Source organism: Collinsella sp. SGI.033 (assembly GCF_050315135.1).
GTDB lineage: Bacteria > Actinomycetota > Coriobacteriia > Coriobacteriales > Coriobacteriaceae > Collinsella.
In genome coordinates, this window is record NZ_JBNPOK010000004.1 from 57,672 (window position 1) to 111,035 (window position 53,364).

General features: G+C 59.4%; 36 protein-coding genes, 1 tRNA gene and 1 CRISPR repeat array (1 of these 38 cut by a window edge). Of the genes, 27 read left to right on the plus strand and 10 right to left on the minus strand.

From position 1 onward, the window contains the following. The 10 genes from ACQRC0_RS02330 to ACQRC0_RS02375 all read left to right on the plus strand — a co-directional run. A protein-coding gene (locus ACQRC0_RS02330) for a PD-(D/E)XK nuclease family protein (RefSeq protein WP_427727448.1) crosses the window boundary here: on the plus strand, nt 1 shows a 1-nt sliver of it. 3,098 nt of this gene lie to the left of the window's left edge; a 1-nt sliver of its 3,099-nt coding sequence is all that appears in the window; its start codon lies off the left edge, out of view; the stop codon is cut by the window's left edge — 1 of its three bases falls inside, at nt 1. Nucleotides 2-4: 3 nt separating this feature from the next. Beyond that, complete coding sequence (locus ACQRC0_RS02335; protein ID WP_427727450.1) at nt 5-3,631, plus strand: UvrD-helicase domain-containing protein; 3,627 nt, start codon at nt 5-7, stop codon at nt 3,629-3,631. Between the two features lie 262 nt (nt 3,632-3,893). Beyond that, nucleotides 3,894-7,697, plus strand: a complete 3,804-nt coding sequence (dnaE, locus tag ACQRC0_RS02340; protein WP_427727452.1) for a DNA polymerase III subunit alpha — start codon at nt 3,894-3,896, stop codon at nt 7,695-7,697. Nucleotides 7,698-7,859: 162 nt separating this feature from the next. Beyond that, complete coding sequence (locus ACQRC0_RS02345; RefSeq protein ID WP_427727453.1) at nt 7,860-11,333, plus strand: SNF2-related protein; 3,474 nt, start codon at nt 7,860-7,862, stop codon at nt 11,331-11,333. 165 nt (nt 11,334-11,498) lie between these two features. Further along, a complete protein-coding gene (locus tag ACQRC0_RS02350) occupies nt 11,499-11,861 on the plus strand; it encodes a desulfoferrodoxin family protein (protein ID WP_427727454.1) in 363 nt (120 codons plus the stop codon). A gap of 117 nt (nt 11,862-11,978) precedes the next feature. Continuing rightward, the gene (locus ACQRC0_RS02355) at nt 11,979-13,964 is read left to right on the plus strand and encodes a hypothetical protein (protein WP_427727456.1); all 1,986 of its coding nucleotides are present in this window, start codon (nt 11,979-11,981) and stop codon (nt 13,962-13,964) included. Between the two features lie 294 nt (nt 13,965-14,258). Continuing rightward, on the plus strand, nt 14,259-14,780 hold the full coding sequence (gene ruvC / locus ACQRC0_RS02360; RefSeq protein ID WP_035137351.1) for a crossover junction endodeoxyribonuclease RuvC: 522 nt from the start codon (nt 14,259-14,261) through the stop codon (nt 14,778-14,780). Next, nucleotides 14,780-15,400 (plus strand): Holliday junction branch migration protein RuvA, encoded by a 621-nt coding sequence (gene ruvA, locus ACQRC0_RS02365; protein ID WP_427727458.1) that lies wholly within the window; start codon nt 14,780-14,782, stop codon nt 15,398-15,400. The genes ruvC and ruvA overlap by 1 nt, the downstream gene beginning before the upstream one ends. Then, entirely contained in the window at nt 15,400-16,467 is a 1,068-nt protein-coding gene (ruvB, locus tag ACQRC0_RS02370) for a Holliday junction branch migration DNA helicase RuvB (protein WP_427727460.1), read from the plus strand. The genes ruvA and ruvB overlap by 1 nt, the downstream gene beginning before the upstream one ends. A 144-nt stretch (nt 16,468-16,611) precedes the next feature. Continuing rightward, nucleotides 16,612-18,279 carry a formate--tetrahydrofolate ligase gene (locus ACQRC0_RS02375; RefSeq protein WP_427727462.1) on the plus strand — a complete coding sequence of 556 codons (1,668 nt, stop codon included), beginning with the start codon at nt 16,612-16,614 and terminating at the stop codon, nt 18,277-18,279. A 494-nt stretch (nt 18,280-18,773) separates the two neighbouring features. Here the strand turns inward: ACQRC0_RS02375 and ACQRC0_RS02380 are convergent, their stop codons facing one another. Then, nucleotides 18,774-19,010: a hypothetical protein gene (locus tag ACQRC0_RS02380; RefSeq protein ID WP_427727464.1), complete on the minus strand. Its 237-nt coding sequence runs from the start codon at nt 19,008-19,010 to the stop codon at nt 18,774-18,776. A gap of 138 nt (nt 19,011-19,148) precedes the next feature. Here ACQRC0_RS02380 and ACQRC0_RS02385 point away from each other — a divergent pair, with 138 nt between their 5' ends. Continuing rightward, nucleotides 19,149-20,105 carry a hypothetical protein gene (locus tag ACQRC0_RS02385; RefSeq protein WP_427727465.1) on the plus strand — a complete coding sequence of 319 codons (957 nt, stop codon included), beginning with the start codon at nt 19,149-19,151 and terminating at the stop codon, nt 20,103-20,105. 18 nt (nt 20,106-20,123) lie between these two features. Here the strand turns inward: ACQRC0_RS02385 and ACQRC0_RS02390 are convergent, their stop codons facing one another. After that, nucleotides 20,124-21,305 carry a cation diffusion facilitator family transporter gene (locus ACQRC0_RS02390; protein WP_427727468.1) on the minus strand — a complete coding sequence of 394 codons (1,182 nt, stop codon included), beginning with the start codon at nt 21,303-21,305 and terminating at the stop codon, nt 20,124-20,126. 218 nt (nt 21,306-21,523) lie between these two features. Here ACQRC0_RS02390 and ACQRC0_RS02395 point away from each other — a divergent pair, with 218 nt between their 5' ends. The 5 genes from ACQRC0_RS02395 (at nt 21,524) to csn2 (ending at nt 29,306) form a co-directional block, all read left to right on the plus strand. Beyond that, nucleotides 21,524-22,861, plus strand: coding sequence for a hypothetical protein (locus ACQRC0_RS02395; protein WP_427727471.1), 1,338 nt, complete (start codon nt 21,524-21,526; stop codon nt 22,859-22,861). Between the two features lie 362 nt (nt 22,862-23,223). Continuing rightward, nucleotides 23,224-27,429, plus strand: coding sequence for a type II CRISPR RNA-guided endonuclease Cas9 (cas9, locus tag ACQRC0_RS02400; protein WP_427727472.1), 4,206 nt, complete (start codon nt 23,224-23,226; stop codon nt 27,427-27,429). Next, a complete protein-coding gene (gene cas1, locus ACQRC0_RS02405; RefSeq protein ID WP_427727474.1) occupies nt 27,416-28,297 on the plus strand; it encodes a type II CRISPR-associated endonuclease Cas1 in 882 nt (293 codons plus the stop codon). The genes cas9 and cas1 overlap by 14 nt, the downstream gene beginning before the upstream one ends. Nucleotides 28,298-28,320: 23 nt before the next feature. Next, entirely contained in the window at nt 28,321-28,629 is a 309-nt protein-coding gene (gene cas2 / locus ACQRC0_RS02410; protein ID WP_154515878.1) for a CRISPR-associated endonuclease Cas2, read from the plus strand. Continuing rightward, the gene (gene csn2 / locus ACQRC0_RS02415) at nt 28,626-29,306 is read left to right on the plus strand and encodes a type II-A CRISPR-associated protein Csn2 (RefSeq protein WP_427727477.1); all 681 of its coding nucleotides are present in this window, start codon (nt 28,626-28,628) and stop codon (nt 29,304-29,306) included. The genes cas2 and csn2 overlap by 4 nt, the downstream gene beginning before the upstream one ends. Before the next feature lie 55 nt (nt 29,307-29,361). Then, nucleotides 29,362-32,684: direct repeats of the CRISPR family, unit length 36 nt; unit sequence GTTTTGGAGCAGTGTCGATCTAACTGGTAATCAAAC. Between the two features lie 288 nt (nt 32,685-32,972). Here csn2 and ACQRC0_RS02420 read toward each other — a convergent pair. The 5 genes from ACQRC0_RS02420 to ACQRC0_RS02440 all read right to left on the minus strand — a co-directional run bounded on the left by ACQRC0_RS02420 (nt 32,973) and on the right by ACQRC0_RS02440 (nt 34,977). Further along, a complete protein-coding gene (locus tag ACQRC0_RS02420; RefSeq protein WP_427727480.1) occupies nt 32,973-33,446 on the minus strand; it encodes an HK97-gp10 family putative phage morphogenesis protein in 474 nt (157 codons plus the stop codon). Next, the gene (locus tag ACQRC0_RS02425) at nt 33,446-33,667 is read right to left on the minus strand and encodes a hypothetical protein (protein ID WP_427727483.1); all 222 of its coding nucleotides are present in this window, start codon (nt 33,665-33,667) and stop codon (nt 33,446-33,448) included. Before ACQRC0_RS02425 ends, ACQRC0_RS02420 begins: the two co-directional genes overlap by 1 nt. Before the next feature lie 80 nt (nt 33,668-33,747). Further along, nucleotides 33,748-34,089, minus strand: coding sequence for a YjcQ family protein (locus ACQRC0_RS02430; RefSeq protein ID WP_427727486.1), 342 nt, complete (start codon nt 34,087-34,089; stop codon nt 33,748-33,750). Next, nucleotides 34,082-34,279: a hypothetical protein gene (locus ACQRC0_RS02435; RefSeq protein WP_427727488.1), complete on the minus strand. Its 198-nt coding sequence runs from the start codon at nt 34,277-34,279 to the stop codon at nt 34,082-34,084. The genes ACQRC0_RS02430 and ACQRC0_RS02435 overlap by 8 nt, the downstream gene beginning before the upstream one ends. Then, nucleotides 34,264-34,977: a hypothetical protein gene (locus ACQRC0_RS02440; protein WP_427727491.1), complete on the minus strand. Its 714-nt coding sequence runs from the start codon at nt 34,975-34,977 to the stop codon at nt 34,264-34,266. Before ACQRC0_RS02440 ends, ACQRC0_RS02435 begins: the two co-directional genes overlap by 16 nt. 152 nt (nt 34,978-35,129) lie before the next feature. Between ACQRC0_RS02440 and ACQRC0_RS02445 the strand changes: the two genes are divergently transcribed. From ACQRC0_RS02445 to ACQRC0_RS02455, 3 genes are all read left to right on the plus strand, one after another. After that, complete coding sequence (locus ACQRC0_RS02445; RefSeq protein WP_427727493.1) at nt 35,130-35,876, plus strand: hypothetical protein; 747 nt, start codon at nt 35,130-35,132, stop codon at nt 35,874-35,876. Nucleotides 35,877-36,105: 229 nt separating this feature from the next. Then, nucleotides 36,106-36,190: transfer RNA gene (locus ACQRC0_RS02450), tRNA-Leu, on the plus strand. A 102-nt stretch (nt 36,191-36,292) separates the two neighbouring features. After that, on the plus strand, nt 36,293-36,487 hold the full coding sequence (locus ACQRC0_RS02455; protein ID WP_427727495.1) for a hypothetical protein: 195 nt from the start codon (nt 36,293-36,295) through the stop codon (nt 36,485-36,487). Here ACQRC0_RS02455 and ACQRC0_RS02460 read toward each other — a convergent pair. Both ACQRC0_RS02460 and ACQRC0_RS02465 read right to left on the minus strand, forming a co-directional pair. Next, nucleotides 36,484-37,272, minus strand: a complete 789-nt coding sequence (locus tag ACQRC0_RS02460) for an ADP-ribosylglycohydrolase family protein (RefSeq protein WP_427727497.1) — start codon at nt 37,270-37,272, stop codon at nt 36,484-36,486. The two genes, ACQRC0_RS02455 and ACQRC0_RS02460, sit on opposite strands and share 4 nt — an antisense overlap. Nucleotides 37,273-37,411: 139 nt before the next feature. Next, entirely contained in the window at nt 37,412-37,864 is a 453-nt protein-coding gene (locus tag ACQRC0_RS02465; RefSeq protein WP_427727500.1) for a helix-turn-helix domain-containing protein, read from the minus strand. Nucleotides 37,865-38,062: 198 nt separating this feature from the next. On the opposite strand from ACQRC0_RS02465, the gene ACQRC0_RS02470 reads away from it, so the two are divergent. Then, nucleotides 38,063-38,332, plus strand: coding sequence for a hypothetical protein (locus tag ACQRC0_RS02470; RefSeq protein WP_373116800.1), 270 nt, complete (start codon nt 38,063-38,065; stop codon nt 38,330-38,332). Nucleotides 38,333-38,426: 94 nt separating this feature from the next. Here the strand turns inward: ACQRC0_RS02470 and ACQRC0_RS02475 are convergent, their stop codons facing one another. Beyond that, nucleotides 38,427-40,880, minus strand: a complete 2,454-nt coding sequence (locus ACQRC0_RS02475; RefSeq protein WP_427727503.1) for a phosphatidylinositol-specific phospholipase C — start codon at nt 40,878-40,880, stop codon at nt 38,427-38,429. 472 nt (nt 40,881-41,352) lie between these two features. Between ACQRC0_RS02475 and ACQRC0_RS02480 the strand changes: the two genes are divergently transcribed. The 7 genes from ACQRC0_RS02480 to ACQRC0_RS02510 all read left to right on the plus strand — a co-directional run bounded on the left by ACQRC0_RS02480 (nt 41,353) and on the right by ACQRC0_RS02510 (nt 53,208). Next, a complete protein-coding gene (locus tag ACQRC0_RS02480) occupies nt 41,353-41,985 on the plus strand; it encodes a cyclodeaminase/cyclohydrolase family protein (RefSeq protein WP_427727505.1) in 633 nt (210 codons plus the stop codon). 2 nt (nt 41,986-41,987) lie between these two features. Continuing rightward, nucleotides 41,988-42,842, plus strand: a complete 855-nt coding sequence (locus tag ACQRC0_RS02485; protein WP_427727508.1) for a bifunctional 5,10-methylenetetrahydrofolate dehydrogenase/5,10-methenyltetrahydrofolate cyclohydrolase — start codon at nt 41,988-41,990, stop codon at nt 42,840-42,842. Between the two features lie 99 nt (nt 42,843-42,941). Beyond that, on the plus strand, nt 42,942-44,465 hold the full coding sequence (locus ACQRC0_RS02490) for a C69 family dipeptidase (RefSeq protein ID WP_427727511.1): 1,524 nt from the start codon (nt 42,942-42,944) through the stop codon (nt 44,463-44,465). 149 nt (nt 44,466-44,614) lie between these two features. Beyond that, nucleotides 44,615-45,025: a hypothetical protein gene (locus tag ACQRC0_RS02495; protein ID WP_229770640.1), complete on the plus strand. Its 411-nt coding sequence runs from the start codon at nt 44,615-44,617 to the stop codon at nt 45,023-45,025. 8 nt (nt 45,026-45,033) lie between these two features. Then, complete coding sequence (locus ACQRC0_RS02500) at nt 45,034-46,797, plus strand: ABC1 kinase family protein (protein ID WP_427727514.1); 1,764 nt, start codon at nt 45,034-45,036, stop codon at nt 46,795-46,797. Between the two features lie 666 nt (nt 46,798-47,463). Next, nucleotides 47,464-52,290 carry a DUF4430 domain-containing protein gene (locus tag ACQRC0_RS02505; protein ID WP_427727517.1) on the plus strand — a complete coding sequence of 1,609 codons (4,827 nt, stop codon included), beginning with the start codon at nt 47,464-47,466 and terminating at the stop codon, nt 52,288-52,290. A 9-nt stretch (nt 52,291-52,299) separates the two neighbouring features. Beyond that, a complete protein-coding gene (locus ACQRC0_RS02510) occupies nt 52,300-53,208 on the plus strand; it encodes a DUF4430 domain-containing protein (RefSeq protein ID WP_427727518.1) in 909 nt (302 codons plus the stop codon). Nucleotides 53,209-53,364 lie beyond the last annotated feature (156 nt).

Below are 53,364 nucleotides of genomic sequence, written 5' to 3' on the forward strand. Positions count from 1 at the left end.
GACCATGGATCTTTCGACCTTGATGCCGCAACAGCTGCAGATCGTCAAGACGCTCGACCGTCCGCTGTTTGTCTCGGCGGGCGCCGGTTCGGGCAAGACCTTTACCCTCACGCGCCGCATCGTCTACGCGCTCTCGCCCGAATCCGGCCCGTTCGTCGAGCATCTGGACCAGGTGCTCGCCATTACCTTTACCAAGGATGCCGCGGCCGAGATTCGCGATCGCGTGCGCCGTGCGCTTATCGACGAGGGCATGGACGAGGAAGCGCTGACCGTCGACGACGCGTGGATCTCGACCATTCACGGCATGTGCTCGCGTATCCTGCGCGCACACGCGCTGGAGTTGGGCATCGACCCCGAGTTCACGGTGCTCACCGATACCGACGAGCTCATGGACCAGGCTGTTGAGCATGTGCTGGCCCGCGCGACGGCACCCGATGCCGCCCCCGAGCTCGCGGCATCGCTCAAGGCCCTCTACGCCTGGTATCCCATGGCGGGCGAGGGCGGCCCCTTTGGTGCCGGCACGACCATCAAGGGCCTGGTGCGCGACCTGCTGGAGCTCTCGAGCCAGCTGCCGGGCGGTATGGACGACGTGTGCGTGGCGCGCGGCCAGGCCGATACCTCGGCGCTCGCCGATGCCTATCGCGCGGCGCTGGGCGCAAGCAAGGCGGCGACCGAGAAGGCGCAGACGGCGCTCGACGCCATCGACGCGTTCGAGGCGAGCGGCAAGACCATGGCCGATGCGGCGCGACTCATGATGTCGTGCACCATGCCGCGCGCGAGCAAGGCGTTCCCCAAGGAGCAGGTCGAGCTGCTCAAGGCCGAGGCCGCCGATGCATTTATCAATATCGTGCTTGCCTGCGGTGCCCCCGCGCTCGATGCACTGGTGGGCTTGGCCCGCTCTGTAGAGGCCGAGTATCGCGCACTGAAGGCTGCCCAGTCCGCCCTCGATAATAACGACCTGCTGCGCATGGCCTACGAGGCCCTGCGCGATTACCCTGCCATTCGTGCTGCGTACGAGGGCCGCTTTAAGATGGTCATGATCGACGAGTTTCAGGATACCGATCAGATGCAGGTCGATCTAATCCGCTACCTGACGGGTGCGGGGGAGCGCGCGCTGTGCACCGTGGGCGATGCGCAGCAGTCGATCTATCGCTTCCGCGGCGCCGAGGTCGAGGTGTTCCGTCGCCAGGAGCGCAAAGTGGAATCGACGGCGGCGTCGGAGACGGTTGCCACGTCCGATGCCCCCGCCGGCGAGCTCGTCAAGCTCGTGCGCAACTTCCGCAGCCACGACGAGGTGCTGCGCTATGTGGCCCGCGTCTTTGACGGCGATGACGGCGGCCTGATGCAGGGCTTTTTGGATCTTGAGGCGAGCGACGGCCGCAAGGACACGCTGGTGGCGGATGCCTCGCGCCGCCAGGCCCTCTTTGTTGCCGGCGGCAGTACGCAGGAGCGCACACAGGCCAAGGCCCGCGCGATCGCGGAGCGATTCCGCGCGCTTGCCGATGCCGGCCAGCCCCAGGGCGGCATGGTGCTGCTGCTGGGCCGCATGACCAACGCAGACGTCTACGCACAGGCCTTCCGTGACCAGGGGCTCGACTGCGTCATCGCGGGCGGCTCGGTCTTTGCCCAAGCTGCCGAGGTGCAGACGGTGCGCGCCCTGGTTTGTGCCCTCGCCAATCCGGCCGATACGGCGCAGGGTCTTATGCCACTGCTGGCCTCGCCGATGTTTGCGCTGGGCGCCCAGGAGTTCCTGGCGCTGGCGACCAAACTCGACGATCAGACGGGCGAGACGTCGCGCCGCAACATCGATGCGGGCATCATGAGCGATTCCGATGTGCCGGGCTTGCAGGGCTTGCCGCTCGTGACGCGTGCCCGCGAGGTGCTGCGCTACGCACTGCGTCGCGTGGGGCGTGATTCGTTCGCCGCCATCGCGCGCGACGCGGTCAATGCCTCCGGCTGGTTCGTGCGCCTGGCGCAGCGCGGCCCCGAGGGCAAGGCCATCGCCGCCAACGTGCTCAAGGCGCTCGATGCCGTGGCCGAGGCGGAGGCCGAGTTCGGTAACTCGCCGCGCTCCATTGCGCTTGCCTTCGATCGCTTCCTGGCGGGCAAGGAGGCCCCGGGCGCCCTCAACGAGGAGGGCGACGGCGCGGTGCGCATCATGACGGTTCATGCCTCCAAGGGTCTGGAATATCCGGTCGTGGCGGTCGCCGAGTGCTTTGGCGTGCGTAAGTCCTCGGGTGCGGCACAGATGGGTCGCGTCGGGGGCGGAGCGCAGGTCGTGGCGCTGCCGGCACGCTTCGACGGCGTTAAACTCTCGGACGGTACGTTCGTAAAGGGCGATGACGTCAAAAAGCAGTTTGAGCATGCGTTTAAGGGCAAGGGCACGTCGCTGTGGCTACCGCCGGAGCTCATGGAGGACGTCTGTGCGACGGGTTCTCCCGCCGAGGCATTTGCCCGCCTGCGCAACGACGACCTGCAGCTTTCGCTCGAGGAGCGGGCCCGTTTGCTCTATGTTGCCATGACCCGTGCGCGCGAGCTGGTGATCTTGGCGATGGATGCGGGCGTGAGCCGTGGCAAGGTGACGGTGCCGACCTTCGATGTCGAGACCGATCTGACCTACGACGTGTTGCGCCGCATTCTGCCGACCGACGCTCTGGACATGCCGCAGCTCGATGCCGACCGCCTGGTATTCGACAACTCCCAGCCGGGCGACTACGAGCTCATTTCGCTTTCGGACTTTACCTTTGGCGAGCAGGCGTTTGAGGCCAACGCTTCGCTGGATGCCGAGGGCAGGCTCGTTCGTGGCGATACCGATGTCGCCGATAATGCTGCATACTCAACCGTGCCCGGTCCTGCCGACCCCATGCCCGATTCGTTTGAACTCGTATATCCCCAGGCGGCGGGCGTGCGCATGGGCACGTGTCCGTTCCCGGCGCGTGATTCGTACAGCTATTCGTCGATCGCCGCGGCGCTCCATGCCGAGACGGAAGACCGTGCCGCCGAGGCGCGTGTTCCCATGGACGAGGCGGGCGACGATGCCGAGTCGGATGGCTCGGAGATGGCCGATGCAGACGTGGTTGCTGCCGAGCCCGCCGGCAACCCCATGGCGCTGGGCTCGGCGTTCCATGCCGCCTGCCAGTGGCTCATCGAGATGGGTGCCGATGCGCTGCCCGCTGAGCGTGCCGATGCGCTGACGCGCCTGTGGTGCCTGACGCCGGAGCAGCGCGAGCGTTTTGACGTTGCCCTGAATCGCTGGCTCAGGTCGTCGGTCCGTGCCGAGCTTCTTGCCTGGCCGTGCGTCCGTGCCGAAGTGCCGTTCTTCTCGCTGGGCTGCGAGGACAAGGACATTGCCCGCTACGGTGCATATGCCGAGGGCGCCATCGATGCGCTGGCGACCGACCCGGCCGATCCGTCACGCGCACTGGTCATCGATTACAAGACGGGTGGCACGCCGGATGAGACACCCGACCAGCTGCTCGAGAAGCACGCCCTGCAGGCGCGCGTCTATTCGGATGTTCTGCATAAGGCGGGCTTTAAGACGGTGACCGTCAAGTTCGTCCGCGTGGAGCAGACGGCCCCAGCTGTCTTAGTCGAGCTCGCCGAGCCCCAGGTGGTCACCTACAACCTCTAGCCCTCAATAACGTGCGGTGGAATCCTTTTCGATTCCACTGCAGCTCAGGGGTAGCTAATTTGGGACGGGGCTCTTTTAGCTACCCCCATACATCGGTTGAGATGTATTCCGACCCCGACTCGTTCGCCGTCAGTCAAAGGGTAGCTAAAAAAGCCCCGTCCCAAATTAGCTACCCGTGTGGGTTTGGCTAGGTTCGGGCGCTGTCCGTGCCGTGGGGTAAAATCGTTCAGTCAGAACACGAACCCGCATCGGAGCTCATCACATGGCATTCGTCCATCTGCACAACCACACTGTTTTCTCCATGCTCGACGGCGCAACCCGTATCCAGGATATGGTCAACCGTGCCGTAGAGCTGGGCATGCCCGCCGTGGCCATTACCGACCACGGCTACATGTATGGCGTGCCCGATCTGGCGCTGGCCTGCGACGCCGTCAACCACAATACGCCCGAGTACAAAACGTGGAGCCACGACAAGGCCTTCTTGGAAAAGGACCGCCGTGACGAGCTGGTGGAGCCCGATCCCGAGGCAAACCCGCGCGAGCATGCCCAGTATGTGAAGGACATGGCCATGTGGGACGAGAAGGGCAATATCGACGAGCTCAAGCCGCCTCTGGTCATCAAGCCCATCTTTGGCTGCGAGGTCTACTTTACGCCGGACGAGACGCTCGCCCGCGACCACAAACCCGAGCTCTACCACATGATCCTTCTGGCCAAGGACCAGGAGGGCTACGTCAACCTGATGCAAACGGTCTCCGAGGCCGCCGTGCAGGGCTTTTACTACAAGCCGCGCGTGACGCTCGACAACCTGCGCCGCCACGCCAAGGGCATGATCTGCACCAGCGCCTGCATCGCGGGCATCATCCCCAAATACATCGACCGCGGTGACATGGAAGGCGCCATCAAGTGGGCCGAGACCTTCCGTGATACCTTCGAGCCTGGTGACTTCTACATCGAGATCCAGGAACACGGCATCACCACCGATAACGGCCTGACCGACGAGCAGATGGACCGCACGCTCATTGATATCGCCAAACAGGTGGGCGTCAAGGTCATCGCCACCAACGACTTCCACTACCTGCGCCGCGAGGACGCGCCCGTGCAGGACGTCATCATGTGCATCGGCATGAACGCCAAGGTCGACGACCCCAACCGCATGCGCATGACCGGCTCGGAGTTTTACATGAAGACCGAGGAGGAGATGCGGGCGATGTTCCCGTATTGCCCCGAGGCCTGCGACAACACGCTCGAGATCGCCGACAAGTGCTACGTTGAGCTGGACTGGGACTCCATCATCCTGCCGCGCTTCCCGCTGCTCGATCCTGGCGAGACGCACGAGAGCCAGTTCCGCCGCGAGTGCGAGAAAGGCCTGCGCCAGCACTACGGTGACGACTGGGCCACGCGCGAGATCGGTGGCGTCAACATCAAAGAGCGCTTTGAGTACGAATACAAGGTCATTTGCGACAAGGGCTTTGCCGCCTACTTTTTGATCGTCGCCGAGTACGTGCAATGGGCCAAGGACAATGGCATCGGCGTCGGCCCCGGCCGTGGCTCGGCCGCCGGCGCTATCGTCGCCTACGCCATGAACATCACCGCGTTCGACCCGCTCGAGAACGGTCTGATGTTCGAGAGGTTCCTGTCCCCGCAGCGTACCGAGATGCCCGATATCGATATGGACTTCGACGATGAGCGGCGTCTCGAGGTCGTGGAGCACGTTCGCCAGCTCTACGGTCCCGAGAAGGTCACCCACGTCATCACCTACTCGACCATTAAGGCCAAGCAGGCCATCAACGATGCCGCGCGCGTCCTGGACTACCCGGTCTACATGGGCCAGCGCCTGTCCAAGATGGTCTCGAGCGACCCCAAGGTCAAGCTCAAGCAGGTGCTCGAAAAACAACCCGGCAAAGAGGACCTGTTTAACCCCGACTTTGCCGAGGCCTATAAAAAGGACGACGACGCCCGCCGCATCATCGACACGGCGCTCTCGATCGAGGGCCTCACCCGTGGCGAGGGCGTGCATGCGTGCGCCGTTCTGATCTGCCGCGACCCCGTCAACGAGCACGTGCCCACCAAGCTCGACACCAAGGGCGGCGTCGAGATTACCCAGTACGAGGGCCATACCGTTGCCGACATGGGCCTGCTCAAGATGGACTTCTTGGGCCTGCGTACGCTGACGGTTATCTCCAAGGCCAAGGCAAACATCAAAAAGAACTTCGGCATCGACATCAAAGAGGAAGAGATTCCCTTTGACGATCCCGAGATCTTTAAGCTCATGGGCTCCGGCCACACCGCCGGCGTCTTCCAGGTCGAGTCCGCCGGCATGACGGCCACGATCAAGAACATGAAGCCCACCGAGTACAAGCACGTCGTGGCATTGATCGCCCTGTACCGCCCGGGCCCGCTGGGCGCCGGCATGGTTTCGTCCTACATCAACCGTATGAACGGCAAGGAGCCGGCCGTCTCCTACGACGACCGTCTGGACGACATCCTGGGCGAAACCTACGGCACCATGGTCTACCAGGAGCAGGTTATGCTCATCTCCGTCGAGATGTGCGGCTTCTCCAAGGGCGAATCGGACTCGCGTATCCGTAAGCCCGTGGCTAAGAAGAAGATCAAGCTGCTCACGTCGACGGTGCTCCACTGGGAGGATGGCTCGGACGAGACCACCTACGACCACTGGATGAACGGCGCCATCAAGAACAACTACACGCGCGAGGTCGCCCAGAAGATTTGGGACGATGTTCTCGAGTTCGCGTCCTATGCCTTCAACAAGTCGCACTCCGCCGGCTACGCCATCTTGGTTATGCAGACGGCGTGGCTCAAGGCGCACTATCCGCACGAGTACATGGCGGCCGTCCTGACGTCCTATACGGGCAAGACCGACAAGATCGTGCACTACGTCTCGGCATGCCGTCACGACGGCATCCCCGTGCTTTCGCCAGATGTCAACGAGTCCGGTACCGAGTTCACGGCTACCAAGGAAGGTGTGCGTTTTGGTCTGGCCGGCATCCGCGGCGTGGGCACCGGCGTGGCGCAGGCGATTATCGCCGAGCGCGAGGCGGGCGGTCCGTTTAAGACGCTGCATGATTTTGTCGAGCGCGTGGACTCGAGCCAGGCCAACCGTCGCGTGATCGAATCGCTCATCAAGGCAGGTGCCTTCGACTCCACGGGGTATCCGCGTCGTCAGATGATGCACTTTGTGGACAAGAACAACCCCGAGAACATCATCGATGCCGCGGCAAAGCGCCAGAAGGATCGCGCGAGCGGCCAGACGTCGTTCTTCGACATGTTTGGCGACGTTGAGGGCTCGGGCTTTGAGGTGAGCGTACCCGATCCGGATGGCCAGGAGTGGGACCGCCACCTTAAGCTGAGCCAGGAGAAGGAGGTTCTGGGCATCTATGTCTCGGACCACCCGCTGCGCCCGTTTGAGTATGCGCTCAGCAAAGCGCGCGACTTCTCGTTTTCGCAGATCGACACCGGCTACGAGGTGCAAAACCCCACGGGCGGCACCATCAACCAGGAGATTCCCGAGGGCAAGGCGCTGTGGTGGGCCGGTATGGTCTCGAGCGTGTCCAAGCGCGTGACCAAAAACGGCGACCCCATGGGCATCGTGCAGCTCGAGGACATGGAAGGCGAGGCCACGGTCGTGGTGTTCCCCAAGACCTTCAAGGAGGCCGAGGGGTATCTGTACGGCGAGGTCGACCCCGAGACCGGCGCGCAGCTGTCCGATGCGTTTGTGCGCATTAAGGGCAAGCTCGAGCGCTCGGACCGCGGCGACCAGATCATCGCGCAGGAGATTGTGCCGCTTGAGCTCAACGAGGAGAACAACAAGCCCAAGGTGTTTGAGGTCATGGTGCCCAACAGCCGCTTTAGCCAGGGCAACATGGCGCGTCTTGCCACGGTGCTCACCGCCAACCCGGGCGGCGACCGCGTAGAGATCTTTATCGAGCAGGCGGACGGGCGCGTGCTGCGTGCCGAGGTACCTGCTAAGGTCAACGCACGCTCGATTCCGCTGTTGGCCGAGGCCAAGGCCATCGTGGGTAACCAAGGCAGAGTGACGGTTATCTAAGGACGCCGTTGGCGGGGTAGCTAATTTGGGACGGGGCTTTTTTAGCTACCCTTTGGCTGACGGCGAATGAGTCGGGGTCGGAACACATCTCAACCGACATATGGGGGTAGCTAAAATAGCCCCGTCCCAAATTAGCTACCCCGGGTGAGATTGGAGGAAGCGATGGCGCAGGGGACGTTTGTGCAGACGCTTCGTAAGGAGGCGGCGCTCAGCAGTACCTTTATGAAGGGGCGTTCGCTCATGCTCAACGGCGCCGTGCTGTCGTTTGAGGACTCCGGCTCGCGCTTCTCCAAAAACGTGAATATCGAGGGTACGGTGCGTGGTTCGCGCGGCGACCTGTATAAGACGCACGTGGCGCTCGATATGGACGAGCACGAGGTTGTCGACTACGACTGCGATTGCCCCGCCGCCTTCCGCTATTCCGGCATGTGCAAGCACGCCATCGCCACGGCGTTGGCGTATCTGGATGCCAGCGGCGCCGAGCCCGTCGAGGGTTTGCGCACGCCGGTCCGCACGTTTACGGTGCCGCCCGCACAGTCCAAGCAGCCCACACGCCCCGCGCCCAGCGCATCTCCGGTCAACCCCAACTTTCCCTTCCCGGCGCCCGTGCCCACGAGCCCGAGCCTTGTGGCAGCGCTTTCCGATCTTTCGGACGCGCGCATGGATAAACTCGTGGCCATGCGCCGCAAGCTCGCTGGCACCATTGACCCCGATGCGCCCAAAGCAGTGCTGGAGCCCTCGCTGGTGCCGTACTACAATCCGCTGTTTGCCGATCGCTTTAGCTGGGCGCTTGAGTTTCGCATCCGCTGCGGCTCGGTGTCCTACGTGGTTAAGGATATCGACGGCATGGCCGATGCCTATGCGCGCGGCGGTACGTTCTCCTATGGCAAGAAGCTTACGTTCCTTCATGCGCCCGAGGCTTTCGATGATGTATCGGCAAAGCTGCTCGACTTTGTTGCAATGACGGTCGCCTACCTAGGCGATATTACGAGCTCGCGCTCGGCATCGTACGACTTTGCCCGCAGCGGTTTTGTCGCCGAGCGTCAGCTGCCGGTATCCGAGTATTCCATCGTGTCCGTGCTGGACCTGCTGCGTGGCAGGACCATGTCCTTTGAACCTGCTTGGTCGCGGGGGACGACGACGCACCGCGCCTACGAGGTGACGGTCGAGTCGTTGCCGGAAGGGGAGGGCGAAGTCCCGGCTAAGCGCCCGCCGCTGATTGCTGCCAAGATTGTGCCGGCAGCCGGGGGCAGCTACGACTTGCGCCTTCCGGCCGATACGTACTGCTTTGCCTCGGGCGACGTCGCCTATCTGGTCGATACGCGCCGCGCGCGCCGTACCGACACGGCGTTTGCCCAACATGCCGCGCCGTTCCTATCGCACTTGTTGCCCTGCCGCACACCGGTCCATATCGCCGCCGACCAGGTGGGTGAGTTTTGCCGCATGGCGCTGCCTATCTTGCGCGACTACACCGACCTTACCGCGCCCGCTGCGCTCGATACCGTGGCGCCCGAGCCAAGCTTTGCCATGGCGATCGGCGTCGATGATGGGCTCGTGACCTGCAACATTACGGTTACCTACGGCGACTGGTCGGCAGATCTCTTTAGCATGGGCGCTCCGGGCAGCCCCTTCGAAGAGCGGCGCCCGGGCGTGCCGCCGCGCGACGAGGTGGCAGAGTTTCGCGTTATGGATACGGCGGCTCTGTATTTCGACTTTTACGAGGGTGGCCTGGCGTTTGAGGAACGCGATGACGAGAGCCTGTTCCACTTGCTGACTGAGGGCCTGTCTGCCCTGTCCGAGCTGGGCGAGGTCATGCTCAGCGACCGCCTGCGCCAGATCTCGGTCCGCCCTGCGCCCAAGCTTTCGGTGCGCGCCACCGTCAAGAGTAACCTGCTCGACGTCGAACTGGGCGCGAGCGGCCTTTCGGCGGCAGACCTTGCCATCTACCTCGATTCCTACAAGCGTCACCAGACGTTTGCTCGTCTCACGTCGGGCGACATCATTCGCCTGGACGAGGGAGCGCGCGCCGCGTTTGGTCTTGCCGAGGATCTGGGGGTCGATGCTGTCGACCTGCTCGACGGCGTGTCGCTTCCCGCGTCGAGTACCCTGTTCGTCGACAGCATGCTTGCGCGCACGTCCGCGCTCGAAGCCGATCGCGACGCTGCATTCCGTCGCACCGTCGAGCGCCTGGACACGCTCGGCAAGATGGACTTTACGGTGCCGGCCTCGCTCAAGGCCACGCTGCGTGGCTACCAGGTCGATGGCTACCAGTGGCTCGGTTCGCTCGAACACCTGGGCCTTGGCGGCATCTTGGCCGACGACATGGGCCTGGGCAAAACGCTCCAGATGATCGCGCATATCCTGGCGCGCGTGGAGGCGGGGGACGCTAAGCCCACGCTTGTGGTGTGCCCTGCGTCGCTCGTGTACAACTGGACTGCCGAGCTGGAGCGCTTTGCCCCGTCGATTGATGTGTGCGCCATTGTGGGCACCAAGGCCCAGCGTCGCGTGCAAATTGCCGGCGTGGCCGAGCATAACGTGGTCGTGACGTCGTATGACCTCATGCGCCGCGATATCGACGAGTACGTCGAGCAGGACTTTGCCCGCGTGGTGCTGGATGAAGCCCAGTACATTAAAAACCCGCTCACGCAGGTGGCTCGCGCCGCAAAGCGTCTGCCGGCCGGTGTGCGCTTTGCCCTGACGGGTACGCCCATCGAAAACCGCTTGTCCGAGCTCTGGAGCATCTTCGACTTTTTGATGCCGGGCCTGCTCGGCACGCGCGAGTCGTTTGCCAAGCGCTTCGAAAGCCCGGTCGAGCACGCCGAGGGTGACAGCGCCGCTCGCCTACAGGCGCTCGTGTCGCCGTTTGTGCTGCGCCGCGTCAAGGAAGACGTGGTGGCCGACCTGCCCGAGAAGATCGAGGATACGGTGATGGCGCAACTCACCGGCGAGCAGCGCAAGCTCTACCTGGCCAACCAGGACCGCATTGCCCAGCAAGTGCAGCACCGCGAGGCCGGGGAGTTCAAAAAAGATAAGCTCAAGGTACTTGCCGAGCTCACCAAGCTGCGCCAGATCTGCTGTGATCCTCATCTGCATTACGCGGACTACAAGGCCGGAAGCGCCAAGCTCGATACGTGTATGGAGCTCGTCCACGGCGCGCTCGACGGCGGTCATCGCATCTTGCTGTTCAGCCAGTTTACGGGCATGCTCGATATCATCGGCAAGCGCCTGGCCAAGGAGGATATCGCCTTCCTTAAGCTTACGGGCGCATCGTCTAAAGAGAGCCGCGCCAAGATGGTTGCGCAGTTCCAAGCGGGCGAGGTGCCGGTGTTCTTGATTTCGCTCAAGGCGGGCGGCGTGGGCCTTAATTTGACGGCTGCCGACGTGGTCATCCACTACGACCCGTGGTGGAACGTGGCGGCGCAGGACCAGGCGACCGACCGCGCCCACCGCATTGGCCAGCAGCACACCGTGACCGTGTACAAGCTCATCGCCAAGGACACGATCGAGGAACGCATCATGCAGATGCAGGAGTCCAAGCGCGACCTGGTCAACAGTGTGCTCGGCGGCGATGGCATCTCGTCGGCGCTGTTTACCCGCGAGGATGTTCTGGCGCTGCTCGGTGGCGACGGTCGCTAGCTGCGCGCGGGATGGGGCTGCCGGGCTGGGCCAGGTCGCCGGTTCGTCCTGGCCCGACCGCTTGCCTCACCCGTTATGTGTTCATTTGCAATGCCATGGATGGTTCGGCGCTCTTTGGGCATAAGAACTAACGAGAACATTGGCACATCAGCAAAGGAGAACATCATGGCGAAATTCTTTAAAGACTCCGACGGCAAGCTCGTTGCCGCTCTTGGCGACGACGTTGCGTCCCCTGCCGGCTGCACGGAGCTGACGGCAAACACCGAGGATGCGGCGCACGAGAAGCACGTGCCTGTTGTCGAGATCGAGCGCGACGGCCACGTCATTCGCGCGCGCGTGGGCTCGACGGAGCACCCCATGCTGCCCGAGCACTACATCGAATGGATCGCGCTTGAGGCCGAGGGCCGCCTGGAGGTCCATTACCTTGAGCCCGGCATGAAGCCCGCGACGTTTTTCGCTGGCGGCTCCAAGACCGGTACCGTCTATGCCTACTGCAACCTGCATGGGCTGTGGTCCGCGACGTTCTAGGAGCGCGCCCCCGCTCGGGGTATCATAGCTAGCATATGCACATGCAAGCGCCGGCTGCATTATGCGGCCGGCGCTTTTACTACGGTTTCGATGGTTTACGACGGAAAGGGCTGGGCCATGAAGCTCGCACTTGCACAGATCGATATGCGCCTGGGTGATATTGAGGGCATTTGCGGTCGCATCGAGGACCAGGCTCGTCTGGCCCACGAGCGCGGGGCGCGCGTGCTGTGCGTCCCGGCTCCGCTCTTTATGGGTGCTCTGCCCGGCGGCCTGATGGGTACTGCCGACTTTGAGCACGACATGCTGACAGGCCTGACCGGTGTTGCCGAGCGTATCCAAGAGCTCGATACGATCTGCATCGTGCCCGCGGCGGTTTCGTTTGAGGGCCAGCCGCTGCTCGACTACATGATGCTCAAGGACGGTCATGTGGTGCCGGCGCGATCGAGCATTGCCCTGCAGCGTGGCGAGAACAACGACACGCGTTGGGCGCCGCCGGTGTTCGACGTGGACGGCGTGCGCATCGCCGTGATTTTTGACTTGGACCGCGAACTCGAGATGTTGCCGACCGGTGTTGACCTTATTGCGTATTTCCAATTCAACGCGTTTGACATGACCGACCGCGAGACTGCCGCCATCGCCGCCGTTCGCAGCGGTGCCTACCGCAAGATCGCATCTAAGCGCAGCGTGTGGTTTGCCTGCATGGCGCCGGTCGGTGCGTACGACGAGTCGGTATATACCGGCGGTTCGTTTGTGCTCGACGACTGCGGTCGCGTGGTGGCCCAGGCGCCGTGTTTTGAGGAGAGCCTGCTGGTTCAGGAGATTCAGCGCGGCGTGATGCTCGATGCCCTGGAAGATCACGAACTGCCCGAGTTTCGTTCCGAGGAGTGGCTGTGGCAGGCGCTGGTGCTCGCCGTGCGCGACAATGCCCGCGCTCGCGGCGCGTCGCGTGCTGTGGTGGCACTCGAGGGCGACTTGACGTCGTCCCTGCTGGCGGCACTTGCCGTTGACGCTCTGGGCCCGCGTAATGTGATTGGCCTTGTGCTGGGGCGCAACCGTATCTTTACGCCGGCTCAGGAAGAGGCCGAGGCTGCCCGCTGTGCCGCCGTCCGCGCGATTGCCGAGCGCCTGCACATTCGCACCGTCGAGCGCGATGCACCGGATGCGGCGCGTGTGCTCGATCGCGACGTGTCGGCGGGCGATGCCGAGCGTCTGCGCTCGCGTGCACTGGGCCTGATGCTCGAGGATACGGCGCTCGAGCTGGGCGCCATGGCGTTGAGCCCGCTCTCCAAGACCGAGTACGCGCTAGCGGCGCCCGCACTGTCCGGCGGCTACCAGGGCGACTTTGCGCCCTTTGGCGATGTGTACCTGTCGACGCTTGAGTTTGTGGCGCGCGTGCGCAACCGCACGTCTGCCGTGGTGCCCCAAGAGCTCGTGACGCTCAACGCGGTGGAAGATTGTATGGAGCGAGTGCTGGCGCAGGCGCTCTCGACGCTCGACGGTCCGGTCGATATGCTCGACCGCGCGGCACAGCTGCTCGGCGGGCTTGAGCCGGGTGAGGTCGATGGCGCGCTCGAGGCGCACGTGGACCGCAATCGATCTTTCGACGACATCCCGATGGCCGCTGGCAAGCCTGAGGCCTGCTCGCTGCTGCTGATGCTCGTTCGACAGGGTGAGGCTGCCCGTCGCATGTTGCCGACGGCGCCGATCGTTTCGGCCCGTTCGTTTGCCGAGCGCGCTTGGCCGTACATGCTTGCGTGGTCCGATTTGGGGCTCAACGGCAAGGAGCGCATGACGGTTGATTCACTGGCGCGCGCCGAAGTGCGCCGCTTTGCCGATAGCGATACGGGCGATCGCATGCGCGGTGAGATGATGGGTCTGTTGGGTGAGCTGTTGGGTATTTCGCCCGAGCAGATGGAGGAGCTGCGCTCTGAGGACGGTCAGCGTCGTTTGCACGAGGGAATGAAAAAGTTCGAGGGCGAGGTCCAGGACGCCATCGAAAGGATGATGGGCGGCCAGGGCGGACCGCAGGGCGGGCCCCAGGGCACGCCGATGCCACATCCGCCGGTGGATCCCCGTCAGTTTCCTTTTTTCTCGCAGAACTAAACTGGGGATGGGGCCAAGGTTACGCGGTTTTGCCAAACCGCGTAACGAGTCGACGCTACGCGAGCCCCTGCCGGGCCATCTGCCGCTCAAACCGTCGCTTGCGTACAGAAGTACGCGGCGCTCCTCTTTCGCGACACCTTGCCACGGCAGAGACTCGCTCGCTGACTTATGCTCAACCTATGGTTCGACCTTGCTTGCCAGATACGGTCGCTGTTGTGTTATTCTAGAACAGACGTTCGTGAATAGTGCGTGGGGCCTTGCCTTGCGCTGCGCTTGTGGCGAGGGGAGGTTGGCTTGGTTATCTTGGGTATCGACCCTGGTTTGGCCCATACGGGGTGGGGGATTATCGAGGAGCGACGTGGCGAGGTTCGCTGTCGTGCCTATGGCTGCATCGAGACCAGTGCTGGAAGTCCGCTCGCGGTGCGCCTGTCGCATATCGCCCGCGACCTCAAGGGCGTTGTCGAACGCTATCGTCCCGATACCGCTGCTATCGAGAGCATCTACTTTGGCGCCAACGTTCGTTCGGCCATCCCCACGGCGCATGCCCGCGGCGCTGCGCTTGTGGCGCTTTCGGAGTGCGCGCTCGAGATTGGCGAATACACGCCTATGCAGATTAAGCAGGCTGTTGTGGGCACCGGCGCTGCAGACAAACGGCAGGTCGCCTACATGGTGCGTACGCTCACGCAGCTCGATCACGACCCGCACCCCGACCATGCCGCCGATGCCCTGGCCTGCGCCATCTGCCACGTTAACCTCAGCCGCACCCGCGCGCTTACCGGCGGCGAGTTCTATCAACAGAGAGGAACCGGATACTGATGATCTCCCAGCTCCACGGAACGCTTGTCGAGGCCACGATGAGCTCTGCTATCGTCGATGTGTCGGGCGTGGGCTTTGAGCTCGGCATCTCGGGCAGCACTGCGGCCGCGTTGCCGACGCCCGGCGGCGAGGTCCGCCTCTACACGCGCATGCAGGTGCGCGAGGACGCCATGACACTTTTCGGATTTTCCTCAAAGGACGAGCGCACAATGTTCGACCGGCTCGTGTCCGTCTCGGGCGTTGGCCCGCGCTTGGCGCTCGCCGTGCTTTCCACCTATACCGTGGGGCAGCTGTATTCGCTGGTGATGGCCGAGGACGACAAGGGCATGGCCAAGGTACCCGGTGTGGGTAAAAAGACAGCTCAGCGCCTCATTCTGGAGCTCAAGAGTACCTTTGCTAAGGATAAGGGCTTTGTGCCGGTCGACGTGATTCCCGGACAGGTTGCGATGCCCGTGCCTGCTGCCGCTCCCTCGGCCATCGATGATGCCCGTGCGGCACTCCTTTCCATGGGCTTTAGCCCGCAGGAGGCCGATGTCGCTCTGAGCGGGTATGATGGGCAGGATATGCGTGTCGAGGATCTGCTCGGCGCGGCGCTTAAGCGACTCGGAATGGATGCGTGATGTGGGAAGCCGATGACTCTCAGGACCTGTGGGCGACGCCCGGCAGCTCGCCGGCGGCATCCATGGCGCATGGCGAGCGCATGGTGGGCTCGGAGCTGACGCCCGAGGACCTCGATGTCGACCGTACCCTGCGTCCCCAGCGCCTGGACGACTACTGCGGTCAGGAGCATATCAAGCAGAGCCTTCGCGTGCTGATCGAGGCGGCGCAGAGCCGTGGCGAGACGCTCGACCACGTGATCTTCTCGGGCCCTCCGGGTCTGGGCAAGACCACGCTGGCCACCGTTATCGCCAACGAGCTGGGCGCTCAGATTAAGACGACGAGTGGCCCAGCCATCGCGCGCACCGGCGACCTGGCGGCCATCCTTACCAACTTGCAGCCGGGTGACGTGCTGTTTATCGACGAGATCCACCGCCTCAACCGTTCGGTCGAGGAAGTCCTGTATCCCGCGATGGAGAACTTTGCGCTCGATATCGTGATTGGCAAAGGTCCGGCGGCGCGCTCGATTCGCCTGGATATCCCCAAGTTTACGCTGGTGGCGGCAACGACCCGCTCGGGTATGCTGACCGGCCCGCTGCGCGACCGTTTTGGTATTTCGTATCGCCTGGACTACTACACGGTCGAGGAGCTTGCTCAGATCGTGACGCGCTCGGCAACCATTTTGGGCGTGACAATAGACCATCCGAGCGCGCTCGAGATCGGCTCGCGCTCGCGTGGTACGCCGCGTCTTGCCAACCGCTTGCTCAAGCGCGTGCGCGATTACGCCCAGGTGCGCGGCAACGGTCCTATTGAGCTTGATATCTGCCGTCAGGCGCTCGAGTTCTTTGAGATTGATGAGCTTGGTCTGGACTGGATGGACATTCGCATCTTGGAGACGCTCGCCAAGACGTTCTCCGGCCGTGCCGTTGGCTTAACCACGCTTGCTAGTGCGGTGGGCGAGGATCCGGGTACGCTCGAAGATGTCTACGAACCCTACCTGTTGCAGTGCGGATTGATGATTCGCACACCGCAGGGTCGCCAGGCAACCCTGCGCACCTTTGAACACCTGGGGATTGAACCTACCGTTTAGGGCGCTTTGTTTTGGCGGGCTGTTAGGCTATCGCTGGGCATTGGATAAACATATCGCCGTTCATCGGTTACGGGTGTTTTACTATTGCGCGCCCGTGCTATGCTGAATTGGTCTTTTTCTCATCCGGTAACGAAAGGACCGCCCATGCCTACTGACATCGAAATCGCACGTTCCGTCACGCCGCTGCCCATTACCGAGGTGGCCAAGAACGCCGGCGTCGACGTTAAGCACCTGATTCCGTACGGCTTCGACAAGGCTAAGGTCGACTATTCCCTGCTCAACGAGCCGACCGATCACCAGGCCAAGCTTGTCCTCGTGACCGCTATCAATCCCACGCCCGCAGGCGAGGGCAAGACCACCACGACCATCGGTCTGGCCGACGGTCTGCGTCGTCGCGGCGTCAAGAGCGCCGTTGCCCTGCGCGAACCTTCGCTCGGCCCCGTCTTTGGCGTAAAGGGCGGTGCCGCCGGCGGCGGCTGGGCCCAGGTCATCCCCATGGAGGACATCAACCTGCACTTTACCGGTGACTTCCATGCTATCGGTGCCGCCAACAACCTGCTGGCAGCCATGCTCGACAACCATATTCAGCAGGGCAATCAGCTCGGCATCGATGTTAAGCGCATCACCTGGAAGCGCGTCGTCGACATGAATGACCGTCAACTGCGCCATGTTATCGATGGCATCGGCGGCAAGGCCCAGGGCGTGCCGCGCGAGGACGGCTTCGATATCACCGTTGCCTCCGAGGTCATGGCAATCCTGTGCCTGTCCACGAGCATCAACGACCTCAAAGAGCGCTTGGGCGAGATCGTTGTCGGCTACAGCTATGCCGGCGAGCCCGTCCGCGCCCGCGACCTTAAGGCCCAGGGCGCCATGGCCGCGCTGCTTAAGGATGCGCTCAAGCCCAACCTGGTGCAGACGCTCGAGGGCACGCCCGCGTTTGTCCACGGCGGTCCCTTCGCCAATATCGCCCACGGCTGCAACTCCATCATGGCCACCCGCATGGCCATGCGTTTTGGTGACGTCGCGATTACCGAGGCCGGCTTTGGCGCCGACCTTGGTGCCGAGAAGTTCCTGGACATCAAGTGCCGCATGACGGGCGTTCGCCCCAGCGCCGTCGTGGTCGTCGCCACCGCCCGCGCGCTTAAGTACAACGGCTGTGTCGCCAAGGCCGACCTCAACGACGAGAACCTCGAGGCCCTTAAGGCCGGCATGCCCAACTTGCTGCGTCACGTCGACAACATCCAGAACGTCTATGGTCTTCCCTGCGTGGTCGCCATCAACCGCTTCCCGACGGACACCGAGGCCGAACTTGCGCTCATCGAGTCCGAGTGCCAGAAGCTCGGCGTCAACGTTAAGCTGTCCGAGGTTTGGGCCAAGGGCGGCGAGGGTGCGCTCGACCTGGCCGATGAGGTCATGCGCCTGATTGAGCAGCCGAGCGAGCTCAAGTTTGCCTACGAGGACGGTACCGATGTGGCCGACGCCCTGGAGGCCGTTGCCACCAAGGTCTACCGCGCCGATGGCGTCGACTTTACGCCGGCTGCCAAGCGCCAGCTCGCCGAGCTGCGCGAGAACGGCTTTGGTAACCTGCCGGTGTGCGTCGCCAAGACCCAGTACAGCTTCAGCGATAACGCCAAGGCTCTGGGCGCGCCCGAGAACTTCCGCATCACCGTGCGCGAGCTCAAGGTTTCCGCCGGTGCCCACTTTGTGGTCGCGCTGACCGGCAGCGTTCTGACCATGCCTGGCCTGCCCAAGGTTCCCGCGGCCGAGAATATCGACGTCGACAACGACGGCAACATCACCGGCCTGTTCTAAGCCTGTTGCCCCTAGCTGCCTGCCCGCCCCGCCGCGCCTACCAAGGCCCGGCGGGGCTTTGTGCGTACCTATACCGATAGCTACGTTCCTCCGTATCGTTCGGAACAGGTGACGAGGTCGGCGTACTACAAGATTCGAGCTATTCCTGCGGTCAGGATGTGACGCCTGAGTATCCTTGCGCCACGCATGTGCCCAACGAGTAGGGCAAAGCAACAGGGAGTGAACTGAACAGTCCCCGGTGGCGCAAAACGCAGCGCCGTCGGGGACTTTTTGATGCAAATTGGCTCCGAGACAAGCTGTCTGGGCCAGCCGCGCCACGAAAAGCGCCCATCTACTACGTTTGCCAGGGTTGGACCGACCATGGAGCGTTTTTTAACAATCTGGCAAGACGTTTACCTGCGGTTTTGTTAACACAAATATGGCTATGGTTGGCACCCTTGGGTTAAACGTAGTAGATGGGCGCATTTTATGGTTCACAGCCCAAGAAGAGGTCGTTAGCCGCGCTGGAGGCCGAAAAGTTTGGCGTTGCGCTCGGCGACCATCATGTTGATGTCGGCGATTTCCATCTCGCCGTCAATGTAGGGCTGGTAGGTACCGTACGGATCGCCGGCTCCCAAGCTGCAGCTGCCGCAGTTGTCGCAGCTGCCGTTGCCGCAGTCAGCGAGCGCCAGTTTAATGATCTCCTCACGCTCGGCACGCGTCGTGTCCTTGATGAGCTTGCTTTTTGCCATGACATATCCTCGATTCGCTTGTGACCGTCGGCCGCGCATGTCTTGTAGATACCGGCGGGCTTTGTCCATCATAGGCTTTTGCGCGGGTAGAATGCATGGATAACTTGATGCTTACGGGCGACGGAAAGGAATCGTTGCATGGACCAGGACAAGACGACCGTAATGGGTGGCTACGGCTCCCCGCGGACGGGCAATGGCGCCGATGAGACCCGCGTCGTGCCGAATCCCGGCTACGCTGCCCCCGATACGACGCAGGTGTCGGCCGATCCCACGCGCGTTGTGAATTACGGAAACGCGGCGCAGGACCCGCATGGTGTCTCATCGCAGAACCCCTACGGCAACGCGGCGGTAGACCCTTATGATGACCTGCCGCAAAATCCCATTCCGCAGCCTCAGCAGACCACGTATATGCCGCGCACGGCACAACCGCGCTACGAGTCGCACGACCGATACGCGCGCGAGCCGTATCGTGAGTATCCCAAGTCCATCCCCCAGTATGGCGAGGACGAGGAGAAGAAGCCTTCGCGTTCGTCGAGCGTGATTAAGAAGATCCTCATCGTGCTGGCGATCTTCTTTGCCTTGTCGGTTGTGTTTGCCATCGTGTCGGGCATGCTCAACAAGCGGGGCGCCACGACTGATACCACGGCCGAGCAGACCGAGACTGCCCAGTCCGGCACCGTCGACCTGAGCGATATCCCGGGTCAGTACTGGTCAAACGCCAAGAAGCTCCTCAAGTCGCGCGGGGCCGATCTTTCGAATGCCGTGATTCTGACCGACGACGGCTCGACGCCCGTCGTCGATGCCAACTGGGTCGTCACATCTGCCTACTACAACGGTGACGGCAACCTTGAGATTCAGCTCACGCGCAAGGACAGCTCGTCGAGCAACGCGTCCGGCGACCAGGGCACCACGGACAGCTCGAGCTCCAACACGCTGGAGGACCTGAGCAACAAGGCGCAGGAGCTTGGGGATAAGGCCCAAGAGCTGGGCGACACAGCCCAGAACCTCGGTGATACTGCTCAGAATCTGGGCGATATGGCAACGAACGCCTGGGATGCCCTGCAAAACGGCATTTCGGGCGCGCGGGGAAACTAGCGGCCGAGCGGAGCGGGGCTACAACTGTTCTGCCGGACGGTCGGGCGAGCTAAAGCCCGAGTCAAACGTGACAACGCATGATGCATCGGGCCTGCGCTCGTGCACGATATGCGTTACGCGCTCCAACAGCTCGTCGTCGGAGATGCGAAAGCCGTCGGGACGCACCAGGTCAAATGACACAAAGCCATCGTGTTCGTGCAGGTCATGGATGGAGAGCGCGGGATCGATCTGTATGACGCCACGCTTGACCCAGCCGCGCAGGTCGTCGCCGGTGGTGGCGATGGGGTCGCAGTGCAGCGTGATGTCGATGCCCATCTGGCGTTTGATGTCGTGTTCGATGGTGTCCAGGATCTCGTGGTGCTCAAAGGCATCGCCCTCGCCGGGCATTTCCACGTGTGCGCTGGCAAACTGACGGCCGGGGCCGTAGTCGTGCACCATGAGGTCGTGTGTGCCCAAGACCTGGGGGTACGACATGATCCTGTCGCGGATTTCCTGGACGAGCTTGGGGTCGGGCGCTTGTCCCAACAGCGGGCTGATGGCGTCGCGCACCAGGCCCATGCCGCTGATGCAAATGAAGATGCCCACACCCAGGCCTGCCCAGCCATCGAGGTCAAAGCCGGTCGTCTGCGAAATAAGCGCCGCCGCCAAGACCGAGCCCGAGGTGATGACGTCGTTTTTGGAGTCCTGCGCCGTGGCGATGAGCGTCTCCGAGTCGATGCGGTTGCCCAGCGCGCGGTTGAATGCGGCCATCCATAATTTGACGAGCATGGACAAGACGAGGGCTGCTAGGGAGACCAGCGTGTAGGCGGTGGGGGAGGGCTTGATGATCTTGGTAATGGACTCGAGCACCAGGTTGATGCCGACGGCACAAACGAGGACGGCGACAAACAAGCCGGCGAGGTATTCGTAACGGCCGTGGCCATAGGGGTGGCCTTCGTCTGCCGGGCGGCTGGCAAGGCGGAACCCGAGCAAGCTCACAATGTTGCTCGAGGCGTCGGAGAGGTTGTTAAAGGCATCGGCGACAAGCGAGACAGAGCCGGCGAGCAGACCCGCGATGCCCTTGGCCAGGCACAGGGTAATGTTGAGGCCAATGCAGATGAGGCTTGCGGCAAAGCCCGCGTTGGTGCGACAAGATGCATCGACCGGCTCGCCCTCGCTGCCGGGAACAAGTGTATGTACCAGCCGATTTACAAATAGCATGGCGTACCTCCTCGCATCCTCGTTTAAGGGGATAGTGTAGCTCGCATGGGCGCGCCGTGCGCCGATGCTCAGAAAATGCAGCAATGGTCTGCTGGAGCTAACGATCGGGGCTTCTTGTCCGACCGGGTGCTCCATTTTGGGCCACATGGGTATGGGCTTGTGCCTGCCTGCCCGACATACTTAATGTCGACAGCCCCTGCGTAAAGGAGGATGTATCCATGGACGAGATGTTTGCCATTAAATGCCAAAACTGCGGAGGCCCTATGTACTCGCACCAGGCTAAACGCAGCTTTGAGTGCGCCTATTGCGGCACGGTCGTTCCGTGGCAGGCCGATGCGGGGGAGCCCAAGAGCGCCCTGGGCATTCGCCATGCGCCGCTGACGGTTGTCGATGGGTTGCTTAAGCTCACCCATGTGTCGCAGCTCGAGCGCCCGGTGGACCCCGACTGGTATTTCTTTCATGCGCACTGGCGCAACCAGTCGGTTCTGGAGCATCTACTGTGGGAGGACCGCGGCACGGCGCAGGAGTTCCAGGAGGCCACGCACGTGAGCATCCCGTGCCCCTTCTGTGGCGCATCCTTCGAAGGCGAGTCAACGCAGCGCGTGTTTGAATGCCCGTCCTGCGGCAATAAGATCGGCGTTGCAGACCTACTCAAGCCCGGTACCTTTAGCAAGCGCCTGACCATGGGCGTTGGTGCGGAGTATGTACCCGAGCAGGGTATTCCCTGCGAAATCTCGCCGCAGCAGGCACGTGCCAACGCGCTGCAGCTGGTGCACCAGTATGCGGAAGCCTTTGCCGGTCACGATGTAGAAGACGCGATCCAAAACGACATGATGCTCTTCTACTTTCCCATGGCGCTCGCGGATTTGCGCATGATGGCGTCCTTCCCGGGCAAGGGGCTGAGCAAGGAGACCTTGGTGTACTACGAGGTGCTCGACTGGGCATATCCGCGGGCAAACTACCTGGACGTTCGTCTTATGGGCATTTTGGAGCCGTGGGACTTTGGCAAGGTGGGGCCGTTCGATCCCGCCATGCAGGAAGGCGACTTCCGCGTTGTCTCCGTCGATGCGTCTACCAAGGACCAGGTGGTCATTGATAAGCTGGCGCTCGATGTTGCCGGAAACGATGCCGAGGCGGTGCTGGGGCTCAATAAAAAGAGTATCCGCACGTGGGCGCGCAAGGCCCGCAAACACAAGGATGGTCTGGTGATGGTGCCGGTCTACTTTGTCGATCGTCCCGCGTCGGACAGTCGCGATGGCGAGCAGGTGCGCATTGCCGTAAACGGCCAGACGGGCCGCGCGGCCGCGGTAGTGTTTAGCGACAAGCGCGAGACACATGTGGTGGCACCGCTCAATCCCAACGTGGTGCTGTCGAGCGAAAGCACCGTGCACGCCACGCCCATCGAGGTCAAATACGTTAAATCGCCGTTTCTGTACCAGATCGTGCGCCATGGAGGCGGCGGGCAACCGCGTCAGGTGGCAGCGGTAGTCGAGGGCTCCTACCGAGAAGAAAAGTCCAAACGCAAGGGCCTGTTCGGCGCGCTATTTGGTAAGTAGGGGAGTAGTGCCGGTTGGCGCTGTAACTTGAAGGTTAGGGCTACGGGGCGGCTCGCAGGGGTGCGGGCCGCCCCGTTTTTGTGCGGCGGCAGGACCCGCAGGCACTCCATTAAACGCTCACGCTCATAGCACGAACGTTGAGCAACATTACGTTTGCCGATAGCTATTAAAAAATGTCCGTTCGCGGTAGTAGCATCAAAAAAGAGGGGTCCCGAATGGAACCCCTCTGGCAAGTCAAATTGTCCCCTACGGGACGCCTTCCAAGGAAGGCATTTTTGGCAAAGCCGTATTTTGACTCGCAGTGTCGATGTAACTGGTAATCGACAAGGCAACTGTAACACAGCGCGGAAGGGCTGGTCGACATGAATTTAAGAAACTACTCTGGCGACTACAATATCGGCCTCGACATGGGAACCGGCTCCGTTGGTTGGGCGGTGACCGATGCCCAGGGCAAGCTCCTGCATTTTAAGAAACAGCCGACGTGGGGCAGTCGTTTGTTCGATAGCGCACAGCCGGCGTCCGAGGCGCGCGTTCATCGTGGACAGCGTCGCCGTTACGTGCGCCGCCGCTGGCGCCTCGACTTGCTGCAAAAGCTGTTCGAGCCTGCGATGAGCGAGGTTGATCCGGGCTTTTTCATGCGACTTAACCAGTCGCGGACCATTGAGGGCGATCCGATCTTTACCAAGGACTTCACGAAGGCCGATTACTACGATCGCTTCCCGACCATCTATCATCTGCGCACTTACCTTATGGACACCGATGAGCAGGCCGATCTTCGATTGGTGTATCTCGCAATTCATAACATCGTTAAGCATCGCGGTAACTTCTTGCGCCAGGGGGAGAAGCTGACGGCAAAGACGGCAAAGACATCCGATGCCCTTAAGAATCTCAATGGCGCTCTGAAGGCATGGTGTGAATCGAGAGAATATGAGTTCGCGAAGCTTGATGAACTCTCTGTAGCGAAGATCTTGGCTGATGAGCGATCTTCTCGTTCGCAAAAGGCAAAAGACATTCAGGCGCTTGTTAAAGTGGATACTGCGGATGCGGCTGCGAACAAAAAGCTGGCGAAGGGTTTGTCGAGCGCTGTCGTCGGTCTCCAATGCGAGTTCAAAGATGTGTTTGGCGAGTTTGAGTGCGAGGCAACTAAGCTCGCGTTTTCGGATGACGAGAAGTTAGAAGCGCTGCAGGCCGCATGTCCCGATGACTGCGTCGAGCTTCTTGAGTCCGTTTGCGGTGTTTACTCTGCTTACGTGCTGCAGGGGCTTTTGTCCTATGCTGAGGGCCAGACAATCTCGGTCAACATGATCGAAAAATATAATTGTTACGCGAATGATCTTGATCGACTCAAGACTTTGGTCCACGAATATGCTCCCGGCTCATATGAGTCTTTCTTCCGCGGCGCAACCTATCACGATTCGAATAGCGATGACCCCTCGCGCGACTACGATGCCTCTAAGGCACAGGGTTACACCGCATATGACCTGCATAAACTATCCTATGATGACTTCGCTAAATCCGTAAAGAAGCTCTTTGCGGGAACGGGTGCGGAGACGGATGAGCGCTATATTGCCATGATGGACGCATTCGACAAACAACGCTTTTTGCGTCGCCTTAAGACGAGTGATAACGGTGCCATCTACTATCAGCTGCATCTTGAGGAGTTGCAGGCTATTCTCAAAAACCAGGGCCGCTTCTATCCGTTCCTCAAGGACGATGCAGCGAAGATCGAGAGCCTGGTCACGTTCCGTATTCCGTACTATGTGGGACCGCTGACGCCTAAAAATGCTGCCCAGGACAAACATGGCAACCACCGATTCCAATGGTCCGAGCGTAAGCCCGGCATGGAAGATGCGACGATCACGCCTTGGAACTGGGATACCGTGATCGATAAGAACAAGAGCGCCGAGAACTTTATTCTGCGCATGACGGGCGATTGCACGTATCTTGCTGGTGAAAAGGTGCTTCCCAAGCAGTCTCTGCTCTATGAGGAGTTCTGCGTTCTGAATGAACTCAATGGTGTTCGCTGGTCCGAAGATGGTGACGATTGGCAGCGCCTGGATGCCGCGCAGCGCGAAGGCATTGTCCATGAGCTTTTCCATAAAAAACGTCGCGTTACCTACAAGATGATTGCCGACTGGCTGGTAAAAGAGGGCGACGCGACAAATCCGGTTGTCCGCGGTGGCCAGGGTGAGAGCGGCCTTGAATCAAAGATGGGCTCGTACATCTTCTTTGCCAAGGATATCTTTGGCGTGGATGAGTTGAGCCGCGCCGAGTATCCGGTTATCGAAAAGATCATTCTTTGGAACACGTTGTTCGAGGACCGCTCGATCCTTAAGGAAAAACTGCAGGATGAGTTTGGCCCCAGTGGCAACGGAATGCTCGATGCCGAGCAGATTAAAAAGATCTGCAAAAAGCGCCTGACTGGTTGGGGACGTCTGTCGGAGAAGTTCCTGACGGGCATCAGGATTGATACGCAAGCTGGTCGCTCTATGAGCATCATGGACGTGCTGCGAGAGGGAAACCCCAGCTCCGAGCGTCGCCTGGGCGAGACCATGGTGATGATGGAGATTCTCCACGACAACACACTGGGCTTCCAGGAAAAAGTGGATGAGCACAATCGCAAATACTATGCCGAACATGAGAAGACTCTAGGCGTAAATGAGCTTCCCGGATCTCCGGCGATTCGTCGCAGCCTGAATCAAGCGATTCGCATTGTTGACGAAATCGCAAGGATTGCGGGGCACGCGCCGGCTAACGTTTTTGTTGAGGTGACTCGCGACGAGGACGAAAAGAAAAAGGGCAAGCGGACTACGAAGCGCTGGGACGCCATCGAGGACGCTCTCAAGGCGTTCAAGGCCGAGGGCGGCAACCTGGCTGTTATGGACGATTTTAAAGAGCTCAAGGCAGCCAATGTAGACCTTGACGAGCGCCTGACCCTCTATTTGATGCAAAACGGAAAATGCCTGTATTCCGGCCGCGCTATCGATCTCAATAAACTTATGGCGGGCTCGGGCGAGTATGAGGTCGACCATATCATTCCGCGCGCCTACATTAAGGACGACAGTCTCGAAAACAAGGCGCTGGTGTATCGCGAGGAAAATCAGCACAAGACCGACCAGCTTTTGATTGATAAGAGCATTCGCTGGAAGATGGGCGAGACGTGGAAACAGCTGCATCAGGCGAAGCTCATTGGCGATAAAAAGTATCGCAACCTGCTGCGTTCTTCCATAAACGAGAACGCTATGAAGGGCTTTGTCGCGCGTCAGCTCGTGGAGACGAGCCAGATGGTCAAGATGGCGCAGGCGTTGCTTGAGGCACGTTATGCCGATGAGGGGACGAAGATCGTTCCCGTTAAGGCGAGTGTGTCGCACAACCTTCGTGAGGCAGCTGGCTTGGTCAAATGCCGCGAAGCCAATGATTTCCATCATGCGCATGATGCCTATCTGGCATGCCGCTTGGGGCTGTTTATTCAGATGCGCCACCCCGGAATGTATGAGAACCCCATTGGCTACTCGCACGTGATTAAGAAATACGTGCGCGAGCAGTCCGAGCTGTTTAAGAAAACCCATCGCATGCCTGGATCGGCCGGATTTGTCGTCAATAGTTTTATGACTGCGGGTTTTGACCCCGAGACGGGTGAGGTCTTTGACGATGCCTGGACCGAGGACGACGAAGTCAAACGTTATAGGGGAAAGTATCTTCCGGACGGCTGGAACGCAGCGGCAGAGGTCGAGGGCATTCGCCGTGCGCTCAACTACCGCCAGTGCTACATCTCGAGGATGCCGCAGGAGGATACGGGCGCGTTCTGGAAGGCAACGATTTACTCGCCGCGTGATCCCAAGATGGGCGCAAAGCTTGAGTTGTCGACCAAACAGGGGCTCGACGCCAAACAATACGGCGGTTTTTCGAGCCAGCAGTTTGCGTATTTCTTTATCTATGAGGCCAAAAAGAAAGGTAAGCCGGTGTTCCGGTTCTCTCAGGTTCCCGTGTGGCTTGCGGCACGCATCGAGGGAGACTCGGCAGCGCTTAGCGAGTATGCGAGGGGACTTGCGGAGAAGGAGGGCCTGGAGTACGTCGGTATCACGAGGTCGAAGATCTACAAGAAACAGCTGATTGAGGTGGATGGAGACCGTTTGATTATTACTGGCGCAAAGGAGGTCAGATCGGGTTCTCAACTGGCGTTTTCGCAGGATGAGATGCTGCTGTTAAATATGTCGAAAACGGATGAAAAGCCAAGCATTCTTCCTTTGCTTGAGGGGTTGGTGAACAAGATTGGTTACGCTGCTGATGCAACTTGTGGAAAGTTGTCCAGGCAGCTTAAGCTCTCTCGGCTGTCTTCCGTGTCGGTGCTCGATGAATCGCAGCAGCGTGAGCTTACGTTTGGCCTAATTCGTATCGAAAACGGTACGGATCGAGTTGTAGACCTCTCTGGAATTGGCGGGCCTGCAAAGGCGGGCGCTATGGTGACGGACATATCAAAACTAATCAACGACCCAGCAATTCCATTCTTTATCGTTGACCAGTCTGTAACGGGCATGTTCGAGAGAAGGACCCGTGTCGGGCTTTAGGAATATCGTCATTTCCAGCCCTTGCAAACTGCAATACAAGGGCGGCTACATGGTTGTCCGTCGCGAGGACGACACGGCGAAGGTCCACCTTTCGGAGATTTCGTCGGTCGTCCTCCAGACCAACCAGGTGTTCATAAGCGCTTATCTGCTCTCGGAGCTTGCCAAGGCAAAGGTCGCGTTTGTCGTTTCTGACGAGAAGTGCGACCCTATTGGGCAATATTTACCACTATACGGAGCACATAACACCAGCAAGCGTATTGCGGAGCAGCTTGAGTGGGGCGAGCCGATCAAAAAGCGCGTATGGCAACGAATCGTGCGCGACAAAATCAAGCATCAGTCTGATGTGCTCCACGCCCGTGCGCGTGAGGAGCAGGGCGAGACGCTCAAGAGCATTGTTGCCGAGGTGCGATCGGGTGATACGACGAATCGCGAAGGACATGCAGCCCGGCTGTATTTCAGCTCTCTGTTTGGTTCGCCCTTCTCGAGGGATGATGACATACCCTTGAACGCTGCTCTCAATTACGGGTATGCGATTTTGCTGTCGAGTGTCAATCGTGAGATTGCGGCGCGCGGATACCTTACGCAAGTGGGGATTTGTCACAGAAATGAGTTTAACCAGTTCAACTTGAGCTGTGATTTTATGGAACCGTTTAGGCCCCTTGTGGACCGTATTGTGTTCGATAACTTTGACGGTGAGTTCTCTAAGGAGACAAAGCTGCTTTTGGTCGACATGCTTAATCAGGGGATCGCATATCGAGGCGGCACGTATCGCGTGGGCTCCGTAATTTCTCTGTATGTTGCCGACTGCCTCAAGGCTCTTGACCGGAAGCTGTCGGTAGATGAGATCGAGTCGTTTGAGGTCGTATGAGTGCCGGGGAAAGGATCAGATATATGAGGCTTGTTGTCTTCTTTGATTTGCCCGTCGATACTCCTGCGCAGAGAAAAGACTACCGGGTGTTCCGCAAGTTTCTTCTTAAAGATGGCTATCTTATGCTCCAGGAATCCGTGTATGCAAAGCTTGTTGTTAATGATGGGGCGGCGGGAAGCGCAGTGCAAAGACTCAGGAAGCATCGCCCGCCAGCTGGCCTTGTACAGGTTTTGCGCGTGACCGAATCTCAGTTTTCGACCATGGAGTACATTACGGGTAACCGCGAGGCTCATGAGGAGATAGACACGATGGAGGAGCTCCTGGTTTTATGAGGCTCGTGTTTTCGGGACTTGAGAACTCGCTGGAGCTAACAGCAGGGGAGACATCGGTTTTGCAAGTCGAGAACTCGGCTCTATTCGCACGGATTGCAGCTTCTTTGCAAAACGGATTGGGGCGCCAGGCGTTGGAGCCTTATTCCCTTTGGAAAGACGATGAGGAGATCAAGCCCGGCAGCGCTCTAATGGTGGTGCCTGATGCGCTGAATCTTCCATGGGATGACCGTTCGTTTGTGACCGCAGTCACCAAGAAGGTAGAGCGCGAGTTCCTCGAAGACGAAGATTTGCGTATGCAAGTGGAAGAGGCTGAACGAGCAATAAAACTGCGTTTGGGTGGATTGAATCTTGGTTTTAATGCCGACTTGGGGTTTGGTTTAGAATGGGATCTGAAGCGCTACCTCAAGTTTTTAGGGTTTGGTGCAGCGCCTCAAGAAGATAAATCGTTCCTTGATAATCTGCTGAATTTTCTTTCATTTGCTCTTGACGCTGGCTGCAGAAAGACAATCGTATTTGTTAATCTCAAAACTTTTTTGACGGAAAATGAGCTGCAAACGCTCTATGACCACGTGTTTTTCCTTAAGTTGAGCCTGTTGCTCCTGGAGAATAAAAAAGATACCATGTCTTACGGACACGAACATAAACTAACGGTTGACCTGCAGTTTTTAGAGCATTGAAAGAACCGACCGGTTAGATTGAACGTCCCGTCGCAGTAGGGAATTTGCTCCAATGGTTTTGGAGCAGTGTCGATCTAACTGGTAATCAAACTATCGCCGACCGGTACGACTTGACTGGCGAGTTTTGGAGCAGTGTCGATCTAACTGGTAATCAAACTTACTACAACTCTATTGCCTGTGGCACTAAGTTTTGGAGCAGTGTCGATCTAACTGGTAATCAAACTGAAGATAACCTCATGGACTACCTTTACGGTTTTGGAGCAGTGTCGATCTAACTGGTAATCAAACGACATCGCTTCCATATTCGCGAGGCTCGTGTTTTGGAGCAGTGTCGATCTAACTGGTAATCAAACTGCTCTCGACTACTTGCCCCATGAGTCGCTGTTTTGGAGCAGTGTCGATCTAACTGGTAATCAAACTAAGACATCGCTGCCATATTCGCGAGGCTCGTTTTGGAGCAGTGTCGATCTAACTGGTAATCAAACGACCTCGAGACATATGCACAGGTATACTCGTTTTGGAGCAGTGTCGATCTAACTGGTAATCAAACCGCCAGCGCGATACTGCCTAGGTACGCAATGTTTTGGAGCAGTGTCGATCTAACTGGTAATCAAACGCACGCTCCTGGTCCTCCCCACGGGGTGCGTTTTGGAGCAGTGTCGATCTAACTGGTAATCAAACTCCCAGCGGGAGATAATCACGTCGCAATAGGTTTTGGAGCAGTGTCGATCTAACTGGTAATCAAACCAGACCTCGAGACATATGCACAGGTATACTGTTTTGGAGCAGTGTCGATCTAACTGGTAATCAAACGTTCAAAGCAGATTGTAAAGAGTGCGACGTGTTTTGGAGCAGTGTCGATCTAACTGGTAATCAAACAATTCCGCTGATCGCACCGGCAAGGCCATTGTTTTGGAGCAGTGTCGATCTAACTGGTAATCAAACCGAGAGCATACTTACCGACGTTATCGAGCTGTTTTGGAGCAGTGTCGATCTAACTGGTAATCAAACGAGATTAGGTGAGCATAGGCGCGGGGTGTGTTTTGGAGCAGTGTCGATCTAACTGGTAATCAAACTCCGCTCGCCCTGTATGTTTGGAGTGACCAGTTTTGGAGCAGTGTCGATCTAACTGGTAATCAAACTCCGCCCGCCCTGTCCGTTTGGAGTAACCAGTTTTGGAGCAGTGTCGATCTAACTGGTAATCAAACCTCTCGATTATAGGTTAGGAGCCTAAGTATGTTTTGGAGCAGTGTCGATCTAACTGGTAATCAAACACTTTTTAAAAAATTTTTTCCAAACAAGAGTTTTGGAGCAGTGTCGATCTAACTGGTAATCAAACATAGAACTGACTAACAAAGCCACTGACTATGTTTTGGAGCAGTGTCGATCTAACTGGTAATCAAACACGTCCGGTGCCATATCTCTTTCCTGTGGGTTTTGGAGCAGTGTCGATCTAACTGGTAATCAAACCAGATTCGTATCTGATACTGTGGCAACTACGTTTTGGAGCAGTGTCGATCTAACTGGTAATCAAACAAGAGTGGGCTACTTTAGCTCATAAGCACTAGTTTTGGAGCAGTGTCGATCTAACTGGTAATCAAACCGTATGACAGACAGAAAGAGCTTTGATCTAGTTTTGGAGCAGTGTCGATCTAACTGGTAATCAAACTAATGCCTCGCCGATATAGGCGGAATAATGTTTTGGAGCAGTGTCGATCTAACTGGTAATCAAACCAATTTATTCTAACCAAGAAAGGACCGGTCGTTTTGGAGCAGTGTCGATCTAACTGGTAATCAAACCCGAACATGTTCGGGTTAAACCGAAAAAGGTTTTGGAGCAGTGTCGATCTAACTGGTAATCAAACCGATTTCCCTGACGTGTTCGAGCGTCGTGGTTTTGGAGCAGTGTCGATCTAACTGGTAATCAAACTGACTGATGCCTTGGCGGTCTCACTGGCTTGTTTTGGAGCAGTGTCGATCTAACTGGTAATCAAACATGATACTGAGCAACACGTCCTTGACTTGCGTTTTGGAGCAGTGTCGATCTAACTGGTAATCAAACTTGGATTAGCTGATTCCATTATAGCTAGTGGTTTTGGAGCAGTGTCGATCTAACTGGTAATCAAACCTACCTTGTAGGTATGAGCCTTGATCCACTGTTTTGGAGCAGTGTCGATCTAACTGGTAATCAAACGAGTGATAGACTAGTAACCAACGGGGAGAGGTTTTGGAGCAGTGTCGATCTAACTGGTAATCAAACTTTATCCGCGCTTAATGGGCGCTCTTTCGGGTTTTGGAGCAGTGTCGATCTAACTGGTAATCAAACCCCAAGGTTGTTCAAATACTGTCAACCATTGTTTTGGAGCAGTGTCGATCTAACTGGTAATCAAACGCGCGCAGAGAAGCGCGGCAACCAAACACCGTTTTGGAGCAGTGTCGATCTAACTGGTAATCAAACCAGGCCTCGGCACCGAAAACATCACGGTGAGTTTTGGAGCAGTGTCGATCTAACTGGTAATCAAACCTCGTCGATTTCGTATACGACCTCCTCGCGGTTTTGGAGCAGTGTCGATCTAACTGGTAATCAAACAAAGTAATGCTTTGGAAGGACAACAAATAGTTTTGGAGCAGTGTCGATCTAACTGGTAATCAAACTCTTCGATTAGCTCAGTCATTGCAAGGGATGTTTTGGAGCAGTGTCGATCTAACTGGTAATCAAACTAATCGCATATCGGCTACAATGTTTCACGGTTTTGGAGCAGTGTCGATCTAACTGGTAATCAAACGGGAAGGCGGCGTTACGATGAGGACGAAGGGTTTTGGAGCAGTGTCGATCTAACTGGTAATCAAACCACCAGTCTTGAGGTCGTACACGCCGTTGGGTTTTGGAGCAGTGTCGATCTAACTGGTAATCAAACGGGCGATCTGGTCGCAGCCTGGAACTACTGTTTTGGAGCAGTGTCGATCTAACTGGTAATCAAACCGCTTCAAGCACGCGCCAGCCGACGCAATCGTTTTGGAGCAGTGTCGATCTAACTGGTAATCAAACGAGCGCCAGTACCTGTGTTCGGCTATCTTTGTTTTGGAGCAGTGTCGATCTAACTGGTAATCAAACGAGTTAGGGATGCCGCAGGTGCGGACGGCCGTTTTGGCGCAGTGTCGATCTAACTGGTAATCAAACGCTAAACCCCCCTTTAGCGAAGCCGAAACCGTTTTGGAGCAGTGTCGATCTAACTGGTAATCAAACGCACGCGCTTCGGCAAGGACTCCAAGAAGTGTTTTGGAGTAGTGTCGATCTAACTGGTAATCAAACACCCAATTCGACCCATCAGCCATTCGCATGTTTTGGAGCAGTGTCGATCTAACTGGTGATCAAACTTGGCCTTGAATGCGTCCAACTACTTCTTGTGGTCGTCCGCCTTGCCCGCAGCCTCCTTGAACTCGTCACTCTGCGTCGTGAGCGCGTTTGCACTCTCGGCATGCTCCTCGGATCTGGTCAATCTTCTCCTCCTCGATGCCCATTGCCTTGAGCATCCTGCGTGTGAGTGTCAACTTCTTTCTCCCGTTCTTCGGAGTGGATGACGCGCTGTCGCCCCTTGCCTCGGGACCGGCGCGCGCCGCGTTCCCTCGCGGCGCGGACATTGTCGGCACGGAGTAACGCGGGCGTCAGCCGCCGAGATGCTTCTGCATGATGGCGCGGTATGTCGGTGCGTGGTCCTTTGCCGCCGGCTTGAGGTAGGGCTGCGGCTTCTGGTGCCTCGTTCCCAGTTCGACATATGGCGCGTACTCGACGTTCGTGCCGATGACGGCGCACTTGCCGCCTCCGTCGACGATGTGGGTGGTGGAGTTGCGCAGGCGGCCCGTGTCGACCGGGCAGGCGCGCTTGGCGTAGCCCTCGGCGACGAGGCCGATCTCCTCAAGCGCCGTGGCGAGCGCCTGGTCTATGGCCTCCGCGATGGCCTCGCGGTTGTCCTCGCGCACCTCGACGAGCCCGGAGATGTCGGAAGCGGTCAGGCCCTTGGCGCTGCCGCGCGTGAAGCCCTTGGCGCCCATGCCCTCCGTTACGGCGCCGTTTCGGTCAGTCCACGTGTCGTTCTTGGAGCTCCACTTCTCATTGCCGACCTTTCGCGGCGCGTCCATCAGCCCAGCACCTCCATGCCGTAGCCCACGCGGCCGGACACGTCGACCTCGCACGCCTCGACGGCCCGCGCCGGCACGCCGGGGCTGCCCAGGGTGCAGCCGTCGCCCGGTCCCACCTCGTCGCCTCGCACGGTGCAGATAAGCACGTCGGGCTGGGTGAAGCCGAAGCCGAGCCTGATGGCGCAGTCGGAGCATCTCTTGCATTCGGTTATGGGGTTCATGGGGTCCTCCCTCGTTCGGGAGGATGGTCACGCCGCGGTCACGCGGCATGAAAAAGCCCCGCCGTGGCGGGGCCTCACAGTCAGACGAACGGGGCTATGTCCTTTGCCTCCTTGAGGAACTTCCTCACCTTGGCCATGAAGGAGTTGTCGGTCAGGTACTCGATGCCGCGGGGCGTGATGCAGGCGCCGTCGAGGCCGTAGACGCGGTCGAACGTGTTGTCGACCTCGACCCTAATCGCTCCCGAGATGAATCCGTAGTCGAGCAGGCTGCACAGGATGTAGTGCCAGTACCGCTCGTTCGCGCCTGCGGCGAGGGCGATCTCGTCGAGCCTCTTGGGGTCGACGTCCTCCCCGCCCTTCAGGCACGTATAGAGGTACAGGAGGATGCGGTAGACGATCACGTGGTAGTCGTTCTTAGCCATTGACGCTCCTGACGCCGTGTTCGAGTTCCCAGTCGATGTCGCGTTTCCATGCCTCTTCCCACGTTTTCGGCGGGTTTTCTCGCTCGTCCTCGAGAAGGGCCTCGAGAGCTTCATCAGAAATACCCGCCAACTTAACGGACACGGGCCGGTCGTCGACGCCGAAGGAGCTGTAGTCTATAGCTTTTCCCATTTGATGCCATGGCTCCTTTCGTAGGCCCTCATCACTTCGATGATCGCGTCGTATTCATCAAGCCCCATTTTAACCTTCTCGGAAACCTTCTTGTCGAATGACTTGCCGAGAAATGGCACTTCTCCCACCTTGTAGTAGTAGACCTCTCCGTTGTGCAGGGCGACCAGCCCGCAGCCGTATCCGTTGTATCCCGCTGACGCGAAATCGCTCCCGGTTGGCGGTATGTTCGTCGGATGGTTGTGTACAGATATGAGATCACCGCGGGGGTGGCTGGAAATCGCCCTCTCGACTTCGGCGTTTCTCGCCGTCTCGAACGGCGCTGTGCCGGAGGTGCTCCTCGCGACAACCTTCCCGCTCGACCTGGAGACCAGCACGAGGTCTTCGAGCTCGCTGCCCGAGCGATGGGTCAGCATGGCGACAGCGGACTCATGTAGCGACTTGACGGCATCCCTCGGCATATCAAGCTTCGAGAACTTCGCGGCATAGCCGTCCGACTTCACGATGTCCATGTCGACCTTCGAGCCACGGGCCGAATGCCGCTTCGAGGTGATACCCCTCTCCGTCGCCAGCGCCGTGTCCAGTACCTTCTGCTGGTCGCCGGCGCTCATCTTGCGGAACGAGCCAGGTGGGATGCCGCGCTCTCTGTTTTGGAGCAGTGTCGAGCCAGCTGGAAATCCGGCCCTGCTGCGCGTCACCATAGCGACCTACAGGCCGGGGCCCCGCCGACGAGGTCGCGCGCTACCAGGCGAAGAAGCTCGCGAAGGGCGGCGACGCGGCGTTCGCCAGGGCGTGCGGCGAGTACGCCCGTAACGACGCGCTCCGAAGCCTGAATGAGACGATCATCTCCAACGTGGGCCGCGACAGCGGCAAGGGCGTGCGCTTCGCGCGCGTGCCGACGGGCTTTGAGACCTGCACCTTCTGCATCATGCTCGCGAGCCGCGGCGCGGTCTACCACACGCGCAAGTCCGCCGGCGAGTTCAAGCACTTCCACCGGCACTGCGACTGCAAGGTGGTCCCCGGCTTCGAGGACGACCCGGACGCGGAGCTCGTGGAGGGCGTGAACCCGGAGGAGCTGCGCGACCTGTACGTTCGGTTCAAGGAAATAGACGACTGCGGTCTGCCGAGGATTCAGGAGGATGCACTCAAGCATGCATGCCTCGATCGGTTCGCTGCCCAGTCCGGCAGACAGCGGATACCTTCGTCTGAGCTTTCCGAGATATTCGAGGCGGCAAGAAGAGACGCTTGGAATAGGTTTGCGAGGGAGAAAACCGAACAGAACTACGAAGCGACTTTCGGGGAGTTTGTGCGGCTCCTTGGTGGGCAGTACGGGGCGACATGGGAATGCGGCTCGATTAGGAATATCGGGGGGACGGCTGTATATGCCAACCCAAATGGCGATGAGCTCTGGGTCGCAGCCAAGATTTCGCCCTATGAGCGCTTCATAAAGTTTCTTCCGTCAGATCAGGATGTCGTCCCTGATATCCAGACATCGTTGGGTTATGCCGAAATTAAATGTCCAACTTCGGCTAAAAAATCTCCGCAAGGCTTCGCCACGCAAAGGCTCAGCTTGAGGCGGTGGGCTCCGGGGAGAAGGTGACTTATCTTGGATTGCAAAAGGTCAATGATGTTGACCGTGCCCGCGCAATCGCCGCGGACATGCAGTCGGGAGGGACGGCCGTGAACGTCTGGTGCATTCTGCCTGACGGCCAAGTCGCACGTCCATAGAAAAAGCGCCCGCGGCCTCGGTTCCTCACCCAGGTCTAGGCGCTCTTTTTAAGATTATTCTACCACATCGACCGCGGATTAAACTGCGGGCCACATCTTACCGGGGCGTGGCGGAATGGCAGACGCGCGTGCCTCAGGAGCACGTGGACATCGCCCGTGCGGGTTCGAGTCCCGCCGCCCCGGCCAAAACGTTGAAGCAGGCCATCCGCACGGGTGGCCTTTTTCATGCCTAAAAGCGCCCCGCACGGGGCAAGACGATGCCCCGCACGGGGCGGAAATGGAGGGAGTGTGGCCCAGGAGACCACGCCCACCGAGACCAAGCCGACCGAACCTGCACAGGGCGGAGGCGCCGGTCAGGAGCCCGACTACAAGGCGCTCTACGAGAACGCGCTGAAGGAGTCGCGCAAAGACTCTCGCAGCCTCACGCAACATCGACCTCTCCGCGATGCCTTCTGGCTTGTTTCTGCTGCCGCCGCGCCCTAAAACAGGCAGCTCTCAATCAGATCCTTCCCTCGTAGAGTGTCGATCCACTCCCGTGGAATTGCCTCGATACCGTAGGCCGTGCCGGCGAGGGCGCCTGCGACGGCTGCAGTGGTGTCGGTGTCGTCGCCCAGGTTGACGGCGGCAAGCACGCAGTCTTCGTAGCTGCTGGTGTTGACGAAGCACCAGGTGGCTGCCTTAAGCGTGTCGCGCACGAAGCCGCCGGATCTGATTTCGTGCTCGGGTACATCTTTCAGACAGAGTGCCCATTCGGGGAGCGCGCCGTCCATCGCGGACCTCAACAGCTCGATGAACGTGACGCATGACTCGGTCGACGTTCTGTGAGCGTGCGTTATCGCGGAGATCTCACGGATCTCTTCGTCCGTCGCGTCGACAAACGCCAGGGGAGCGATGCGCATGAGCGATCCGTTGCCGTTGTCGCGCTCGCCGGAGCCTCCTTTGCCGGTGCGCAGGGCTCGAGCGGTCGTGCCGCCGTAATCGAAAACGCCGTCAATCGTATACTCGCCACGGGCAATCCAGCCTACGAACTTGTCGCGCATGTCTGCGGTGTCGATATGCTCGAGCTCCCTAATCGAGTCACAGGTAGCAAGCGTCATAGATGTGTCGTCGCTCCAGGTGCCGGCGGGTTGCCCATGCGTGCCATAGCCAATCATGTCGGTGCATTTGAACGTGCCGCGAGGCATAAACTCGTAGGGAACGCCCAGTGCGTCGCCAACGGCAAGTCCGTAGATGCAGTCGCGCAGTGTTGTTTTCGGTCTGTCTGTCATGGAAAACTCCTCTTGCACTTCGGATTGGAGATGCGCGGCGATCAGCGGCAATATGTCCAGCTCGATTCGCGATGCAGTGCGTCGCGAATCGAGAGAACACAATGGTCAATATGTCAAAATGGTATGCATAGACGTCTCTTTACACGGCAACAGGCATTTCTTTTGGGCGTCCTGCCTTTGGTGCATCGGCGAGTCGTGCCTCGATGGAAGCTTTGGACACCATGCGCTTGGTGCCATCCTTCCATGAATCCAACAGTCCTGCATTTATCAGTTGCGATACCCGTGCTGAGCTAACACCGAGCATACGAGCGGCATCCGCTGCGGTGACGGTGGGGATGTCGCCGAGTTCGCGACTGACGGCCACGGCAATAATCTTGCCACCGTGCTGCGGCTCGTGGCCAAAGTCCGGCGCAGGCAGGTCGACGCCGCCCATTAGGTGGTCATCGACCATGCATGCGAGAAAATCAGCGGCGCTTTCGACAGCGTCGTTTAGGCCGGATCCGAACGTTCCGCTTCCGCCCAGCGAGCCACATGGCACGGCATCGACCATGCCGTCCGAATCAAAGAACTCGGATTCCCATACGTAAACCATGTAAGACCTCCTCCGATGCCGGCGATTTGAGGAACATCCTAAGAGCTCACCAAGCGCATCAAACACCTTTATTGATTCTAGTTTGAAGCCTCGTGCGGACACGATTTTGGTGCTCCGCGCACGACCGCGAAAAGGGTTTGCGGTGACTAAAATGTGGCCATAGAGGCAGTTTTAGCGAACCCCGCGGGAGCGACACGCATGGATAACAACACTTTGCTGTTCCAGGACAAAGGTTCGGGTAGGTTTAAAGACGTTAAGATCTACCCCAACCGTATTGAGGTGCTCAAGAAGGGCACTTTCGGCGGCAAGCACACCGAGATTGTCTATCTTAAGGACATTACGGGCGTCAATAGAATCAAAGGCCGCGATGTTTTCCTACGTAACAGGCTGTTGACTGCTTGTGTCTTTAGCCTGAGCAGCCGCTCCCAGGCCCAGGAATTTGTGAACGCGCTGAACATGGTGATGTAGCATATGGCGGCGTTCGGGCCACGGTAAAAATCGGGGGCGCAGAACGGTATCCTGCGCCCCCGATTGAGTCGATGTGTCCAAACGGTCGGCTTGCCTATTCGCTAGCGCCTTCGCTGTCTTCGCGGTCGTTGACAAGCATTGCTGCGCCGGCGACCGTTGTAGCTATGGCGGCGGCAGCGAGCCCGGCGGCAATGCCAGAGCCGTCGCCCGTGTCGGCGAGCTTTCCGCCCGAGCCCTTGCCCTTGTTGCCCTTACCGTTCTTGTTCGCGCTGCCCGCGTTGGCGCCGGCGCCGCCTGCACTGTCCGAGGCCGCTACGGTAAAGCTTGCGGCTCCGTCGCTGGCGAGCGTGTAGTTCTGCGCCGCGTCGCCCAACAGGTCTTTTTTCGCACGCACCCAGTACGTTCCCGCGGCAAATGCCTCACCCTCGGCCATCGCCGTTCCCGGAGCGCCGTTTGCATCGTGCATAAACTCGAGTTGGGCGGTGCAGGCATCGTTTTCGAGCTTGCCCTCGAGTGACGCCGTAATCTTGGCGCGCACGTCCTCGCCGGCCTTAAGGCCCTCGAGCCCCTTAAAATGGGGTGTCAACGCGCGCGGATCGATATCGATGGGCACGGAGCCCCGCAGCGCCGTAACGGTCTCGTTGCCCAAGGCGTCGACATCCACATATACGATTTCAAACACATGGCCCGAAGCCGCCACGTTGAGTACGTTGCTGCTGTCGACGAGGCGGAAATAGCCCTTGCCAACGGTCTTGCCATCCTGGAGCGAGGCATCGCTCGGCGAGTCGCCGTACGTCATGCGCATGCGGGTCGGGAGGTGGTACGAAGCCGTCTGCTTGTGCTCCGTATTGTAATTGCGCTGATAGATGCTCCGGGCCAGCGCCGCATCAACAAAGTCGGATGCGATGATGCCAATGTGCTTGAGGTAATCTGGCTCTGTTTCCTCGGTGCCGTCGGGATTGATGTACGGGCTCTTGTACAGATGCTCGTTGACCACTCGCGCTGCGGTAAAAGGGTTGTTTTGCGTGCAGCTGGTGTAGTTGATAGACCAGCAGCGCTCCGTTGCCTGCATCGTTGTTTCATCCGCGGCAGTGATATCTACGGTGTTGCGCTTGAGTTCGGACGCTGCCTTCAGGGCGCTATCGACCCATGCTATCTTACTGGATCCCGTGCAGCTGTAATGGTCTTGGGCATATACCTTTGTGCAATAGGGCTCTATGTTGCCCGCATTGCCCGTAGCCTCAAAGCCTTGCGCGTCTTTGACGAGACACATAGAGGAGCTGTCTGAGTGTGCTGCGATTTTGTCGTCCCATTCGGTGAGGTCGAGACCCCACGTGCGGCCGTTTGCGCTGCTGCCGGCGAGTCCAAATCGACGCAGCAGGACGATCTTTCCGCGCGCCTCGCCCAGTGTGGGAACGTGGCTCGACGTGTAGAACAGATTGGGATTATCGTCCATAACCTTGGCGAAAGCCGTCGTAGCACTTTCGTCGGTGGCTTCGTTGTTGCCTCGTGACACAAGCATGATGAGCGCTTCTGACGAGTGTTCGTTCAAAAATGTTTTGAAGTAACCGATGACATCGGAGAGCTGCATATAGTGCCCGTCTTTTTTGAACAGGTAGCCTCTTCCATGGACGATTCCGGGGTCGTCGTGCTCGTTGTTCCCTCCAAGTCGGATATCAAAATAGCGAATGCCTTCGAGCAACTGCGTGGGTATGTAATCCTGCTGGCACTTTACAAGCGAGGTTTGGGGCTCGGTGTCGTTGTCGACGCTGCAGGTACTCGAATCGTGAGTTCCCGGGATGCTCAGCTCGTCGAGGTACTTGTTGTCGTCGACGTGGCTCATCCAACATGGTCCGTCGATGTAGCTGCTATACGTGGTCCAGTCGATGCTGCTAACTGTGGCATTGGTCTCGCCCATGTCGTAACCGACAAGTTCGAGTTCCCACGGAATGCTCGTCCTCTTGTGGCAGATCTTGTTGTCGTCTTGGTCTTTGCCGTCCTTTTCTATGGCCAGGTAATTAAAGTCTTTGTCCTCGTTTGTGCGGTCTCGGATGATGTAGGTTCCGTCTTGCTGGCGGTCGAACGCAAAAGAGCGGCTGGGCTTGTCGTCATGCTCGCCACTCCATACGTGGATGACCTTTCCATCTTCGTCCGAGTCGCCATCGACCGACCAAATGCTGTAGCCCGTCTTCTTGTGCTCTTCGAAATTGAGCAGGGTGCGGATGGCATACCATTTTGTATTATCTGTATCGGTCGCTACGTGCTCAAGGATGAGCTTGCTGGACGTGCCGTCATTAAATAGGTGGCAGACGTTGCCGATGACGTTGCCGTCTTCGTTGACGCTCGCGGTGCGAAAATAGCCCGCGGGGCGAAGGCGAATGACGAACTTGTCGAGGCTGGCCGCTGGATCGGCCGTGCCGTCCGCAAAGGCTGTCCGCGGACTAATGCCCAGCATGGCGGTTTCGGGCAGGCTTGCCAGAGGCGACAACGCTGCAAGTCCAAGGCCCAGCGTAAACGCTCGGCGACTGATGGCGTGATGTTCGGTCATAAATCCTCCATTCGCAGGGTGCGGCTGCGCGCTCGTTGTGGTCACTATACTGCCCAGACGTTTAAAGAAGCCGGTTTAATTGTCTGCGCGGCGCAATAAATCGGCGGGCGGACGTGTGAACTGCACCCCAAAACTTGGACGGCTTAAATAAGAACTACGCCGCAAGGGGCTGGTTCCGGCATCCTCGCGTTCGTCGGCTACCGGCATAAGAAAGTTTTTCATGATCGTGTCTCCTCATCTGTAACCGTGCATGGATTATCTGCCTTTACTGTACGCGCGGGCGGCTCGCGCGGGTGGGCCATGTGTCCCATGCTTGCGGTGCCGACGCCTATCGTGTGTCATAGAAATCCGCGATGGCCAGGTTCGCTGACGCTCATGTGCTTATGGGCTAGACTTAGCACCATTACTTGATCGATACAGTTGGCCGGCGGTTGCCGCCCGACCGATCTATATGACTTGAAGGTGCGTGCGTATGAGCCAAGAGATGATGGATAAAACCTGTCGCGGATTTGCCGAGGCACTTGCCGCGCGCGAGCCGGTTCCCGGCGGCGGTAGCGCGAGCGCCTTTGTGGGCGCGCTGGGCGCCTCGCTTTGCGGGATGGTCGCGCGCTACGGGGCGACGAACCCTGCGCTTGCCGATCGAGCGGACGATTTGGCGCACGCGTTTGCCCGGGCGGATGAGTTGGCGCAGGAACTTGTGGACCTGGTCGCCGAGGACGTTCGTGCCTACGGGCAGGTGTCCGCGGCGTACGGTATTCCGCGTGACGATCCGGCTCGACCGGCTGCGATTCAGGATGCGCTGCACGTGGCGGCTATGCCACCGTATCGCATTATGGATGCCTGCGGGCGCGCGCTGGCGCTGCTCGAGGACATGGCGGACAAGGGGTCGCGCCAGCTGCTGTCCGACGTTGCCTGCGGCGCCGTGTTCTGCCGCGCCGCCATGCAGGGTGCGAGCCTGACGCTCTTTGCCAACACCACATCTATGAAAGACCGGGCGCGCGCCGAGGAACTCGAGGCGGCGTGCGATGATCTGTTGGATACGTGGCTGCCGCGCGCCGATGCGCTGGCGCGCCGCGCCGCCGACGCCGCTAGGAAGAGGGGATAGCCATGGCAGAGCTGCTCAAAGGCGCTCCCGTTGCCCGTGCCTTGACCGAGGAACTCGCTGCTCGCTGCGCCGTCCTGCGCGAACGCGGCGTTGTGCCGACGCTGGCCATCGTTCGTGTGGGCGAGCGCGAGGACGATCTATCGTACGAGCGCGGCGCCCTCAAGCGCTGTGAGAAGGCTGGCATTGAGGCTCGCCGCGTTTTGCTTCCCGCCGATGCTTCGCAGGATGAGCTGCTGGCGGCTATTAAGGACATCAATGCCGACCCCGCCGTTCATGGGTGCCTAGTGTTTCGCCCGCTGCCCGCTGGGCTTGACGAGGATGCGGTTGCCGCGGCACTCGATCCCGCCAAGGATGTCGACTCCATGACGCCGGCTTCGCTGCTTACCACGCTTTCGGGGCGAGGCGAGGGCTTTGCTCCTTGCACGGCCGAGGCCGTGTTGGCGTTGCTGGACCATTACGGCTTTGAGCTGGATGGGGCCAAAGTCGCGGTCGTCGGTCGGTCTCTGGTGATTGGCCGTCCCGTTGCCGCCATGTTTACGGCTCGCAATGCCACGGTGACGACGTGCCATACGCACACGCGCGACCTTGCTGCCGAGTGTCGTGCGGCTGATGTAGTGGTTGCGGCCGTTGGACGCGCGCGCACGATTGGCGCGGATGCGGTTCGCGAGGGCCAGACGATCATCGATGTGGGCATTAACTGGGACGAGGCCGCTGGCAAGCTGGTCGGGGACGTCGATTTTGATGCTGCGGAGCCGATCGTTGGCGCCATCACACCCGTGCCGGGCGGCGTGGGGGCTGTGACCACCGCGATTCTCGCCAAACACGTGATCGAAGCGGCCGAGCGCACATCGAAATAGGCTTTTGACCACGGGGGCTGCCGAGGCCGTGGTTTCGCCCTTTTTGCACCGAAGCGATACACTGTTGCCGTTTGATTTTTTCGCTCAAGGAGGATGCGCATGCCGTGCACAACGATTTTGGTCGGTAAGAACGCGAGCTATGACGGGTCGACGCTGGTTGCCCGCAACGAGGACTCGCCCAATGGGGTATTTGAGCCCAAGCGCATGCGCGTAGTGCATCCCGACGAGCAGCCGCGTGTCTACACGAGTGTCCTGAGCCACCTGACCGTTGAGCTGCCCGACAATCCCATGCGTTACACAAGCGTCCCCGACGTTGTCCCGGGTCATGGCATTTGGGCCGAGGCCGGTTTCAACGAGCTCAATGTTGGCATGTCCGCAACCGAGACGCTCACCACCAACGAGCGCGTCCGCGGCGCCGATCCGCTCGTGGACTGCGTGCCCGCCAAGGGTAACGAGGGCGAGGACGGCTATGTGCCGGCGCAGCCCGGCGGTTTGGGCGAGGAGGACATGGTGACCCTGGTGCTGCCATACGCCAAATCCGCCCGCGACGGCGTGCGCATTCTGGGCGACCTGCTCGAGCGCTACGGCACCTACGAGAACAACGGCATCGCTTTTAGTGACGTTGACGAGATCTGGTGGCTCGAGACCATCGGCGGCCACCACTGGATCGCCAAGCGCGTACCCGACGACGCCTATGTGACCATGCCCAACCAGCTGGGTATCGACAGCTTTGACTTGGACGACGCCGAGGGCGCGCAGGTCGACCACATGTGCTCGGCCGACCTACGCACCTGGATGGCCGAGTGGCATCTGGACCTGACGCTGGGCGTTAAGGGCGACGGTCCCGCCGCGGTCTTTAACCCGCGCGAGGCCTTTGGCTCGCACAGCGACAGCGACCACGTCTACAACACACCGCGCGCCTGGTACATGCAGCGCTGCCTCAACCCCAGCGATGTGTGGGACGGTCCCGACGCCGACTACACGCCCGAGAGCGACGACATTCCCTGGAGTCGCGTGCCCGAGCGCAAGGTGACCCTCGAGGACATCAAGTACGTGCTCTCGAGCCACTACCAGGGCACGGAGTACGACTGCTACGGCAGCAAGGGCACGCCCGCCACACGCGGCGCCTATCGTCCCATCGGCATCAACCGCAACAGCCAGCTCGCCGTGCTGCAGCTGCGCCCCTATGCCCAGCCGGCGTATCGCGCCGTGCAGTGGATGGCGTTTGGCTCTAACTCGTTTAACGCGCTTGTGCCGCTGTACGCCAATGTCGAGACCATGCCCGAGTACTATGCCGACACGCAGGCTCGCGTGACGTCCGAGAATTTCTATTGGGCGAATCGCCTGATTGGCGCCTTGGCCGATGTCCGCTTCCATGAGTGCGGTCGCGCGGTCGAGGATTATCAGGAGAAGGTCGGCGGCATGGGCCACAAGCAGATCCACGACGTCGACGCCGTTGTAGCCGTACTGCCCGAGGCCGAGGTGCCCGCCGAGCTCGCCCGCGCCAACGAGGCCTTTGCCGAGCTTGTGCGCGTGGAGACCGATGCCCTGTTGGGTAAGGTGCTCTACACCACGAGCTGCGCCATGAAGAATTCCTTCGCGATGAACGATAACGTAAGGTAAAGATAACCTTGCAACGAGCGAGGCAAACGCCGTCAAAGGCTTTGCCTCGCTCGATTTCTATCCCGGTGCCAAACGATTTTGTGTCGTTTGCCCAATCTTGGGTACAAGTAGGCCAATGAAGTTGTTCACGATTGGAGCCAACCATGGTTATGAAATTCGATCAGCTTGTTAACGGTGCCATCAACGTGGGCTTCGGCGCTGCCGCCGTTGCCGTCGAGGGCGGCAAGAAGGTCCTCGACGACCTCAATGCCAAGGGCGAGCAGGTGCGCAAGGATGCCGGCACCCCCGATATCGCCCGCAGCGTGTCCGACATGTTCGAGCAGGCCGGCGGCACCATCTCCGACCTTACCGAGCGCTTGGGCATGCAGGGCGAGACTGCGGCCCAGCGCGTGCTCGACGAGCTCATCCTCGCCCGCGTGCGCGTCATGACCGCCCCCGAGCGCACGGCCTTTTTGGCCCATGTGCGCGACATCGTCGATTCGGTCGAGGACAACGTGACCTCGGTGCCCGTCGAGTCTGTTGAGCCCGACGATGCAGAGGACGCCGAAGAGGCCGAGTAGCAGCGCAGATGGCAGATTCCACCACCGATTACAACAATCAAGATCCCTTGGGTGACGAGACGGCGGTTGTCGATGAGGTCGAGGCCGCCGTCTCGGGCGCTCGCAAGAAGCCGCGCGCTGTCGATATGGTCCCTGAGGAGCCCGACGCGATGGCGCCGGACGAGGAATACCAGCTCACGTCGGCAGGTCGTCGTGAGCGCATTGGGCAGATCGTTCGCCTGATCAAAAAGTACCGCGTGTGGGACAACCTTACACCGGTGCGCCTGCGTCGTCTGCTCGAAGAGCTCGGCCCCATGTTCGTTAAGATGGGGCAGATTCTGGCCAACCGCTCCGAGATTTTGCCGCAGCGGTTTTGCGACGAGCTGCGCCGTCTGCGCTCCGACGTAGAGCCGGTGCCGTATGAGGTAGTGCTCCGCTGTTTGGAAGAGGAATACGGCCAACGCCTGGGGCAGATATTCGACGCGATTGACCCCAACCCGCTCGGTAGCGCGTCGCTCGCGCAGGTGCACCGCGCCCGTCTGGTGACCGGCGAGGACGTGGCCGTTAAGGTGCAGCGCCCCGGCGCGCAGCAGGTGATGGCTCAGGACATCGACATCATTCGCTCGGTGGTACGCATCGTTTCCAAGTTCGTCAACACCGACCAGTTTGTGGACCTGCATGGTGTGGTCGAAGAGTTGTGGACCTCGTTTCGCGAGGAGACCAACTTTTTGGCCGAGGCCAAAAACCTCAACGATTTCTATGACTTCCACAAAAGCGTGCATGGCGTCTCGTGTCCCAAATCCTACTTGGACCTTTGTACCGAACACGTCGTGGTCATGGACTACATTGACGGCATCTCCATTGCCGATCCCGAGCGCCTGGTGGCCGAGGGTTATGACTTGGAAAAGATTGGCGCCGCGATTGTCGAGGACTACTCGACGCAGGTGCTCGACGACGGCTTTTTCCATGCCGACCCGCATGCGGGAAACATCATCCTCAAGGACGGCATCGTCTACTTTATCGACCTGGGCATGGTCGGGCGCATGTCGAGTCACGACCGCGGTATCGTCAAGGACATGATTTTCGCCGTGGCCGAAGGCGACGTTCCCAAGCTCAAGGATTCGCTTATGCGCTTTGCCGTGACGCGCGGCGATTCGGCCGAGCTCGACCATTCGGCCTTTTTGTCCGACTTGGACTTTATCGTCGCCGACTTTGCAGGGCTCGATCTTAAGGACCTGGATATCGGCGAGTTTTTGACCTCGCTGCTAAACCTGGCGCGCAAAAACGACGTTGAGCTGCCGAGCGTGGTGACGATGTTCGCGCGCGGCATGGTGACGCTCGAGGGTCTGCTGACCGAGTATATGCCCGACGTCAACATGATCCAGATCATCCAGACGCACATCAAAAACGAGAAGAGCACCTATGCGCGCGTCCGCGAAATGGGGCACGATCTTGCCGCGAGCAGCTATCGCGCGGCAAAAGGCTCGCTCGAGGCGGCCGAGTATCTGGGCTTGGCGTCGCGCATGCTCACGCGCGGCCAGCTTAAGGTGAACACGCAGATCATGAGCAGCGATAAGGCGCTGCGACAGCTGGGTGGAATTATCGACCGCATGTCGATGGCAATTGTGATCGCCGGCCTGTTTATCGGCTCGTCGGTGGTGTACTACGCGCGCATCGAGCCGGTTGTGTTCGGTATTCCGGTCATTGGCTTTATGGGCTACGTGAGTGCGCTGGTGCTGGCGCTGATGCTGGGCCGCGAGATCTGGCGCAACAGTCACGGCGGCAAGCGTTAATGGCCCCTGGGGGACGGAGGAAAACGGATCATTTTGCCTTGCGTCGCGCCGGCGTGGGCTGGTCCGAACAAAACTATGCCGGTTTACGGGGCTGGAGCGCCGAACCTCGAGCATACCGAAATTCGCGCTTTTAAAACCGCAGGTAGATGAGTCGTTGGTTTTCGAAAATGGCAGATATGGTTGCGAAGTGCTGAATTAGCCCCGTAAACCGGCATAGTTTTGAAACGGGCTGTTCTTGCAAGGTCCGATGACAGTCCTTCCTATTGCAAACCATAGCTTTTACCTTGGGCTTTGCCTGTGTGCGGGGCCCTTTTGCGTGCTACCATATCGACAGTAATAATCGATGGCCTAGATGGTGGTGCGGAGACGCACGAATGCGCGGTTTTCCTGCGCGTTTGGGAGAATCGGGGTGCAAGTCCCCGGCTGTACCAGTAACCGTAATTCCTCTTGGTCCGGGATGGTCGCGTCGCAGATCGGACGGCGTGCCCGGGCCGGTAAGGTTAAGTCGGATCGCCTCCCATCTTGCACGCGGCCGCGGCGCATGCCGCCGGTACGCGTTGGGCTCTGGAGGGAAGGGGGACCCCGATGGGGGTACTCGAGCGCAATGTGCGCGATGACGTGGGGCAGCCGCTGGGCAATGCTCCAAGTTCAGACAATAGGAGACAAATGGATATGTTTGAGGACGAGCGCCAGCGCGCCTCGTGGCGTCGTCATGGAGCGATTGCCCGTGGCGTAGCCAAGCGCGGTCTGGTGGCGTTCCTGGCTTTTGCCATGGCTTTTGGCACCACGCCGGCGCAACTTTGGGCCGAGGGCGCCGAGGGTATTGCCGAGGCCGTGACGCAGACTGCGACGGCCGGCGAGGGCGCGGCGGCCGACGAGGGCGCCGACGATGATGCCGCTGAAAATGCCGCTGGCAGCGATAACGCGACGGCCGGTGATGCTGTCAATACAGAGGGTTCGGCTGCGCCGGCATCCGTCGCTTCCGAGCAGGGCGATGCGTCCGACTCCGTCGCCGTTTCCGCATGTTCGGCATATGTGACCGTTAACTCGGCTGAAATTGTTGATGCTGACGGCAACGGGCTTGCCTATGGCAGCGGTATCGCCAAGGTTGGCGATACCGTTAAGGTCGCAGCTTATTACAAGGACGAGTTCGGCGAAGACGAGGAGATTCTCTCCTCAGAGTACGACCAGCTGGGCTACCAGTGGTATGTCGGCAATAGCCAGTCTACCGCTCCGACGGCGTCGGGCTACACCGCTATCGAAGGCGCAACTGCTCGTGAGTTCAAGTTGACCTCCAATCTTGCCGGCAAGTATGTCGCATGCCGTGTTACGGATGGCGCCGGCGACTACGAGTTCACGGCAAGCCTCAAGTATCCCGTAGAGGCTCCTGCCGAACCCGAAGCCCTCAAGTCTGATGAGGCGAAGAAGCTGGACGAGGCGGTTGCGAAGCTCAAGGCCGATGGCTATTCAGGCTGGTATCCCAATCCATCCCAGGGAACCGATACCAACATCTGCTCCATGCTTTCGGCGAAGCTTGCCAACTTGGGCTACTCGGATATCAAGGTTTCGCTTGCGGGCGTAACCTATGGCGGTCGCGATCCCAAGCAGGATGGCGGCATCGCGGATGATGGAAAGATTTCCTATTTCTTCCTGTCTCCTGCAGATAAGACTTCCGCGCTTGATTACTCGCTGCTTCGCCAGTTTACGCCGACGTATACGCTGACGCTTGGCTCCGAGAGTGTGTCGTATACGCCCGGTCGCGCATCGACGCTCGCATGGGACGGCGGCAAGGTCATCGCCTATCTTAAGGCGGCGTGGGCTCATGCTGAGGGTCTGCCCGACGAGATTGAGGCGGGCGTCACGCAGGGAACGCTTCCCAGCTCAATCAGCATCAACGGTATAAAGGTTGCTTCTATTGTCTGGATGAGTCTTGATGACTCTGTTGCCAAGGTGAATTCCAGCTACGGCGATCCGACGGTTACGTATACCCACGGTATGACCGACCAGATTGCTTGGCTCACGGCTACGCTCTCGCTGGCGGTTCCTGGCTACAATAATGCCCCGTCAAACGGGACGGCTTATCTTGTCACCTATACCGTCAAGGCGAAAACTCCGGAGCAGATCGATGCCGAAAAGGCCGAGCTGTCAGCTGCGCTTGACCGCATTGTGCTCAAGGATTTCGCTACCAACAAGGTAATCGATGCCAATGCCGTTGAGGGCGACATCCAGCTGCCCCGTCGTTCTGGTATCGACGCTCCATCCGGCGCCAAGCTCTCCTATGCATCGAACGATGAGGCTGTTGCGAAGGTCAACGGCTACCGCGTGGTTGTTACCCGTGATATCAAAGGCGTCTCGAATGAAGTAGTTATTACGGCTACGCTTGCCAAGGACGGCATAACCGTAACGCGCGACATCGTCATCAAGGTTAAGCCCATCGACGATTCCGAGATTGACCAAGCTGTGGCATTTATGCAGCAGGTCAAGGATGCCTACGCAAAGTCTCTGCTCGGCGCCAACGCTTCGGTTGACGCGGTTACCGAGAATCTGTCGACCTTTGCCGAGGCGGTGCCTACGGCAGACGGCGGCATCGAGTACCGCAAGGGTAAGGACAGCAAGCTGTCCGGCGTTGTGGCAGCAGACCTTCCTGGATACGACGCGATGCCGGGGAACGACTGGCGCACGTATCGCACGAGCGACACCTCGGTCATCTCGAACGAAAATCTAAAGGTGACGCGCCCCAAGGCCGATACCCTTGTTACGGTCGAGAGCAACCTGACGTACGCCAAGTACGAATCTCTGGCGAAGGCGCATCCCGAGAACGCTAAGCTGCAGAGCCTCATTAACCAGAGCGTTAAGGCGACGTATCGCGTTGTTGGTACGGTCGATCATTCCGACCCCAAGATTTCTGTTGCCTTTAAGCTCGTTGGTATCGACGCCGACGGCAACGACGAGGTTTGGGCCGATTCCGCCAAGAGTGTCGTTTACGGATCGACTGCCGGCGATGTGATTGAAGACGCTCTAAAGGGCATGACCCATACCGCGACCGGTGTGGGCACGGCGAGTTACTATCTGAGTGATATCACTTCGGCGGATGGTCGCAAGCTGGGCTGGGATGCGTCGACGCGCAAGTACTGGCAGCTGTTTGTTAACGGGAAGGCATCTGAGGTCGGCGCCGGCCAGGTTCACCTCGCCCCCGGCGATAGCGTCGTGCTCTACTATTCCGCTTCTGGCGCAAGCCTTGACGATGCGAGTAGGGCTACCGTCAAAGCCTCGGTGAGCTTCATCGGACCGGATGAGAATGGCGGCAACTCCGTATGGGCGTTTGCCAGCGACGTCAAGATGTCTGATGGATCCACCGCTGCCGATCTTACCGAGCAGGAGCTCAAGGCCGCAGGTCTCACCTATGACAGCCAGGATACGTCCGGTGCGTCGTTCTACCTTGCCAGCATCACCCGCAACGGTAAGACCTATGGCTGGGACCAGTCGACCGGTAGGTACTGGCAGCTCTATGTCAACGGCGAGTATTCTCAAAAGATGGCGGGCCAGATTACCCTCAAGCCGGGGGACAAGGTCCAGTGGGTCTATGCTGCAGACGCCGAGAAGCCCCTCGAGGGCCTCATCGTCAATCCCTTCGCTTCGCGTCCGGACTGGACCGCAAACTGGAACGGCTTTGGCAATGCGGGCGGCACAACGCTCGTGAACACGCCGACGCCTACCGAGTCTGCCGCGGAGCTGTGGAAGGTCAATCTGGCCACGGCTGCCGATAAGTGGGTTTCGCTGGGCGACCCCATCATTGCGGGCGGCTACGTTTTCGTTACCACGAACTCCGAGCTCGTCAAGATCGACAACACGGGCAAGGTTGTTGCGCGCGTTTCCAAGGGCGGGACCACTTACTATTTCTCGCGTCCTGTGTACGCGGATGGTCTGATTATCTCGGCAAACGACGATGGTTCCGTGTACGCCTTTTCTGCCGAGACACTTGAGTGCGTGTGGAAGACCTCTGCGCTCGAGGCTCCTGCCGCGGGCGGGCGCTATCAGGCGAATTCGACCATGACGGTGGCGAACGGCTGTGTATACGTCGAGTTTGTCACGGGTGCCGGTGCTTCCGGTACCGCAGCGGGCGGGGCCATGGTTTGCATCGATATTGCGACGGGCAAGATCGTCTGGTCGGATGTCACCACAAAGACCGGTTCCTCGACCGGCGAGGGTTATTACTGGGCGGGTGCTGCCGTTTCCGGCTCCGATCTTGTTATCGGTGACGAGAGCGGTTGCGTGAAGCTCATTGACGGTAAATCCGGCAAGGTCAAATCTTCTGTGAGCCTGTCTGGAAATCCCGTTCGTGCAACGATCGTCTCTGCTGGCACCGAGGGTGGCAACCCGGTCTTTTTGGCGATCGGTCGTCAGCCGGCTACGCTCTATAAGATTGTTCGTGAGGGCGACATGCTTCGTATTGTCGGCTCTTGCGCATTTGCGAACACCTCGACCTCTACGCCTGCCGTGGCAAACGGCAAGGTCTATGTTGGCGGAAGCGACTCCTCGAATAACGGCCAGTTCACGGTTGTCGACCTTGCGTCCATGAAGGTCGAGAAAACTCTCGATATGGGCAAAATGGCCGAGGTCAAAGCCTCTCCGATTGCATCTGTGCAGGGCAGCGATGTCTACGTGTACTTTACCTGCAACAAGACTCCGGGCGCTGTCTACTGCTTTAACCAGTCAACTGGCGAGGCTGTGGAGATCTATACGCCGTCTGACTCCAATGCGAACTATTGCACTGCAAGCGTGATCGCCGATGTCCAGGGCAACCTTTACTACACCAACGATTCCGGTACGCTATTTGCTCTCAAGGCTGCTCCGGGTTATACGGTGGCCTTCGATACGCGCGGTGGCAGCACGGTTCCCAGCGCTATGACCGCACAAAACAAGACCATGGTTGCCCCTGCGAACCCCGAGCGCTCCGGTTATACCTTTGCAGGCTGGTATAAGGATGCCGATTGTACTCAGGCTTGGGATTTCTCCAAAGACGTCGTGACGGCCGATATGACGCTCTACGCCAAGTGGACCAAGAATGCCGTTACCCCTGGCGGCAACGGTGACTCTGGCTCCAATGGCGGCAATGGCGGCTCCAATGGCGGTTCGGGTAATGCCGGTACTGGTTCTGGCTCCGGTAACGGCACAAACGGCCAGCAGAGTGGCGGCGCTGTTTCGCCTGGGCAGAAGCCGGTATCGTTGACCACGACCGAGACCAAGGACGGCAAGGATTCCAAGAAGGATTCCGGCAAGGGCGACAAGAAGGACAGCAAGAAGTCTGACAAGAAGTCCAGCAAGTCCAGCTCCAAGTCCGATACGGGCTCGGCTGCCGTGACTACCACCGGGAAGTCCGCTGAGGCTCCGGCGCAGCAGTCTGGCTTCAACCCGCTCGCCATTGTCGGCGTAGCGGCCGGCGTGATCGGGCTTGCGGTCATTGGCGTGTTCGTGTTTACCAAGCGCCGGTAGGTGAGAGCCGTGTCCAATAAACCTCAGGATGCCGACTCCAAGCAACCCGACTCGTCGTTTATTCAGCTCGACGATGCTAAGCAAAAGGGCGCCGCTTCGGCGGCGTCCGCCCCTCGGCGCAAGGCGCTACTTGGCTCTCTGACGGCCGTCTGCATCGCGCTGATTGTCGTCTCGCTGGGCTTTGTTCACCCTTCTGCCAGCGGCGCCTGGTCCATCGATTGGATTGCGCGGGCTGTGACAGGGGAGAGCGTCGTTGCCAAGGATGCTTCGCTTTCCGGCTCGACTACCGCTTCGGGCAAGGCTGCGCCCAAGGACTCCAAATCTTCGGACAATGCGATGGACGGGTCCAAGGACTCGAATGAATCGGATTCCAAGGACGCTTCCGAGTCTTCGGACAAGAAGTCGGGCAAGGAATCGAAAGAGAAGAAGTCCGAAGGCAAGGGCGGCAAGAAGTCCAACAACGCGTCTGCCGGACAGGGATCCGAATCCGCTGGTGGATCGAGTTCTTCAAACGGCTCCTCTTCGGGCGGCGGCTCGGCGGCCGGCGGTGGGTCTGCATCCAACAGCGGCAACGCTTCTGCTGGCAATCAGGGCAGCTCGCAGCAGCCTGGCTACGTTACCGTGACGGTCTCTGTGACGTCGAGTGCCGTGGGTAACCCGGTGTCTTCTGGCGGTACGTTCACCTTCAACGAGGGCGCTACCCCCTACGATGCCCTGTGCGCCCTGGGCCTTTCCGTCAATGCGCACGGCTCATCGTACGGCACGTATGTCGCCGCTATCGGCGGTTTGGCCGAGAAGGAGCACGGTGGTACAAGCGGCTGGATGTACTCTGTCAACGGCGTAACGCCCAACACGGCTTGCAGCAACTACGCTCTCTCCAATGGCGACAGCGTGGTCTGGTATTACGTAACGGGCTAAATGCCTTGACATAGCGCACGGAGCGGACGGTTCGGACAAACACCCGAGCCGCCCGCTTTTAATACGGATGGGATGGGGTTCCTCAATCGAGGTTCAACCGGAAATTGCATCCTACTCTGAAGGTGAATTCCGGGACGCAATTTCCGCATCAGCATC

Bases quoted from the DNA above. Each gene is read 5' to 3' on its own strand.
- ACQRC0_RS02350 (WP_427727454.1), top strand. From the start codon at position 11,499: ATGGCGAAATTCTTTAAAGACTCCGACGGCAAGCTCGTTGCCGCTCTT.
- ACQRC0_RS02335 (WP_427727450.1), top strand. From the start codon at position 5: ATGGATCTTTCGACCTTGATGCCGCAACAGCTGCAGATCGTCAAGACG.
- ACQRC0_RS02355 (WP_427727456.1), top strand. From the start codon at position 11,979: ATGAAGCTCGCACTTGCACAGATCGATATGCGCCTGGGTGATATTGAG.
- dnaE (WP_427727452.1), top strand. From the start codon at position 3,894: ATGGCATTCGTCCATCTGCACAACCACACTGTTTTCTCCATGCTCGAC.
- ACQRC0_RS02460 (WP_427727497.1), bottom strand. From the start codon at position 37,272: ATGACAGACAGACCGAAAACAACACTGCGCGACTGCATCTACGGACTT.
- ACQRC0_RS02500 (WP_427727514.1), top strand. From the start codon at position 45,034: ATGGCAGATTCCACCACCGATTACAACAATCAAGATCCCTTGGGTGAC.
- ACQRC0_RS02390 (WP_427727468.1), bottom strand. From the start codon at position 21,305: ATGCTATTTGTAAATCGGCTGGTACATACACTTGTTCCCGGCAGCGAG.
- ACQRC0_RS02345 (WP_427727453.1), top strand. From the start codon at position 7,860: ATGGCGCAGGGGACGTTTGTGCAGACGCTTCGTAAGGAGGCGGCGCTC.
- ACQRC0_RS02440 (WP_427727491.1), bottom strand. From the start codon at position 34,977: ATGGTGACGCGCAGCAGGGCCGGATTTCCAGCTGGCTCGACACTGCTC.
- ACQRC0_RS02425 (WP_427727483.1), bottom strand. From the start codon at position 33,667: ATGAACCCCATAACCGAATGCAAGAGATGCTCCGACTGCGCCATCAGG.
- ACQRC0_RS02420 (WP_427727480.1), bottom strand. From the start codon at position 33,446: ATGGACGCGCCGCGAAAGGTCGGCAATGAGAAGTGGAGCTCCAAGAAC.
- ACQRC0_RS02480 (WP_427727505.1), top strand. From the start codon at position 41,353: ATGAGCCAAGAGATGATGGATAAAACCTGTCGCGGATTTGCCGAGGCA.
- ACQRC0_RS02380 (WP_427727464.1), bottom strand. From the start codon at position 19,010: ATGGCAAAAAGCAAGCTCATCAAGGACACGACGCGTGCCGAGCGTGAG.
- ruvB (WP_427727460.1), top strand. From the start codon at position 15,400: ATGTGGGAAGCCGATGACTCTCAGGACCTGTGGGCGACGCCCGGCAGC.
- ACQRC0_RS02395 (WP_427727471.1), top strand. From the start codon at position 21,524: ATGGACGAGATGTTTGCCATTAAATGCCAAAACTGCGGAGGCCCTATG.
- cas9 (WP_427727472.1), top strand. From the start codon at position 23,224: ATGAATTTAAGAAACTACTCTGGCGACTACAATATCGGCCTCGACATG.
- ACQRC0_RS02485 (WP_427727508.1), top strand. From the start codon at position 41,988: ATGGCAGAGCTGCTCAAAGGCGCTCCCGTTGCCCGTGCCTTGACCGAG.
- ACQRC0_RS02470 (WP_373116800.1), top strand. From the start codon at position 38,063: ATGGATAACAACACTTTGCTGTTCCAGGACAAAGGTTCGGGTAGGTTT.
- ACQRC0_RS02465 (WP_427727500.1), bottom strand. From the start codon at position 37,864: ATGGTTTACGTATGGGAATCCGAGTTCTTTGATTCGGACGGCATGGTC.
- ACQRC0_RS02490 (WP_427727511.1), top strand. From the start codon at position 42,942: ATGCCGTGCACAACGATTTTGGTCGGTAAGAACGCGAGCTATGACGGG.
- ACQRC0_RS02385 (WP_427727465.1), top strand. From the start codon at position 19,149: ATGGACCAGGACAAGACGACCGTAATGGGTGGCTACGGCTCCCCGCGG.
- ACQRC0_RS02495 (WP_229770640.1), top strand. From the start codon at position 44,615: ATGAAATTCGATCAGCTTGTTAACGGTGCCATCAACGTGGGCTTCGGC.
- ACQRC0_RS02435 (WP_427727488.1), bottom strand. From the start codon at position 34,279: ATGGGAAAAGCTATAGACTACAGCTCCTTCGGCGTCGACGACCGGCCC.
- csn2 (WP_427727477.1), top strand. From the start codon at position 28,626: ATGAGGCTCGTGTTTTCGGGACTTGAGAACTCGCTGGAGCTAACAGCA.
- cas2 (WP_154515878.1), top strand. From the start codon at position 28,321: ATGAGGCTTGTTGTCTTCTTTGATTTGCCCGTCGATACTCCTGCGCAG.
- ACQRC0_RS02475 (WP_427727503.1), bottom strand. From the start codon at position 40,880: ATGACCGAACATCACGCCATCAGTCGCCGAGCGTTTACGCTGGGCCTT.
- ruvA (WP_427727458.1), top strand. From the start codon at position 14,780: ATGATCTCCCAGCTCCACGGAACGCTTGTCGAGGCCACGATGAGCTCT.
- ACQRC0_RS02375 (WP_427727462.1), top strand. From the start codon at position 16,612: ATGCCTACTGACATCGAAATCGCACGTTCCGTCACGCCGCTGCCCATT.
- ACQRC0_RS02505 (WP_427727517.1), top strand. From the start codon at position 47,464: ATGGATATGTTTGAGGACGAGCGCCAGCGCGCCTCGTGGCGTCGTCAT.
- ACQRC0_RS02430 (WP_427727486.1), bottom strand. From the start codon at position 34,089: ATGGCTAAGAACGACTACCACGTGATCGTCTACCGCATCCTCCTGTAC.